49 protein-coding genes, 2 tRNA genes and 3 rRNA genes (2 of these 54 running past the window's edge) are annotated in these 57,671 nt (G+C 51.8%); 29 read left to right on the top strand and 25 right to left on the bottom strand.

The annotated features are described in order from the left end of the window. The 4 genes in view from tatA to tatD are tightly spaced (at most 41 nt apart) and all read left to right on the top strand, a layout consistent with a single transcriptional unit that may run on beyond the window. Nucleotides 1–27 carry the end of a Sec-independent protein translocase subunit TatA gene (gene tatA, locus EOS98_RS22460; RefSeq protein WP_000508972.1) on the top strand. Its footprint begins 228 nt before the window's first position, so 27 of the gene's 255 nt are visible here — the last part of the coding sequence; its start codon lies off the left edge, out of view; it ends in the stop codon at nucleotides 25–27. Nucleotides 28–30: 3 nt separating this feature from the next. Beyond that, nucleotides 31–579, top strand: a complete 549-nt coding sequence (gene tatB, locus EOS98_RS22455; RefSeq protein ID WP_000459612.1) for a Sec-independent protein translocase protein TatB — start codon at nucleotides 31–33, stop codon at nucleotides 577–579. 2 nt (nucleotides 580–581) lie between these two features. Next, the gene (gene tatC / locus EOS98_RS22450) at nucleotides 582–1,361 is read left to right on the top strand and encodes a Sec-independent protein translocase subunit TatC (RefSeq protein ID WP_000257554.1); all 780 of its coding nucleotides are present in this window, start codon (nucleotides 582–584) and stop codon (nucleotides 1,359–1,361) included. A gap of 41 nt (nucleotides 1,362–1,402) precedes the next feature. Continuing rightward, nucleotides 1,403–2,185, top strand: coding sequence for a 3'-5' ssDNA/RNA exonuclease TatD (tatD, locus tag EOS98_RS22445; RefSeq protein WP_000459637.1), 783 nt, complete (start codon nucleotides 1,403–1,405; stop codon nucleotides 2,183–2,185). Between the two features lie 7 nt (nucleotides 2,186–2,192). Here the strand turns inward: tatD and rfaH are convergent, their stop codons facing one another. Next, the gene (gene rfaH, locus EOS98_RS22440) at nucleotides 2,193–2,681 is read right to left on the bottom strand and encodes a transcription/translation regulatory transformer protein RfaH (protein WP_001192410.1); all 489 of its coding nucleotides are present in this window, start codon (nucleotides 2,679–2,681) and stop codon (nucleotides 2,193–2,195) included. A 185-nt stretch (nucleotides 2,682–2,866) separates the two neighbouring features. Between rfaH and ubiD the strand changes: the two genes are divergently transcribed. The 3 genes from ubiD to EOS98_RS22425 all read left to right on the top strand — a co-directional run bounded on the left by ubiD (nucleotide 2,867) and on the right by EOS98_RS22425 (nucleotide 7,209). After that, nucleotides 2,867–4,345 carry a 4-hydroxy-3-polyprenylbenzoate decarboxylase gene (gene ubiD / locus EOS98_RS22435; protein ID WP_000339760.1) on the top strand — a complete coding sequence of 493 codons (1,479 nt, stop codon included), beginning with the start codon at nucleotides 2,867–2,869 and terminating at the stop codon, nucleotides 4,343–4,345. 85 nt (nucleotides 4,346–4,430) lie between these two features. Then, nucleotides 4,431–5,132, top strand: coding sequence for an NAD(P)H-flavin reductase (fre, locus tag EOS98_RS22430; protein WP_000209831.1), 702 nt, complete (start codon nucleotides 4,431–4,433; stop codon nucleotides 5,130–5,132). Nucleotides 5,133–5,385: 253 nt separating this feature from the next. Continuing rightward, complete coding sequence (locus EOS98_RS22425) at nucleotides 5,386–7,209, top strand: aryl-sulfate sulfotransferase (protein WP_000669892.1); 1,824 nt, start codon at nucleotides 5,386–5,388, stop codon at nucleotides 7,207–7,209. Between the two features lie 196 nt (nucleotides 7,210–7,405). Here the strand turns inward: EOS98_RS22425 and fadA are convergent, their stop codons facing one another. Together fadA and fadB are read right to left on the bottom strand one after the other, a co-directional pair. Further along, entirely contained in the window at nucleotides 7,406–8,569 is a 1,164-nt protein-coding gene (gene fadA / locus EOS98_RS22420; protein WP_000438778.1) for an acetyl-CoA C-acyltransferase FadA, read from the bottom strand. Between the two features lie 9 nt (nucleotides 8,570–8,578). Continuing rightward, a complete protein-coding gene (gene fadB / locus EOS98_RS22415) occupies nucleotides 8,579–10,768 on the bottom strand; it encodes a fatty acid oxidation complex subunit alpha FadB (protein ID WP_000966001.1) in 2,190 nt (729 codons plus the stop codon). 189 nt (nucleotides 10,769–10,957) lie between these two features. On the opposite strand from fadB, the gene pepQ reads away from it, so the two are divergent. The 9 genes from pepQ (at nucleotide 10,958) to rrf (ending at nucleotide 20,605) form a co-directional block, all read left to right on the top strand. After that, a complete protein-coding gene (gene pepQ / locus EOS98_RS22410; RefSeq protein ID WP_000444525.1) occupies nucleotides 10,958–12,289 on the top strand; it encodes a Xaa-Pro dipeptidase in 1,332 nt (443 codons plus the stop codon). Then, nucleotides 12,289–12,903: an IMPACT family protein gene (locus tag EOS98_RS22405; protein WP_064034474.1), complete on the top strand. Its 615-nt coding sequence runs from the start codon at nucleotides 12,289–12,291 to the stop codon at nucleotides 12,901–12,903. The genes pepQ and EOS98_RS22405 overlap by 1 nt, the downstream gene beginning before the upstream one ends. Before the next feature lie 38 nt (nucleotides 12,904–12,941). Beyond that, the gene (gene trkH / locus EOS98_RS22400; RefSeq protein WP_000545688.1) at nucleotides 12,942–14,393 is read left to right on the top strand and encodes a Trk system potassium transporter TrkH; all 1,452 of its coding nucleotides are present in this window, start codon (nucleotides 12,942–12,944) and stop codon (nucleotides 14,391–14,393) included. An 11-nt stretch (nucleotides 14,394–14,404) separates the two neighbouring features. Further along, entirely contained in the window at nucleotides 14,405–14,950 is a 546-nt protein-coding gene (gene hemG, locus EOS98_RS22395; protein ID WP_000853982.1) for a menaquinone-dependent protoporphyrinogen IX dehydrogenase, read from the top strand. Nucleotides 14,951–15,327: 377 nt separating this feature from the next. Next, a 16S ribosomal RNA gene (locus EOS98_RS22390) occupies nucleotides 15,328–16,869 on the top strand. Between the two features lie 69 nt (nucleotides 16,870–16,938). Beyond that, nucleotides 16,939–17,015 (top strand) — tRNA-Ile (locus tag EOS98_RS22385). 111 nt (nucleotides 17,016–17,126) lie between these two features. Then, nucleotides 17,127–17,202 (top strand) — tRNA-Ala (locus EOS98_RS22380). Nucleotides 17,203–17,384: 182 nt separating this feature from the next. Next, nucleotides 17,385–20,292: ribosomal RNA gene (locus EOS98_RS22375) — 23S ribosomal RNA — on the top strand. A 197-nt stretch (nucleotides 20,293–20,489) separates the two neighbouring features. Beyond that, nucleotides 20,490–20,605, top strand: a 5S ribosomal RNA gene (gene rrf, locus EOS98_RS22370). Together the 16S, 23S and 5S rRNA genes with 2 tRNA genes alongside form the textbook arrangement of a ribosomal RNA operon. 264 nt (nucleotides 20,606–20,869) lie before the next feature. On the opposite strand, the gene mobB is transcribed toward rrf, so the two are convergent. Then, entirely contained in the window at nucleotides 20,870–21,385 is a 516-nt protein-coding gene (gene mobB / locus EOS98_RS22365; RefSeq protein ID WP_072102867.1) for a molybdopterin-guanine dinucleotide biosynthesis protein MobB, read from the bottom strand. Then, the gene (gene mobA / locus EOS98_RS22360; protein WP_126524400.1) at nucleotides 21,382–21,966 is read right to left on the bottom strand and encodes a molybdenum cofactor guanylyltransferase MobA; all 585 of its coding nucleotides are present in this window, start codon (nucleotides 21,964–21,966) and stop codon (nucleotides 21,382–21,384) included. The genes mobB and mobA overlap by 4 nt, the downstream gene beginning before the upstream one ends. A gap of 69 nt (nucleotides 21,967–22,035) precedes the next feature. Here mobA and EOS98_RS22355 point away from each other — a divergent pair, with 69 nt between their 5' ends. The 3 genes from EOS98_RS22355 to dsbA all read left to right on the top strand — a co-directional run bounded on the left by EOS98_RS22355 (nucleotide 22,036) and on the right by dsbA (nucleotide 24,008). After that, entirely contained in the window at nucleotides 22,036–22,305 is a 270-nt protein-coding gene (locus EOS98_RS22355) for a YihD family protein (protein WP_000649858.1), read from the top strand. Nucleotides 22,306–22,381: 76 nt separating this feature from the next. After that, complete coding sequence (locus EOS98_RS22350; RefSeq protein WP_000999264.1) at nucleotides 22,382–23,368, top strand: serine/threonine protein kinase; 987 nt, start codon at nucleotides 22,382–22,384, stop codon at nucleotides 23,366–23,368. Between the two features lie 16 nt (nucleotides 23,369–23,384). Next, nucleotides 23,385–24,008 (top strand): thiol:disulfide interchange protein DsbA, encoded by a 624-nt coding sequence (dsbA, locus tag EOS98_RS22345; protein WP_000725364.1) that lies wholly within the window; start codon nucleotides 23,385–23,387, stop codon nucleotides 24,006–24,008. Nucleotides 24,009–24,020: 12 nt separating this feature from the next. Here dsbA and EOS98_RS22340 read toward each other — a convergent pair whose 3' ends face one another. Next, nucleotides 24,021–24,929, bottom strand: coding sequence for an acyltransferase (locus EOS98_RS22340; protein WP_000196902.1), 909 nt, complete (start codon nucleotides 24,927–24,929; stop codon nucleotides 24,021–24,023). Between the two features lie 387 nt (nucleotides 24,930–25,316). Between EOS98_RS22340 and polA the strand changes: the two genes are divergently transcribed. After that, a complete protein-coding gene (polA, locus tag EOS98_RS22330; protein WP_127821209.1) occupies nucleotides 25,317–28,103 on the top strand; it encodes a DNA polymerase I in 2,787 nt (928 codons plus the stop codon). 334 nt (nucleotides 28,104–28,437) lie between these two features. Here polA and yihA read toward each other — a convergent pair whose 3' ends face one another. Continuing rightward, the gene (gene yihA / locus EOS98_RS22325) at nucleotides 28,438–29,070 is read right to left on the bottom strand and encodes a ribosome biogenesis GTP-binding protein YihA/YsxC (RefSeq protein WP_000183327.1); all 633 of its coding nucleotides are present in this window, start codon (nucleotides 29,068–29,070) and stop codon (nucleotides 28,438–28,440) included. Between the two features lie 239 nt (nucleotides 29,071–29,309). Here yihA and EOS98_RS22320 point away from each other — a divergent pair, with 239 nt between their 5' ends. The 3 genes from EOS98_RS22320 to hemN all read left to right on the top strand — a co-directional run bounded on the left by EOS98_RS22320 (nucleotide 29,310) and on the right by hemN (nucleotide 31,730). Then, on the top strand, nucleotides 29,310–29,534 hold the full coding sequence (locus EOS98_RS22320; protein WP_001541209.1) for a hypothetical protein: 225 nt from the start codon (nucleotides 29,310–29,312) through the stop codon (nucleotides 29,532–29,534). 118 nt (nucleotides 29,535–29,652) lie between these two features. Continuing rightward, nucleotides 29,653–30,168: a Der GTPase-activating protein YihI gene (yihI, locus tag EOS98_RS22315; protein ID WP_000743292.1), complete on the top strand. Its 516-nt coding sequence runs from the start codon at nucleotides 29,653–29,655 to the stop codon at nucleotides 30,166–30,168. A 188-nt stretch (nucleotides 30,169–30,356) separates the two neighbouring features. Beyond that, nucleotides 30,357–31,730 (top strand): oxygen-independent coproporphyrinogen III oxidase, encoded by a 1,374-nt coding sequence (hemN, locus tag EOS98_RS22310; protein ID WP_000003520.1) that lies wholly within the window; start codon nucleotides 30,357–30,359, stop codon nucleotides 31,728–31,730. Nucleotides 31,731–31,819: 89 nt separating this feature from the next. Here the strand turns inward: hemN and EOS98_RS22305 are convergent, their stop codons facing one another. The 4 genes from EOS98_RS22305 to glnA form a co-directional block, all read right to left on the bottom strand. Beyond that, nucleotides 31,820–31,930, bottom strand: a complete 111-nt coding sequence (locus EOS98_RS22305; protein ID WP_001578131.1) for a YshB family small membrane protein — start codon at nucleotides 31,928–31,930, stop codon at nucleotides 31,820–31,822. 112 nt (nucleotides 31,931–32,042) lie between these two features. Then, on the bottom strand, nucleotides 32,043–33,452 hold the full coding sequence (gene glnG, locus EOS98_RS22300) for a nitrogen regulation protein NR(I) (RefSeq protein WP_126524399.1): 1,410 nt from the start codon (nucleotides 33,450–33,452) through the stop codon (nucleotides 32,043–32,045). 8 nt (nucleotides 33,453–33,460) lie between these two features. Beyond that, nucleotides 33,461–34,510 (bottom strand): nitrogen regulation protein NR(II), encoded by a 1,050-nt coding sequence (glnL, locus tag EOS98_RS22295; RefSeq protein ID WP_000146190.1) that lies wholly within the window; start codon nucleotides 34,508–34,510, stop codon nucleotides 33,461–33,463. Between the two features lie 274 nt (nucleotides 34,511–34,784). Further along, nucleotides 34,785–36,194 carry a glutamate--ammonia ligase gene (glnA, locus tag EOS98_RS22285; protein WP_001271699.1) on the bottom strand — a complete coding sequence of 470 codons (1,410 nt, stop codon included), beginning with the start codon at nucleotides 36,192–36,194 and terminating at the stop codon, nucleotides 34,785–34,787. 375 nt (nucleotides 36,195–36,569) lie between these two features. Here glnA and typA point away from each other — a divergent pair, with 375 nt between their 5' ends. After that, nucleotides 36,570–38,393, top strand: a complete 1,824-nt coding sequence (gene typA / locus EOS98_RS22280) for a ribosome-dependent GTPase TypA (RefSeq protein ID WP_000572060.1) — start codon at nucleotides 36,570–36,572, stop codon at nucleotides 38,391–38,393. A gap of 54 nt (nucleotides 38,394–38,447) precedes the next feature. On the opposite strand, the gene EOS98_RS22275 is transcribed toward typA, so the two are convergent. From EOS98_RS22275 to yihU, 14 genes are all read right to left on the bottom strand, one after another. Continuing rightward, a complete protein-coding gene (locus EOS98_RS22275) occupies nucleotides 38,448–39,182 on the bottom strand; it encodes a Cof-type HAD-IIB family hydrolase (RefSeq protein ID WP_126524398.1) in 735 nt (244 codons plus the stop codon). Beyond that, nucleotides 39,167–40,045 (bottom strand): STM4011 family radical SAM protein, encoded by an 879-nt coding sequence (locus EOS98_RS22270; protein WP_126524397.1) that lies wholly within the window; start codon nucleotides 40,043–40,045, stop codon nucleotides 39,167–39,169. Before EOS98_RS22270 ends, EOS98_RS22275 begins: the two co-directional genes overlap by 16 nt. Then, complete coding sequence (locus EOS98_RS22265; protein WP_080220632.1) at nucleotides 40,042–41,283, bottom strand: STM4012 family radical SAM protein; 1,242 nt, start codon at nucleotides 41,281–41,283, stop codon at nucleotides 40,042–40,044. The genes EOS98_RS22270 and EOS98_RS22265 overlap by 4 nt, the downstream gene beginning before the upstream one ends. Nucleotide 41,284: 1 nt before the next feature. After that, complete coding sequence (locus EOS98_RS22260) at nucleotides 41,285–42,160, bottom strand: STM4013/SEN3800 family hydrolase (RefSeq protein WP_001728059.1); 876 nt, start codon at nucleotides 42,158–42,160, stop codon at nucleotides 41,285–41,287. Further along, complete coding sequence (locus tag EOS98_RS22255) at nucleotides 42,153–43,178, bottom strand: STM4014 family protein (RefSeq protein WP_126524396.1); 1,026 nt, start codon at nucleotides 43,176–43,178, stop codon at nucleotides 42,153–42,155. Before EOS98_RS22255 ends, EOS98_RS22260 begins: the two co-directional genes overlap by 8 nt. Nucleotides 43,179–43,190: 12 nt before the next feature. Then, nucleotides 43,191–44,039, bottom strand: a complete 849-nt coding sequence (locus EOS98_RS22250) for an STM4015 family protein (protein ID WP_116526046.1) — start codon at nucleotides 44,037–44,039, stop codon at nucleotides 43,191–43,193. 156 nt (nucleotides 44,040–44,195) lie between these two features. Further along, nucleotides 44,196–44,888: a porin OmpL gene (gene ompL / locus EOS98_RS22245; protein WP_127821208.1), complete on the bottom strand. Its 693-nt coding sequence runs from the start codon at nucleotides 44,886–44,888 to the stop codon at nucleotides 44,196–44,198. Between the two features lie 67 nt (nucleotides 44,889–44,955). Next, nucleotides 44,956–46,377, bottom strand: a complete 1,422-nt coding sequence (locus tag EOS98_RS22240) for an MFS transporter (RefSeq protein WP_126524395.1) — start codon at nucleotides 46,375–46,377, stop codon at nucleotides 44,956–44,958. 45 nt (nucleotides 46,378–46,422) lie between these two features. Beyond that, entirely contained in the window at nucleotides 46,423–47,805 is a 1,383-nt protein-coding gene (locus EOS98_RS22235; protein WP_000084251.1) for an MFS transporter, read from the bottom strand. 45 nt (nucleotides 47,806–47,850) lie between these two features. Beyond that, nucleotides 47,851–49,887, bottom strand: coding sequence for an alpha-glucosidase (locus EOS98_RS22230; protein ID WP_127821207.1), 2,037 nt, complete (start codon nucleotides 49,885–49,887; stop codon nucleotides 47,851–47,853). Between the two features lie 43 nt (nucleotides 49,888–49,930). Further along, nucleotides 49,931–50,788 carry an aldose-1-epimerase gene (locus EOS98_RS22225; RefSeq protein WP_126524394.1) on the bottom strand — a complete coding sequence of 286 codons (858 nt, stop codon included), beginning with the start codon at nucleotides 50,786–50,788 and terminating at the stop codon, nucleotides 49,931–49,933. A 3-nt stretch (nucleotides 50,789–50,791) separates the two neighbouring features. Beyond that, a complete protein-coding gene (gene yihS / locus EOS98_RS22220) occupies nucleotides 50,792–52,033 on the bottom strand; it encodes a sulfoquinovose isomerase (RefSeq protein ID WP_000870947.1) in 1,242 nt (413 codons plus the stop codon). 15 nt (nucleotides 52,034–52,048) lie between these two features. After that, on the bottom strand, nucleotides 52,049–52,927 hold the full coding sequence (yihT, locus tag EOS98_RS22215; protein WP_126524393.1) for a sulfofructosephosphate aldolase: 879 nt from the start codon (nucleotides 52,925–52,927) through the stop codon (nucleotides 52,049–52,051). Nucleotides 52,928–52,949: 22 nt separating this feature from the next. Next, nucleotides 52,950–53,846, bottom strand: coding sequence for a sulfolactaldehyde 3-reductase (yihU, locus tag EOS98_RS22210; RefSeq protein ID WP_000268251.1), 897 nt, complete (start codon nucleotides 53,844–53,846; stop codon nucleotides 52,950–52,952). A 164-nt stretch (nucleotides 53,847–54,010) separates the two neighbouring features. On the opposite strand from yihU, the gene EOS98_RS22205 reads away from it, so the two are divergent. The 5 genes from EOS98_RS22205 to dtd form a co-directional block, all read left to right on the top strand. Next, a complete protein-coding gene (locus EOS98_RS22205; RefSeq protein WP_001520529.1) occupies nucleotides 54,011–54,907 on the top strand; it encodes a sugar kinase in 897 nt (298 codons plus the stop codon). Nucleotides 54,908–54,940: 33 nt separating this feature from the next. Continuing rightward, entirely contained in the window at nucleotides 54,941–55,744 is an 804-nt protein-coding gene (locus EOS98_RS22200; RefSeq protein ID WP_021000967.1) for a DeoR/GlpR family DNA-binding transcription regulator, read from the top strand. Between the two features lie 190 nt (nucleotides 55,745–55,934). Then, entirely contained in the window at nucleotides 55,935–56,534 is a 600-nt protein-coding gene (gene yihX / locus EOS98_RS22195) for a glucose-1-phosphatase (protein WP_000965695.1), read from the top strand. Then, a complete protein-coding gene (locus tag EOS98_RS22190; RefSeq protein WP_000921423.1) occupies nucleotides 56,528–57,400 on the top strand; it encodes a virulence factor BrkB family protein in 873 nt (290 codons plus the stop codon). The genes yihX and EOS98_RS22190 overlap by 7 nt, the downstream gene beginning before the upstream one ends. After that, nucleotides 57,397–57,671, top strand: the 5' portion of a protein-coding gene (dtd, locus tag EOS98_RS22185; protein ID WP_000560969.1) for a D-aminoacyl-tRNA deacylase. 163 nt of this gene lie beyond the right edge of the window; the window shows 275 of its 438 coding nt (coding positions 1–275); its start codon is at nucleotides 57,397–57,399; the stop codon falls past the right edge of the window. The genes EOS98_RS22190 and dtd overlap by 4 nt, the downstream gene beginning before the upstream one ends.

Genomic DNA, 57,671 nt, shown 5'->3' with positions numbered 1-57,671 from the left:
AAAAGCCAAGATAAAGAGCAGGTATAATCCGTGTTTGATATCGGTTTTAGCGAACTGCTGTTAGTGTTCGTTATCGGCCTCATTGTGTTGGGGCCGCAACGATTGCCAGTAGCGGTAAAAACGGTAGCGGGCTGGATTCGCGCGTTGCGGTCCCTTGCGACAACGGTTCAGAATGAACTGACTCAGGAACTGAAACTTCAGGAGTTCCAGGACAGTCTGAAAAAAGTCGAAAAGGCGAGCCTGGAAAATCTGACTCCCGAGCTGAAAGCATCTATGGATGAACTGCGTCAGGCGGCGGAGTCGATGAAACGCACCTACAGCGCTAACGATCCCGAACAAGCGAGCGATGAAGCGCATACCATCCATAACCCGGTGGTAAAAGGGAACGAAACGCAGCATGAGGGCGTCACCCCTGCCGCCGCTGAAACACAGGCGAGCGCGCCGGAACAAAAGCCGGAGCCCGTTAAAGCTAACGTGCCTGAGTCGACGGAAACCGCTTCCGTAGCCACGATAGACGCCGAGAAGAAATCCGCTGCGCCTGTTGTCGAATCTTCCCCCTCGTCGAGTGATAAACCGTAAACATGGCTGTAGAAGATACTCAACCGCTTATCACGCATCTGATCGAGTTGCGTAAGCGCCTGCTAAACTGCATCGTCGCAGTACTTCTGATTTTTCTGGCGTTAATTTATTTCGCCAATGATATTTATCATTTAGTCGCCGCACCGCTGATTAAACAGATGCCGCAAGGGGCGACAATGATTGCGACGGATGTGGCGTCGCCGTTTTTTACGCCTATCAAACTCACCTTCATGGTGTCTTTGATCTTATCCGCGCCTGTCATTTTGTACCAGGTTTGGGCCTTTATCGCCCCGGCGCTGTATAAGCATGAGCGTCGTCTGGTCGTACCGCTGCTGGTATCCAGTTCGCTGCTTTTCTACATTGGTATGGCCTTCGCCTATTTTGTCGTATTCCCTTTGGCCTTTGGTTTCCTGACGCATACGGCGCCGGAAGGGGTACAGGTTTCGACAGATATCGCCAGCTATCTTAGCTTTGTTATGGCGCTTTTTATGGCCTTTGGCGTAGCCTTTGAAGTGCCGGTGGCGATTGTGTTGCTGTGCTGGATGGGCATCACCACGCCAGAAGATTTGCGTAAAAAACGGCCTTATATCCTGGTCGGGGCATTCATTGTGGGAATGCTGCTTACGCCGCCAGATGTTTTCTCGCAAACGTTGCTGGCGATACCGATGTACTGCCTGTTTGAAATTGGCGTTTTCTGCTCACGCTTTTATGTCGGTAAGCGACGGACGCGCGACGAAGATAACGAGGCCGAAACCGAAAAGGCCGAGCACACTGAAGACTAAACACAACCGCCCGCCAGGGCGGTTGTCATATGGGGGCAAGCATGTTTGATATTGGCGTTAATTTAACCAGTAGCCAGTTTGCAAAAGATCGTGATGATGTGGTCGCCCGTGCGTTTGCGGCGGGAGTAAAAGGTATGCTACTGACCGGAACGAACATCCATGAAAGTCAGCAGGCGTTAAAACTGGCGCGGCGCTACCCCCATTGTTGGTCGACGGCTGGCGTCCATCCCCATGACAGCAGTCAGTGGTCACCCGCGTCTGAAGACGCCATTATTGCGCTGGCGAACCAGCCGGAAGTCGTCGCTATCGGTGAGTGCGGGCTGGATTTCAATCGCAATTTTTCCACGCCGCAGGAGCAGGAGCGTGCCTTTCAGGCGCAGCTACAAATTGCCGCCGAATTGCAGATGCCAATCTTTATGCACTGCCGGGACGCGCATGAGCGATTTCTGGCATTGCTTGATCCCTGGCTGGATAGTCTTCCTGGTGCAATACTGCACTGCTTTACCGGTTCACGCCAGCAAATGCAGGCCTGTGTGGACAGAGGGCTCTATATCGGTATTACCGGGTGGGTTTGCGACGAACGACGCGGGCTTGAGCTACGTGAACTCTTACCGTTTATTCCAGCGGAAAAGCTACTGATAGAAACCGATGCGCCGTATCTGTTGCCTCGCGATCTTACGCCGAAACCAACGTCACGACGCAACGAGCCCGCGTATCTGCCTCACATCCTGGAGCGCATTGCGCTATGGCGTGGTGAAGATCCGCAATGGTTAGCGGCGATGACAGATGCCAACGCCAGAACCTTATTTGAGGTTGTATTCTGAACGATCGCTAAATCTTGCGAAAACCGGTGTTTTTTACGCTCTGCTTCACTTCTTTATTGAGTAAATTAAGCAGTAACATCGAACGCGTTTCGCCATCCGGTTCGGTAAAAATCGCTTTCAGCCCTTCAAATGCGCCTTCCGTGATGATGACGCTATCGCCGGGATAGGGGGTTTCAGGATCGACAACGCCTTCGGGCTTGTAGATAGAAAGCTGATGAATAACGCTGGAAGGCACGATCGCAGGATGCGCGCCAAAGCGCACAAAATGGCTGACGCCGCGCGTGGCGTTGATTGTAGTGGTATGTATCACTTCCGGATCAAATTCAACGAACAGATAATTAGGAAAGAGCGGTTCGCTGACGGAGGTACGTTTTCCGCGTACCATTTTTTCCAGGGTGATCATCGGTGTCAGGCAACTTACCGCTTGTCTTTCGAGGTGTTCCTGAGCACGCTGAAGTTGCCCGCGTTTGCAGTACAGTAAATACCAGGATTGCATAATGACTCTTATCCGCTTGTTCGGGGCGCAAGCATAGCAAAAGCCATGCGCGAAGTTAATTATACACTTCATCCTTTAAGCCGTATCTGGATTAGCGTTGGTTGCCAGAGTTCACGCTAATTTAACAAAAATACAGCATCCCGATGATGAACGCCGTATAATGATGCGCTTACCAAGAGGCTACAATGGACGCCATGAAATATCACGATTTACGCGACTTCCTGACGCTACTTGAGCAGCAGGGGGAACTAAAACGCATCACGCTACCTGTGGATCCTCATCTGGAAATCACGGAAATCGCTGACCGCACGCTGCGTGCCGGTGGACCGGCGTTGCTGTTTGAAAATCCTAAAGGTTACGCCATGCCGGTGCTGTGCAACCTTTTTGGCACGCCAAAACGCGTGGCGATGGGCATGGGGCAGGATGATGTTTCCGCATTACGGGAAGTGGGTAAATTATTAGCGTTTCTGAAAGAACCTGAGCCGCCGAAAGGCTTTCGCGATCTGTTTGACAAGCTGCCGCAGTTTAAGCAAGTGCTGAATATGCCGACGAAACGGTTACGCGGCGCGCCTTGCCAGCAGAAAATCGCGTCTGGCGATGATGTCGATTTAACGCGTCTTCCTGTCATGACCTGTTGGCCGGACGACGCCGCGCCGCTGATTACCTGGGGACTGACGGTAACGCGTGGTCCGCACAAAGAGCGGCAAAACCTGGGCATTTATCGTCAGCAGTTGATAGGTAAAAATAAGCTGATTATGCGCTGGCTGTCTCACCGCGGCGGCGCGCTGGATTTTCAGGAGTGGTTAGCCGCGCGTCCGGGTGAACGTTTCCCGGTCTCCGTCGCATTGGGCGCCGATCCGGCGACGATACTTGGCGCCGTGACTCCTGTTCCCGATACTCTGTCGGAGTATGCCTTTGCGGGCCTGCTGCGCGGCACGAAAACTGAAGTGGTTAAATGCCTTTCTAACGATCTGGAAGTGCCTGCCAGCGCCGAGATTATCCTTGAAGGTTACATTGAGCCGGGAGAGATGGCGCCGGAAGGACCGTATGGCGATCATACGGGCTATTATAATGAAGTGGATAACTTTCCGGTCTTTACCGTCACGCATATTACGCAGCGTGAGGATGCCATCTATCACTCCACCTATACCGGGCGTCCGCCCGATGAGCCTGCGGTATTAGGGGTGGCGCTCAATGAAGTCTTCGTGCCTATTCTGCAAAAACAGTTTCCGGAAATCGTCGACTTTTATCTGCCGCCGGAAGGGTGTTCTTACCGCCTGGCGGTAGTGACGATGAAAAAGCAGTACGCTGGTCATGCGAAACGCGTCATGATGGGCGTCTGGTCGTTTTTGCGCCAGTTTATGTATACGAAATTTGTTATCGTTTGCGATGATGACGTTAACGCACGCGACTGGAATGATGTGATCTGGGCGATTACCACCCGTATGGACCCTGCGCGGGATACGGTGCTGGTTGAAAATACGCCGATTGATTACCTGGATTTTGCCTCGCCGGTCTCCGGGCTGGGTTCAAAAATGGGGCTGGATGCCACAAACAAATGGCCGGGCGAAACCCAACGCGAGTGGGGTCGTCCTATTGTTAAAGATCCTGAAGTTACCGCGCGTATTGATGCGATTTGGGATGAGCTGGCTATCTTTAAATAACTGAAAGCGGACATCGACATTTCAGGCTGTGGCGACTCGGCTTGAAAAATGTCGGTATTGACCCGACACCCGACAGAGGGAGCGCATGACAACCTTAAGCTGTAAAGTGACCTCGGTAGAAGCTATCACCGATACCGTATATCGGGTTCGTTTAGTGCCGGACGCGGCGTTTTCATTCCGCGCTGGTCAGTATTTGATGGTCGTAATGGACGAGCGTGACAAACGCCCGTTTTCGATGGCCTCAACGCCGGACGAGAAAGGGTTTATTGAATTACACATTGGCGCTTCCGAGCTCAATCTGTATGCGATGGCGGTCATGGATCGAATTCTGAAAGACCGGGAAATCGTCGTCGATATTCCGCATGGCGACGCCTGGCTACGTGACGATGAAGAGCGTCCGTTGATTCTGATCGCGGGCGGTACGGGCTTTTCTTATGTGCGCTCCATCCTGTTGACGGCGTTAGCGCGCAACCCGGCCCGTGATGTTACCATTTACTGGGGTGGTCGCGAAGAAAAGCACCTCTATGATCTCTCTGAGCTGGAAGCACTCTCTGTTAACCATCCGAATTTGCGTATTGAACCTGTTGTCGAGCAGCCGGAAGAAGGCTGGCGTGGACGTACAGGAACGGTACTTACGGCGGTATTGCAGGATTATGGTACGCTGGCGGGGCACGATATTTATATTGCCGGACGTTTTGAGATGGCGAAAATCGCCCGCGATCTGTTCTGTCATGAGCGTAACGCGCGGGAAGATCGTCTGTTTGGCGATGCGTTCGCATTTATTTAACTATTTTATGGGACGCAGTAGCGTCCCTTTTTACGTTAGCCTACCTAAAAGTCCTCTTAAATATTAATTAATCGTCAACTATAAAACCTTATGATATTGAATATCTACAGGCTTTGTATTGCGTGTAATAAATTAAGTAATATTATGTCCTGAGGCTATCAATAAAAATAGTTAATTATATATGCTTCATTTATTTTTATAAAAGAAACATAAAATGGAAAGTTAGTTATTTATTTATAAGATGGAGAGTGTTATGAAATTTAAATATGCTTTAACTTCTCTCGCATTATCTGTTGCAATTTTGTCATCAGTACCTTCTACTGCTTTCGCCATCGGCGGCGCCAGCGGCGCTAAAGTGGACTATCAGGTCCAGGGAAAAATTGGCGAAGTTGTTATGAACCCCTATGATATCGCGCCGCTAACCGCCGTTATTCGTAATGGCGGTTACCAGTTACGTGACGTGCATGTACGGATTGTCCCCAAAGAAAATGGCCAGGAGATCGCGTATAAAGTTAATAATAAATACCTTTTAACGTATGGCGGTATCCCCGTCTTTGGTCTTTACCCAGATTATGTCAATACCGTTGAAGTTGAATATACAAGGATCCAGGGTAGTAAAACCGAAAATATAAAAGAAAGCTATAAAATGTATGCACCGCCTGCCTATATTGAATCATCGGGTACAAAAGAAGAACAATCAGCACTCTTTACTATCGATGTTAAAAAGGTTTCCCCAGAATTTAAAGATCGCTTGTATCTTTTGAATAATACGAAAGATAAGTCTGGGAATGGAACGCGTACTGTCTGGAACAACCCTACTGGGGGTGCATTAGAATGGAACTTCACTACAGCTAACGCTATTATCGACACCTCCGGTGATATTCGTTGGTTTATGAATCCAAGTTCAATTTATGATTTAAAGTCAATTTATCGTGCTGGCGTTATGATGGGCTTTAAACAAAACCAGGATGGCGCACTATCGTGGGGCTACGGTCAGCGTTATGTGAAATACGATATCATGGGGCGTGAAATCTTTAACCGCCGTCTGCCGGATAATTATAACGATTTTTCACACTCAATGGATAACGCGGCCAACGGTCACTACTTCCTGCGTGTAGCCAGCTCTAACTATAAACGTCCTGATGGGAAAAATGTTCGTACCGTGCGTGATGTGATTGCCGAAGTTGATCAGAACGGCGTGGTAGTGGATGAATGGCGTCTGTTTGATATCCTCGATCCTTATCGTGATGTGATAATGAAAACCCTCGATCAGGGCGCTGTGTGCCTGAATATCGACGCCAGCCAGTCCGGCCATACGTTGAGCGAAGAAGATCTGGCGGCGCTGGACTCCTCCGACAAATTCGGGGATATCGTGGGTAGTGGGGCTGGCCGCAACTGGGCGCATGTCAACAGCGTCGACTATGACAGTGAAGATGATTCCATCATCATCAGCTCCCGCCACCAGAGTGCGATTATCAAAATCGGCCGCGATAAGAAAGTGAAGTGGATACTGGGTACGCCTGCTGGCTGGAAAGCGCCATTTAATGCCGCAATTCTGACGCCAGTGGATAGCAAAGGCCAAAAAATCGCTTGCCAGGACAGTGGCTGCGAGGGTGACTTCGACTGGACATGGACGCAACATACGGCTTTTAAAATTGATAGTAAGAGTAAAGGCGATATCTTATACCTTTCCGCTTTCGACAATGGCGATGGCCGCGGCTTAGAACAGCCTGCTATGCAGAGTATGAAATACAGCCGCTCCGTGATTTACAAAATCGACCAGAAAAACAAGACAGTCCAACAGATCTGGCAATACGGTAAAGAGCGCGGGAACGAGTGGTTTAGCCCGGTAACCTCTATCACCGAGTACCAGACTGACAAGAATTCTGTGTTCGTGTATTCCGCAACAGCAGGTGGTGCGTTTGATTTGTCGGTAGGCGCATTTACCAGCTTGCCTAATCCGTATCTGGAAGAGTTCAAATGGGGAGAAAAAGAGCCTGCGGTCGAAATGCAAATACATGGTGCGCGTGGATATCAAGCTATGCCATTTAGCCTGACCAAAGCGCTTACTGAGTAGAACGGGCCATACGGTGAAAAAACCCGCCCCTGACGGGCGGGAAAAACGGCAACTAAACTGTTTCCCGTCATAATTCGCGCAGCCTCTTTGTTGGCTGCCTTTGCTCACCCCGGGCACATAGTTATCTATGTGCCCGGGGATTCGCTCAGTTGCCGCTGCGCTGCAATGCGAGTTATTTAGGGGATATTATCTTTGATTAAACCCGCTCAAACACCGTGGCGATGCCCTGACCCAGACCAATACACATCGTCGCCAGACCAAACTGCGCGTCTTTGCGCTCCATCAGGTTGATAAGCGTGGTGCTGATACGTGCTCCGGAGCAGCCGAGCGGATGACCAAGCGCGATCGCGCCGCCGTTGAGGTTGATCTTCTCGTCTATCTGCTCCATCAATCCCAGATCCTTAATGCATGGCAGGATCTGTGCGGCAAACGCTTCGTTCATCTCAAACACATCGATATCGCTGGCTGACAGTCCCGCTTTTTTCAACGCCAGTTTTGACGCCGGAACCGGCCCGTAACCCATAATTGACGGATCACAACCCACCACTGCCATTGAGCGAATACGGGCGCGAGGTTTCAGACCCAGCTCACGGGCACGACTTTCGCTCATTACCAGCATGGCGGCTGCGCCATCGGAAAGCGCGGATGAGGTGCCCGCCGTGACCGTGCCACTAACCGGATCAAATGCCGGACGCAGCGTTGATAGCGCTTCGACCGTGGTTTCCGGGCGGATCACTTCATCGTAGTTAAACTGCTTCAACACGCCGTCTGCATCATGACCGCCAGTCGGGATAATCTCCGTTTTGAATGCGCCAGACTGGGTGGCGGCCCAGGCGCGAGCGTGAGAACGCGCGGCGAACTGGTCCTGCATTTCCCGGCTAATGCCGTGCAGGCGGGAGAGCATTTCCGCCGTTAGCCCCATCATCCCTGCCGCTTTGGCGACGTTGCGACTCAGACCCGGGTGAAAATCCACGCCGTGGCTCATCGGCACGTGCCCCATATGCTCCACGCCGCCAACCAGACAAACCTGCGCATCGCCGGTCATGATCATTCGCGCTGCATCGTGTAACGCCTGCATCGAGGAACCACACAGACGGTTGACGGTGACCGCCGGTACCGAATGGGGAATTTCTGCCAGCAGCGCGGCGTTACGGGCAATGTTGAAGCCTTGCTCCAGCGTTTGTTGTACGCAGCCCCAGTAAATATCATCGAGGGTCGCCGCTGTAAGCGACGGATTACGCGCCAGCAGGCTACGCATTAAGTGGGCGGAGAGATCTTCTGCCCGCACGTTACGAAACGCGCCGCCCTTCGAACGGCCCATCGGGGTGCGAATAGCATCGACAATGACAACCTGTTCCATTGTGACTCCTTAAGCCGTTTTCAGAGAACCAACCGGACGGGCTGGTTCAACCGGGGGATAATACGGTTCGTTATGGCGCGCTTTATTACGCAGCCCTTCCGGCACTTCATACAGCGGGCCGAGGTGTTGATACTGCTGCGCCATATCAAGATATTTCGCGCTGCCCTGTGTATCCAGCCAGCGGAATGCGCCGCCGTGGAACGGAGGGAAGCCCAGGCCGTAGACCAGCGCCATATCGGCTTCCGCCGGGCTTGCGATAATGCCTTCTTCCAGACAGCGAACCACTTCGTTAATCATCGGGATCATCATACGGGCGATTATCTCGTCGTCGCTGAAGTCGCGTTTCGGCTGGCTGACGCTTGCCAGCAGGTCATCCACCGCGGCATCTTCTTCTTTCTTCGGCTTACCCTTGCTGTCTTCTTTATAGCGCCAGAAGCCCAGACCGTTTTTTTGCCCAAAACGGCTGGCGTCAAACAATGCGTCGATCGCGTCGCGATACTCTTTCTGCATCCGTTGCGGGAAGCCTGCCGCCATTACCGCCTGCGCGTGGTGGGCGGTATCAATACCCACCACGTCGAGCAGATAGGCCGGGCCCATCGGCCAGCCGAACTGTTTTTCCATCACTTTATCGACTTTGCGGAAATCCGCGCCGTCGCGCAGCAGTTGACTGAAACCGGCGAAATAGGGGAACAGCACGCGGTTAACAAAGAAGCCGGGGCAGTCGTTGACTACAATCGGCGTCTTGCCCATTTTGCTTGCCCAGGCGACGACTTTGGCAATGGTTTCGTCTGAACTCTTCTCGCCGCGAATGATTTCAACCAGCGGCATCCGGTGTACCGGGTTGAAGAAGTGCATTCCGCAAAAGTTTTCCGGACGTTCCAGGGCGCTTGCCAGTTCGCCAATTGGGATGGTGGAGGTATTTGAGGCCAGCACGGTTTCCGGGCGCACTTTCTGCTCGGTTTCCGCCAGTACCGCTTTTTTGACTTTCGGATTTTCGACTACCGCTTCGACAACAACATCTACGCGATCGAAACCGGCATAATCGAGAGTCGGGTGGATGGTCGAAATGACGCCCGCCAGCTTCAGACCGTCGATCTTGCCGCGCTCCAGCTGTTTGTTCAGCAGCTTGGCCGCTTCGGTCATGCCGAGGTTCAACGATTTATCGTTGATATCTTTCATGATGACCGGTACGCCTTTCCAGGCCGACTGGTAAGCGATACCGCCGCCCATAATGCCCGCGCCCAGTACGGCTGCCTGTTTCGGCGTCTCAATATCTTTGGTCAGCTTTTTGGCTTTACCTTTTACATATTGATCGTTGAGGAAGATACCGACCAGCGCACGAGCCTCATTGGTATGCGCCAGCGGAACAAAGCTTTTATTTTCCAGATTCAGCGCTTCTTCACGACCAAAACGCGCGGCGGCTTCAATGGTTTTCACTGCGGTCATCGGCGCCGGATAATGTTTACCCGCCGTTTGTGCGACCATGCCTTTAGCGATGGTAAAGCTCATCGCTGCTTCAATCTTACTGAGTTTCAACGGTTCCAGTTTCGGCTGGCGTTTAGCTCTCCAGTCGAGATCGCCGGTAATGGCCTGGCGTAACACCGCTATCGCGCCTTCAATTAGCTTCTCTTGTTTGACCACGCCGTCCACAAGGCCGATTTTCAGCGCGTGCTCAGCACCGACATCTTTACCTGCCGCGATAATCTCCAGCGCGCTGTCTGCGCCCAGCATACGCGGCAGACGAACGGAGCCGCCGAAACCCGGCATGATGCCCAGTTTAGTTTCCGGCAGACCGATACGGAGGTCTGGCGTCGCCAGACGGTAATCGGTGGCCAGCACGCATTCGCACCCGCCGCCCAGCGCATAGCCGTTTACGGCGGCAAGGGTCGGTACGGGTAAATCTTCCAGACGGTTAAAGACGCTATTAGCGAAATGCAGCCATTGGCTTAACTGCTCTTCGGGGACGAGGAACAGTGAAAGAAATTCGGTGATGTCCGCGCCGACAATAAAGGCCGCTTTATTAGAGCGCAGCAGCAGCCCTTTTAAATCGTGTTGCTTTTCCAGCACCTCAAGCGCCTGGCCGAGGCTGGCGACGGTTGCGGTGTCGAGTTTATTGACCGAGCCTGGAGCATCGAACACCAGTTCGGCGATGCCATCTTCCAGCCAGTCGAGGTACAGGGTGTCGCCTTTATAAAGCATGTCAGTCTCCTGAATCCACAAAGTGATCTGGTCGTACCAGATGAAGCGAAGTGTGTATTTTGTGTTAAAAAAATGCAAATAAATGATTAAAGAAATGCCGATGTGATCACGCTCGGCAGAGATCACGCTCTCGTGGGGCGATGTGCTAAGATGCGGGAACTTGAGGTCAAAAAAACAGAAGGGTAAAAAATGGAATCACTGGCCGCGCTCTATAAAAATCATATCGTTACCTTACAAGAACGGACGCGCGATGTCCTGGCGCGCTTTAAGCTGGATGCGTTACTTATTCACTCCGGCGAGCTTTTCAATGTCTTTCTCGACGATCACCCTTATCCGTTTAAGGTCAATCCACAGTTTAAAGCGTGGGTGCCGGTAACTCAGGTTCCAAATTGCTGGCTGTTGGTCGATGGCGTCAACAAACCCAAATTGTGGTTTTATCTGCCGGTCGATTACTGGCATAACGTTGAACCGCTGCCAACGTCCTTCTGGACAGAAGAAGTCGAGGTCGTCGCCTTGCCGAAAGCGGATGGCATCGGCAGCCAGCTGCCTGCCGCGCGTGGCAATATCGGCTATATCGGCCCGGTTCCTGAGCGCGCGCTACAATTGGATATCGCCGCCAGCAACATCAACCCGAAAGGTGTTATCGACTATCTGCATTACTACCGCGCCTATAAAACGGATTATGAACTGGCCTGTATGCGCGAAGCGCAGAAAATGGCGGTGAGCGGTCATCGTGCGGCGGAAGAAGCCTTCCGTTCCGGCATGAGCGAGTTTGACATCAACCTGGCGTACCTGACCGCCACGGGACATCGCGATACCGATGTTCCATACAGCAACATTGTGGCGCTGAACGAACATGCCGCCGTGCTGCATTACACGAAACTGGATCATCAGGCACCGTCTGAAATGCGCAGTTTCCTGCTGGATGCGGGCGCGGAATACAACGGCTACGCGGCGGATCTGACGCGGACCTGGTCGGCGAAAAACGATAACGACTACGCCCACCTGGTGAAAGATGTTAACGACGAACAGTTGGCGCTGATCGCTACCATGAAGGCGGGCGTCAGCTATGTGGATTATCATATTCAGTTCCATCAGCGCATCGCAAAGCTGCTGCGTAAACATCAAATCATTACCGACATGAGTGAAGAGGCGATGGTGGAAAATGATCTCACCGGGCCGTTTATGCCGCACGGTATTGGTCATCCGTTGGGTCTGCAGGTACACGATGTGGCCGGGTTTATGCAGGATGATTCCGGTACGCATCTCGCCGCGCCGTCCAAATACCCGTATCTGCGCTGCACGCGTGTGTTACAGCCGCGAATGGTGTTGACCATCGAACCGGGGATTTACTTCATCGAATCGCTGTTAGCGCCGTGGCGCGAAGGCCCGTTCAGCAAGCACTTCAACTGGCAGAAAATTGAAGCGCTCAAGCCTTTCGGCGGTATTCGCATTGAAGATAACGTGGTCATCCACGAAAACGGCGTGGAAAACATGACGCGGGATTTAAAACTGGCGTAATGGACAGTTGGTTAATCCCTGCAGCGCCGGTCACCGTTGTTGAAGAGATCAAAAAAAGCCGCTTTATTACGCTATTGGCGCATACCGATGGCGTAGAGGCGGCGAAAGCGTTTGTTGAGTCAGTCAGAGCTGAGCACCCTGATGCGCGCCACCATTGTGTGGCGTGGGTGGCGGGGGCGCCGGACGACTCACAGCAACTGGGCTTTTCAGACGACGGCGAACCGGCGGGAACGGCAGGCAAGCCGATGCTTGCGCAATTGATGGGCAGCGGCGTCGGAGAAATTACTGCCGTCGTCGTGCGCTACTATGGTGGTATTCTGCTGGGTACGGGCGGGCTGGTAAAAGCCTATGGCGGCGGTGTGAATCAGGCATTACGTCAGCTTGCCACACAACGCAAGACGCCATTAACCGAATATACTTTGCAGTGTGAGTACGGTCAGTTGGCCGGAATCGAAGCATTATTAGGACAGTTTGCCGGGAAGATCGTTTCCAGCGATTATCAGGCGTCTGTTCGGCTCAGGGTGGCGCTTCCTTTTGCTCATGTGAATGTATTTTCCACAAAACTGGCGGATTTTAGCCGTGGTTCATTGCAATTGTTAGCGATTGAAGAATAATCCCCACCTCATTTTTAAGAATAAAGGAAGCGGCAGAGATGCATTTTCGCGCCATTACCCGAATCGTTGGACTACTGGTTATCTTATTTTCGGGGACAATGATTCTCCCGGGACTGGTAGCGCTAATATATCGTGATGGCGCAGGAAGAGCGTTCACGCAGACCTTTTTTGTCGCGCTGGCGATCGGTTCCATACTGTGGTGGCCGAACCGTAGGGAAAAGGGCGAGCTGAAATCCCGCGAAGGATTTCTTATCGTGGTGCTGTTCTGGACCGTGCTGGGCAGCGTGGGTGCGCTGCCGTTTATTTTCTCGGAAAGCCCAAACCTCACCATTACCGATGCTTTTTTTGAATCGTTCTCCGGGTTAACCACCACGGGCGCCACTACTCTGGTGGGGCTGGATTCATTACCGCACGCCATTCTCTTTTATCGTCAGATGCTGCAATGGTTTGGCGGTATGGGGATCATTGTGCTGGCGGTGGCGATTCTCCCTATCCTCGGCGTCGGGGGGATGCAGCTCTATCGGGCAGAAATGCCGGGTCCGCTCAAAGATAACAAAATGCGCCCGCGTATTGCCGAGACGGCGAAAACGCTGTGGCTTATCTATGTCTTGCTAACGGTAGCCTGCGCGCTGGCGCTATGGTTTGCAGGGATGCCCGCGTTTGACGCTATCGGACACAGCTTCTCCACTATCGCTATCGGCGGCTTTTCAACGCATGACGCCAGCGTAGGCTATTTTGATAGTCCCACTATTAATACCATCATCGCTATTTTCCTGCTGATCTCCGGTTGTAACTATGGCCTGCATTTCTCTTTATTAAGCGGGCGTAGCCTGAAGGTATACTGGCGCGATCCGGAATTCCGCATGTTCATCGGCGTACAGTTGACGCTGGTGGTGATCTGCACGCTGGTACTGTGGTTCCATAATATCTACGACTCGGCGCTGACAACGCTAAATCAGGCGTTCTTCCAGGTTGTGTCGATGGCGACAACGGCAGGGTTTACCACGGACAGCATTGCGCGCTGGCCGCTGTTTTTGCCCGTCTTGCTGCTATGTTCCGCGTTTATTGGCGGTTGCGCCGGGTCAACGGGCGGGGGGTTAAAGGTCATCCGTATTCTGTTGTTGTTTAAACAGGGGAACCGCGAACTCAAACGTCTGGTGCATCCGAATGCCGTTTACAGTATTAAGCTGGGGAACCGGGCGCTGCCAGAACGTATTCTGGAAGCCGTCTGGGGATTCTTTTCTGCCTACGCGCTGGTATTTATCGTCAGTATGCTGGCCATTATCGCTACAGGCGTAGATGATTTCTCGGCTTTCGCCTCGGTAGTGGCTACGCTTAATAACCTGGGACCGGGGCTAGGGGTGGTTGCTGATAACTTCGCCAGTATGAATCCGGTTGCGAAATGGATACTCATCGCCAACATGCTATTTGGTCGTCTGGAAGTATTCACTTTGCTGGTACTTTTTACCCCGACTTTCTGGCGTGAATAATGGAGTAACACGTGAAAACATTGATTCTTTTCTCTACCCGGGACGGACAAACGCGCGAAATTGCCTCTTATCTGGCTTCTGAACTCAAAGAGATGGGGATCTGGGCCGATGTCGTTAATCTGCATCGCGCAGAAGAGCCGGACTGGGATAGCTATGATCGCGTAGTGATTGGCGCGTCTATTCGTTATGGTCATTACCACAGCGCCTTTCAGGAGTTTGTTAAGAAATATGCCACGCGGTTGAACGGAATGCCGAGCGCCTTTTATTCCGTTAACCTGGTGGCGCGTAAAGCTGAAAAACGGACGCCGCAGACTAACAGCTACGCGCGTAAGTTTTTAATGAGCTCTCCGTGGCGACCTGACTACTGTGCCGTCATTGCAGGCGCGCTTCGCTATCCCCGCTATCGCTGGTATGACCGTCTGATGATCAAGCTTATTATGAAGATGTCGGGCGGCGAAACGGATACCAGTAAAGAAGTGGTGTACACCGACTGGGAGCAGGTTGCGCACTTTGCCCGTGAAATAGCCCATTTAACCAACAAATCGTCGGCAAAATAAACGCAAAGAATAAAAAGTGCGCACTCAGAAAATTATTTTAAATTTCCTCTTGTCAGGCAGAAATAACTCCCTATAATGCGCCACCACTGACACGGAACAACGGCACACAGGCCGCCGGGTCAGCGGGGTTCAGACCAGAACCTCACGGAGAAAAGCGAAAATAAACGCTTGACTCTGAAGCGGGAAAGCGTAATATGCACACCCCGCGCCGCTGAGAAAAAGCGAAGCGGCACTGCTCTTTAACAATTTATCAGACAATCTGTGTGGGCACTCGAAGATACGGATTCTTGACGTCGCAAGACGAAAAATGAATACCAAGTCTCAAGAGTGAACACGTAATTCATTACGAAGTTTAATTCATTGAGCATCAAACTTTTAAATTGAAGAGTTTGATCATGGCTCAGATTGAACGCTGGCGGCAGGCCTAACACATGCAAGTCGAACGGTAACAGGAAGCAGCTTGCTGCTTTGCTGACGAGTGGCGGACGGGTGAGTAATGTCTGGGAAACTGCCTGATGGAGGGGGATAACTACTGGAAACGGTGGCTAATACCGCATAACGTCGCAAGACCAAAGAGGGGGACCTTCGGGCCTCTTGCCATCAGATGTGCCCAGATGGGATTAGCTAGTTGGTGAGGTAACGGCTCACCAAGGCGACGATCCCTAGCTGGTCTGAGAGGATGACCAGCCACACTGGAACTGAGACACGGTCCAGACTCCTACGGGAGGCAGCAGTGGGGAATATTGCACAATGGGCGCAAGCCTGATGCAGCCATGCCGCGTGTATGAAGAAGGCCTTCGGGTTGTAAAGTACTTTCAGCGGGGAGGAAGGTGTTGTGGTTAATAACCGCAGCAATTGACGTTACCCGCAGAAGAAGCACCGGCTAACTCCGTGCCAGCAGCCGCGGTAATACGGAGGGTGCAAGCGTTAATCGGAATTACTGGGCGTAAAGCGCACGCAGGCGGTCTGTCAAGTCGGATGTGAAATCCCCGGGCTCAACCTGGGAACTGCATTCGAAACTGGCAGGCTTGAGTCTTGTAGAGGGGGGTAGAATTCCAGGTGTAGCGGTGAAATGCGTAGAGATCTGGAGGAATACCGGTGGCGAAGGCGGCCCCCTGGACAAAGACTGACGCTCAGGTGCGAAAGCGTGGGGAGCAAACAGGATTAGATACCCTGGTAGTCCACGCCGTAAACGATGTCTACTTGGAGGTTGTGCCCTTGAGGCGTGGCTTCCGGAGCTAACGCGTTAAGTAGACCGCCTGGGGAGTACGGCCGCAAGGTTAAAACTCAAATGAATTGACGGGGGCCCGCACAAGCGGTGGAGCATGTGGTTTAATTCGATGCAACGCGAAGAACCTTACCTGGTCTTGACATCCACGGAAGTTTTCAGAGATGAGAATGTGCCTTCGGGAACCGTGAGACAGGTGCTGCATGGCTGTCGTCAGCTCGTGTTGTGAAATGTTGGGTTAAGTCCCGCAACGAGCGCAACCCTTATCCTTTGTTGCCAGCGGTTAGGCCGGGAACTCAAAGGAGACTGCCAGTGATAAACTGGAGGAAGGTGGGGATGACGTCAAGTCATCATGGCCCTTACGACCAGGGCTACACACGTGCTACAATGGCGCATACAAAGAGAAGCGACCTCGCGAGAGCAAGCGGACCTCATAAAGTGCGTCGTAGTCCGGATTGGAGTCTGCAACTCGACTCCATGAAGTCGGAATCGCTAGTAATCGTGGATCAGAATGCCACGGTGAATACGTTCCCGGGCCTTGTACACACCGCCCGTCACACCATGGGAGTGGGTTGCAAAAGAAGTAGGTAGCTTAACCTTCGGGAGGGCGCTTACCACTTTGTGATTCATGACTGGGGTGAAGTCGTAACAAGGTAACCGTAGGGGAACCTGCGGTTGGATCACCTCCTTACCTGAAAGAAGCGTACTTTGCAGTGCTCACACAGATTGTCTGATGAAAAACGAGCAGTAAAACCTCTACAGGCTTGTAGCTCAGGTGGTTAGAGCGCACCCCTGATAAGGGTGAGGTCGGTGGTTCAAGTCCACTCAGGCCTACCAAATTTTCCCTGAATACTGCGTTGTGAAATAACTCACATACTGATGTATGCTTCGTTATTCCACGCCTTGTCTCAGGAAAAATTATCGGTAAAGAGGTTCTGACTACACGATGGGGCTATAGCTCAGCTGGGAGAGCGCCTGCTTTGCACGCAGGAGGTCTGCGGTTCGATCCCGCATAGCTCCACCATCTCGTGAGTGTTTACGAAAAAATACTTCAGAGTGTACCTGAAAGGGTTCACTGCGAAGTTTTGCTCTTTAAAAATCTGGATCAAGCTGAAAATTGAAACACAGAACAACGAAAGTTGTTCGTGAGTCTCTCAAATTTTCGCAACACGATGATGAATCGTAAGAAACATCTTCGGGTTGTGAGGTTAAGCGACTAAGCGTACACGGTGGATGCCCTGGCAGTCAGAGGCGATGAAGGGCGTGCTAATCTGCGATAAGCGCCGGTAAGGTGATATGAACCGTTATAACCGGCGATACCCGAATGGGGAAACCCAGTGTGATTCGTCACACTATCATTAACTGAATCCATAGGTTAATGAGGCGAACCGGGGGAACTGAAACATCTAAGTACCCCGAGGAAAAGAAATCAACCGAGATTCCCCCAGTAGCGGCGAGCGAACGGGGAGGAGCCCAGAGCCTGAATCAGCATGTGTGTTAGTGGAAGCGTCTGGAAAGGCGCGCGATACAGGGTGACAGCCCCGTACACAAAAGCGCATGTGCTGTGAGCTCGATGAGTAGGGCGGGACACGTGGTATCCTGTCTGAATATGGGGGGACCATCCTCCAAGGCTAAATACTCCTGACTGACCGATAGTGAACCAGTACCGTGAGGGAAAGGCGAAAAGAACCCCGGCGAGGGGAGTGAAAAAGAACCTGAAACCGTGTACGTACAAGCAGTGGGAGCACAGGTTTACCTGTGTGACTGCGTACCTTTTGTATAATGGGTCAGCGACTTATATTCTGTAGCAAGGTTAACCGAATAGGGGAGCCGGAGGGAAACCGAGTCTTAATTGGGCGTTAAGTTGCAGGGTATAGACCCGAAACCCGGTGATCTAGCCATGGGCAGGTTGAAGGTTGGGTAACACTAACTGGAGGACCGAACCGACTAATGTTGAAAAATTAGCGGATGACCTGTGGCTGGGGGTGAAAGGCCAATCAAACCGGGAGATAGCTGGTTCTCCCCGAAAGCTATTTAGGTAGCGCCTCGTGAATTCATCTCCGGGGGTAGAGCACTGTTTCGGCTAGGGGGCCATCCCGGCTTACCAACCCGATGCAAACTGCGAATACCGGAGAATGTTATCACGGGAGACACACGGCGGGTGCTAACGTCCGTCGTGAAGAGGGAAACAACCCAGACCGCCAGCTAAGGTCCCAAAGTCATGGTTAAGTGGGAAACGATGTGGGAAGGCCCAGACAGCCAGGATGTTGGCTTAGAAGCAGCCATCATTTAAAGAAAGCGTAATAGCTCACTGGTCGAGTCGGCCTGCGCGGAAGATGTAACGGGGCTAAACCATGCACCGAAGCTGCGGCAGCGACGCTGATGCGTTGTTGGGTAGGGGAGCGTTCTGTAAGCCTGCGAAGGTGGCCTGTGAGGGTTGCTGGAGGTATCAGAAGTGCGAATGCTGACATAAGTAACGATAAAGCGGGTGAAAAGCCCGCTCGCCGGAAGACCAAGGGTTCCTGTCCAACGTTAATCGGGGCAGGGTGAGTCGACCCCTAAGGCGAGGCCGAAAGGCGTAGTCGATGGGAAACGGGTTAATATTCCCGTACTTGGTGTTACTGCGAAGGGGGGACGGAGAAGGCTATGTTGGCCGGGCGACGGTTGTCCCGGTTTAAGCGTGTAGGTGTGTGTTCCAGGTAAATCCGGTTCACTTTAACACTGAGGCGTGATGACGAGGCACTACGGTGCTGAAGCAACAAATGCCCTGCTTCCAGGAAAAGCCTCTAAGCATCAGGTAACATCAAATCGTACCCCAAACCGACACAGGTGGTCAGGTAGAGAATACCAAGGCGCTTGAGAGAACTCGGGTGAAGGAACTAGGCAAAATGGTGCCGTAACTTCGGGAGAAGGCACGCTGACACGTAGGTGAAGTGATTTACTCATGGAGCTGAAGTCAGTCGAAGATACCAGCTGGCTGCAACTGTTTATTAAAAACACAGCACTGTGCAAACACGAAAGTGGACGTATACGGTGTGACGCCTGCCCGGTGCCGGAAGGTTAATTGATGGGGTCAGCGCAAGCGAAGCTCCTGATCGAAGCCCCGGTAAACGGCGGCCGTAACTATAACGGTCCTAAGGTAGCGAAATTCCTTGTCGGGTAAGTTCCGACCTGCACGAATGGCGTAATGATGGCCAGGCTGTCTCCACCCGAGACTCAGTGAAATTGAACTCGCTGTGAAGATGCAGTGTACCCGCGGCAAGACGGAAAGACCCCGTGAACCTTTACTATAGCTTGACACTGAACATTGAGCCTTGATGTGTAGGATAGGTGGGAGGCTTTGAAGTGTGGACGCCAGTCTGCATGGAGCCGACCTTGAAATACCACCCTTTAATGTTTGATGTTCTAACGTGGACCCGTGATCCGGGTTGCGGACAGTGTCTGGTGGGTAGTTTGACTGGGGCGGTCTCCTCCTAAAGAGTAACGGAGGAGCACGAAGGTTGGCTAATCCTGGTCGGACATCAGGAGGTTAGTGCAATGGCATAAGCCAGCTTGACTGCGAGCGTGACGGCGCGAGCAGGTGCGAAAGCAGGTCATAGTGATCCGGTGGTTCTGAATGGAAGGGCCATCGCTCAACGGATAAAAGGTACTCCGGGGATAACAGGCTGATACCGCCCAAGAGTTCATATCGACGGCGGTGTTTGGCACCTCGATGTCGGCTCATCACATCCTGGGGCTGAAGTAGGTCCCAAGGGTATGGCTGTTCGCCATTTAAAGTGGTACGCGAGCTGGGTTTAGAACGTCGTGAGACAGTTCGGTCCCTATCTGCCGTGGGCGCTGGAGAACTGAGGGGGGCTGCTCCTAGTACGAGAGGACCGGAGTGGACGCATCACTGGTGTTCGGGTTGTCATGCCAATGGCACTGCCCGGTAGCTAAATGCGGAAGAGATAAGTGCTGAAAGCATCTAAGCACGAAACTTGCCCCGAGATGAGTTCTCCCTGAGACTTAGAGTCTCCTGAAGGAACGTTGAAGACGACGACGTTGATAGGCCGGGTGTGTAAGCGCAGCGATGCGTTGAGCTAACCGGTACTAATGAACCGTGAGGCTTAACCTTACAACGCCGAAGATGTTTTGGCGGACTGAGAGACGATTTTCAGCACTGATTCAGAGTTGAGTACGCAATAATTTGCGCAGCAGCAAGGCGGCAAGCGAAGGAAAGGAAGGAGCATACAGAAGTATGTGACTGACTTTACGAGCGCAGGCAACGCCGCTGATGCGATAAAGAATTGCGTACAGAGCACAAAGAATTTGCCTGGCGGCAGTAGCGCGGTGGTCCCACCTGACCCCATGCCGAACTCAGAAGTGAAACGCCGTAGCGCCGATGGTAGTGTGGGGTCTCCCCATGCGAGAGTAGGGAACTGCCAGGCATCAAATAAAACGAAGGGCCCTGTCGGAAGACAGGGCCTTTTGTTTTATCTGTAGTCTGTCGGTGAGCACTCGTTGCGCAGCAACGGCCCGTAGGGTGGCGGGCAGGACGCCCGCCATAAACTGCCAGGCATCAGACAAGTGAAGAAGCCCGTTCTGACGGACGGGCTTCTTTGCGTGTGTGGTAACTGTAAAAATGTAGGCCTGATAAGCGCAGCGCCATCAGGCAACCTGCAGCGCCGGATGGCGGCTCCGCCTTATCCGGCCTACAAGGAACGTGCTTTCTCTAACCACCGCAAAATGAAGACAGAAATCTGCGATACATCATTAAGATCCAAAACGGGTACCGCTACGGCAAGTGGAATATCACTGGCAACCGCAATAACATGCTCATCAAGAATTAATTCTTCCTCGCTGTGCCCACATCCCTGACGAAAAAGTAAGATCTTCGCAACTGCCTCGTGTTTAAACCCTTCTACCAGCACCATATCTAGCTTTGATGCATCCATCCGGCTCACCAGCCATGCCAGATCCAACTCTTCTTGCCCCGGCGTTTCAGTCATTAACGCCCAGCGCTGCTGACTGGCAACCAGCGTTTGTGCTGCCCCGGCCTTACGTAATTCGTAGCTATCTTTACCCGGTTTATCAACATCCATATCATGATGGGTATGCTTAATCAGCCCTGGCCGAATACCGTGCGCACAAAGTGCTGGAATCAGTTTTTTCAGCAGTGTTGTTTTTCCCGTGCCGCTCCATGCGGCAATGGCGAGTAGCGGTATCATGGTCTCTTTTGCCATTGCGCGAGTTCCTCCGGCGTGTTGACGTTCACAAATGCCTCCTTACAATCGCTGAAATCAACGGCGTGTCCGCCTACCTGGCGCATAAAAACCATTACCCGCCGCTCGCCTGCTTGCAAATAAGCTGTCAACTGGGGCTCAACGACACGATTAATCAACGCGATCGTTGGATGATCGCGCTCTCCATCATGAACCCAAACCACGGGTGCGCCATGACGCTGCGCTGCTAAACGATCGACCAGGTTGTGGGGGATACAGGGATTGTCACAGGGGCAAAACAGAAACCAGTCGCCTGCTACCTGCTGAAAAACGGAAAGCATACCCGCCAGCGGACCGGGAAAGTCAGCGATTGAATCCGGAATGACTTTCAGGCCGCTGGCCTGGTAGATATCCAGATGGCGATTAGCACTAATGACGACCGTAGCAAGTTGTGGCGCGAGCGCATCGGCAACGTGCCGCCAGAGCGGTTTCCCGTCCAGTTCAAGCAGACCTTTATCCGCACCTCCCATCCGCCTGGCTTTACCGCCTGCCAGCACCACGCCGGTTATTACTTCATCCAGATTCACCGATATCGCCTCTTTTATTGTGGGATTGACCCTGCTACCGTGTCTGTATCAAGAATAAGGAGCACAGCTATGAAATGTAAACGCCTGAATGAAGTCATTGAACTCCTCCAGCCAGCCTGGCAGAAAGAGCCTGATCTTAATCTGACGCAATTTTTGCAGAAACTGGCGAAAGAGTCAGGTTTTGACGGCAAACTGGAAGATTTAACTGATGATATCCTGATCTACCATCTGAAAATGCGCGATTCCGCCAAAGACGCCGCCATTCCAGGGATTCAAAAAGACTATGAAGAGGACTTTAAAACGGCGCTTTTACGCGCCCGCGGCGTTATTAAAGAGTAAAACCTTGTAAGCGGCGCCACCGAAATCGCCACGAAATGATATCCTGAATCATTCGTAGTATTTTCCGGATGATGGGATGAACGACAACGCTTTTACTTTCCAGACGCTACACCCGGAAACCATCATGGATGCGCTGTTTGAACAGGGGATCAGGGTGGATTCCGGGCTGACTCCACTAAACAGTTATGAAAACCGCGTCTATCAGTTTCAGGATGAAGACCGTCGACGTTTTGTCGTTAAGTTTTATCGTCCTGAACGCTGGTCTGTTGATCAAATTCGGGAAGAACACCAATTCGCGCTTGAACTGGTGAAGGATGAGGTTCCGGTTGCTGCTCCGCTCGCGTTTAATGGCCAGACACTGTTAGCGCATCAGGGCTATCATTATGCCATTTTCCCCAGCGTAGGCGGTCGTCAGTTTGAAGCAGATAATATCGATCAGATGGAGGCGGTAGGGCGTTATCTTGGTCGATTGCATCAGACGGGGCGAAAACGTCCTTTCACTTTCCGGCCTGACATTGGGCTTGCAGAGTATCTTTTTGAACCTCGCCAGGTATTCGAAGATGCCGCACTGATTCCCTCCGGGCAAAAAGCGGCTTTCCTGAAAGCCACTGATACTCTACTGTCTGCAGTTACCGAATGCTGGCGCACCGATTTCGCCACGCTGCGATTGCACGGCGATTGTCATGCCGGCAACATTCTATGGCGTGATGGACCGCTGTTTGTCGATTTAGATGATGCCCGTAACGGCCCGGCGATACAGGATTTATGGATGCTGCTGAACGGCGACAAAGCCGAACAGCGAATGCAGCTTGAAACCATTATTGAAGCTTATGAAGAAGTTAGTGAGTTCGATACGGCTGAAATTGGTCTCATTGAACCTTTACGCGCCATGCGTTTAGTTTATTATCTTGCCTGGTTGATTCGTCGTTGGGGCGATCCTGCGTTTCCGAAAAACTTTCCCTGGTTAACAGGGGAAGATTACTGGCAGCGACAGACAACGACTTTTATTGAGCAGACTAAAATTTTGCACGAACCCCCTTTACAATTAACGCCAATGTATTAATCGGAGAGAGTTGATCATGAAAAAGATTTGGCTGGCGCTGGCTGGTATGGTTTTAGCTTTTAGCGCCTCGGCAGCACAGATCAGCGACGGTAAACAGTATATCACGCTGGATAAACCGGTCGCTGGCGAACCCCAGGTACTGGAGTTTTTCTCCTTCTACTGCCCACATTGTTATCAGTTTGAAGAAGTGCTTCATGTGTCTGACAATGTGAAGAAAAAGCTGCCGGAAGGCACCAAAATGACCAAGTACCACGTTGAGTTCCTGGGGCCGTTGGGCAAGGAGCTCACCCAGGCATGGGCGGTGGCGATGGCGTTGGGTGTAGAAGATAAAGTCACGGTCCCGCTGTTTGAAGCCGTACAGAAAACCCAGACAGTACAATCTGCCGCGGATATCCGTAAAGTGTTCGTTGATGCGGGCGTCAAAGGCGAAGATTACGATGCGGCATGGAACAGCTTCGTAGTGAAATCACTGGTTGCGCAACAGGAGAAAGCCGCGGCTGACCTGCAACTGCAGGGCGTTCCGGCGATGTTCGTCAATGGCAAATACCAGATTAACCCACAAGGCATGGATACCAGCAGCATGGATGTTTTTGTTCAGCAGTATGCTGATACTGTGAAATATTTGGTTGATAAAAAATAAAAAGAACGCCGGTCACTGACCGGCGTTTTTATAAGATGTTTTAATCTCTTCTATCTGTATATCTTTCTTATCCCACAGAGTATTAAGCCAACGTTGAAAACGGCGTTTGAATGTTTTGTCGTTCACGTAATCGCCGTGCAGTTCTTCATTTATGGGTTCCAGTTGCACCCGAACAACAATACGCGTCAGCCTACCGCTTAGCATATCGTAGAAAGGGTGGCGATCGTTGTTTGGGTAACACAACGTAATATTAAGCAGCTTATCGAACTGTGAGCCTAAAACGTTAATCGCCATTGCAATACCGGCTGCTTTTGGCGGCAACAGATGTTGATAAGGTGAATGCGTTTGCTGACGTTTCTCATGCGTAAATCGCGAGCCTTCAACAAAGTTAACGATAGTGGTGGGATACCGACGAAACTTTTCGCAAGAGCGACGAGTTGTTTCAACATCTTTGCCGCGTCGATCGGGGTGGCGGAGCAGGTAGCTACGGGAGTAGCGCTTCATAAACGGCATATCTAATGCCCAGCACGCCAGGCCAATGAACGGTACCCAGGCCAATTGCTGTTTAAGAAAGTACTTATTCATTGGGATATGCTTGCGGAACAGAACGCAAAGCACAACGATATCGGCCCAGCTGCGATGATTACAAATCAGTAAATACCAATTTTTCTTGCTCAGCCCTTCTAACCCTTCTACATCCCATTGCAAGTGCGGATTAAGGCGTAACAGCGCTGCAAGACCAGCACACCAGCAATACATCATGAAATTGCAGAAAATGGAGACCTTGCGCCAGATACCGGGAACAGGCAAAAGAAGCTTTACCATACCGGCAACGATGATCGGTACTGAGCAAACAATAGTGACCAGGATGGTCAATACGATACTCAATGGGAGCGTGATAGCCGCGAGTATTCTCGTCATAATAAATTATTCAAAAGTTAGCCATAAACGGTGCGCGAAAAGGGCGCAAGAGGCTGATTCTATCAGAAAACGATGCTAATGATGGCGCTGAGTGAAATAGAAACACTCGTAACAACTATCCACATTATGATAACGGCATGAATCAGATAATCAGAAAAACGTGATGTTAACAACTCATTGAAAATAATGGTTAATTATTAAGATGAGAAGGCTATCGCGCTGATTTTAAAGTAATGGTAAGAATTTACACACAAAGTTATCCACAGGTTGTTTTGCGAGCGATCCTGAAGATCGACAAAACTTTTCCGCAAATGCGGCGAAAAACTCAAGTTTTCCTCCTGTATGTGGCATCCTTTAACCATAATCTGTTAAACAGGCACGGACATTATGGTTCAGATCCCAGAAAACCCACTTATTCTCGTAGATGGCTCATCCTATCTCTATCGCGCCTATCATGCGTTTCCGCCGTTAACCAACAGCGCGGGAGAACCTACGGGCGCAATGTATGGTGTCCTCAACATGTTGCGCAGCCTGATCATGCAGTATCAGCCGACGCATGCTGCGGTGGTGTTTGACGCCAAAGGAAAAACCTTCCGTGATGAGCTCTTTGAACATTACAAATCGCATCGTCCTCCGATGCCGGATGATCTGCGTGCGCAAATAGAGCCGTTACATGCCATGGTTAAAGCCATGGGGTTACCTCTGCTGGCGGTCTCTGGCGTAGAAGCGGATGACGTTATCGGTACACTGGCGCGAGAAGCGGAGAAGGTGGGGCGTCCGGTATTAATCAGCACCGGCGATAAAGATATGGCACAGTTGGTGACGCCGAATATTACGCTGATCAACACCATGACTAACACCATCCTCGGCCCGGATGAAGTCGTTAATAAGTACGGTGTGCCGCCTGAGCTGATTATCGACTTTCTGGCGCTGATGGGGGACTCCTCGGATAATATTCCAGGCGTACCAGGCGTGGGTGAGAAGACGGCGCAAGCCTTGCTTCAGGGATTGGGCGGCCTGGATACGCTGTACGCCGAGCCGGAAAAAATTGCCGGTCTCACTTTCCGCGGCGCCAAAACGATGGCCGGTAAATTAGCGCAGAATAAAGACGTAGCGTACCTGTCTTATAAACTCGCCACCATTAAAACGGATGTTGAGCTGGAGCTGACCTGCGAACAGCTTGAAGTGCAGCAGCCGATTGCGGATGAACTGCTGGGCCTGTTTAAAAAATATGAGTTTAAGCGCTGGACGGCGGACGTTGAGTCAGGCAAGTGGCTACAGGCAAAGGGCGCGAAACCGGCGGCCAAACCGCAGGAAACGGTCGTTATTGATGAATCGCCCAGCGAACCGGCAGCGGCGCTCTCTTATGAAAATTATGTCACGATTCTGGACGACGTTACGCTGGAAAGCTGGATTGAAAAGCTGAAAAAAGCGCCAGTTTTTGCTTTCGACACGGAGACCGACAGTCTGGATAATATCGCCGCCAACCTGGTGGGCCTCTCGTTTGCTATCGAACCTGGTGTTGCCGCGTATGTACCTGTCGCGCATGATTATCTGGACGCTCCGGAGCAAATCTCCCGCCAGCGTGCTCTGGAACTGCTGAAGCCGCTGCTGGAAGATGAAAAAGTGCGCAAAGTGGGGCAAAACCTCAAGTACGATCGCGGCGTCTTGCAAAATTACGGTATTGAGCTGCGCGGTATCGCCTTCGATACCATGCTTGAGTCTTACATTCTGAACAGCGTCGCCGGACGCCATGATATGGACAGTTTGTCCGATCGTTGGCTGAAGCACAAAACTATCACCTTTGAAGACATTGCCGGTAAAGGTAAAAACCAGCTCACCTTTAACCAGATCGCACTGGAGGAAGCGGGGCGCTATGCGGCAGAAGATGCGGATGTCACGTTACAGTTGCATCTCAAAATGTGGCCTGAGCTCCAGCAGCACAAAGGCCCGCTGAATGTTTTCGAAAACATCGAAATGCCGTTGGTGCCTGTACTGTCACGCGTTGAGCGCAATGGCGTAAAAATCGATCCTGCCGTCCTGCACAAACATTCGGAAGAAATCACACTACGTCTGGCGGAACTGGAAAAGAAAGCGCATGACATTGCGGGCGAGGCGTTCAACCTGTCCTCGACGAAGCAGTTGCAGACCATCCTGTTTGAAAAGCAGGGTATTAAGCCGTTGAAGAAAACGCCTGGCGGCGCGCCGTCAACGTCGGAAGAGGTGCTGGAAGAGCTGGCGCTGGACTATCCGCTGCCGAAAGTGATTCTGGAGTATCGTGGTCTGGCGAAGCTAAAATCCACCTATACCGATAAGCTGCCGCTGATGATTAACCCGAAAACCGGGCGCGTCCATACGTCCTATCATCAGGCGGTAACGGCGACGGGACGTTTATCGTCCACCGATCCGAACCTGCAAAATATTCCGGTGCGCAATGAAGAGGGCCGCCGCATTCGTCAGGCATTTATTGCGCCTGAGGATTATCTCATCGTGTCTGCGGACTATTCACAGATTGAGCTGCGTATTATGGCGCATCTTTCCCGTGATAAAGGGCTGCTCACGGCGTTCGCCGAAGGGAAAGATATTCACCGTGCAACGGCGGCGGAAGTCTTTGGCTTGCCGCTGGATAGCGTGACCGGGGAACAGCGCCGAAGTGCGAAAGCCATTAACTTTGGCCTGATTTACGGGATGAGCGCCTTCGGTCTTTCTCGCCAGCTTAATATTCCGCGTAAAGAGGCGCAGAAGTATATGGATCTCTACTTCGAACGCTACCCTGGCGTGCTGGAATATATGGAGCGCACCCGCGCTCAGGCAAAAGAACAAGGCTATGTGGAAACGCTGGAGGGACGCCGCCTTTACCTGCCGGATATTAAATCCAGCAACGCGGCGCGGCGCGCGGGGGCGGAACGCGCGGCGATCAATGCTCCCATGCAAGGAACGGCTGCCGATATCATCAAGCGCGCCATGATTGCCGTCGATGCCTGGCTACAGGCCGAGCAGCCACGCGTGCGGATGATTATGCAGGTACACGATGAATTAGTGTTCGAGGTGCATAAAGACGACTTAGATGCGGTAGCAAAACGTATCCATCAGTTGATGGAAAACTGCACGCGTATTGATGTGCCGTTGCTGGTAGAAGTCGGTAGCGGGGAAAATTGGGATCAAGCGCACTAAGCATTTAAGGAATAACGCGCTTTTTTCGTAATTAAGCAACATAAGCACGGGGGTTTTGTGATGGGTATTAGAATTCCCTATGTAAAGAATGAAAAAAAATTACGAAAAGGTCTTTCTGTGTTGCTCAAAAAAGAGTAAAGTTATTCACGTAGGGTACAGAGGTAAGATGTTCTATCTTTCAGACCTTTTACTTCACGTAATCGGATTTGGCTGAATATTTTAGCCGCCCCAGTCAGTTTATGACTGGGGCGTTTTTTATTGTGCGCAAGAAAAGTTTCGCTCACACCGTAGGCCGGATAAGACGCGCAGCGGCGCCATCCGGCATAGCGGGTGATTATTCCCCGTCCTGAATCTCTTCGACCGGTGCCAGTTCACTAAACCAGCTATCCAGCTTCTGACGTAACTTATCCACGCCCTGCTTTTTCAGCGAGGAAAACGCTTCTACCTGCACATCGCCATTAAAAGCCAACACGGCTTCACGTACCATATTCAACTGCGCCTTGCGCGCGCCGCTGGCCAGTTTGTCCGCTTTGGTCAGCAGAACCAGAACCTGGATATTGCTCTCTACAGCCCACTGGATCATCTGTTGGTCGAGGTCTTTCAACGGATGGCGGATATCCATTAAAACGACTAAGCCCTGTAGGCTTTGACGTTTCTCCAGATATTCCCCCAGCGCGCGTTGCCACTTGCGTTTCATCTCTTCCGGGACTTCCGCGTAGCCATAGCCCGGCAGGTCGACCAACCGTTTGCCATCTACGACTTCAAACAGGTTAATCAGTTGGGTACGGCCCGGCGTTTTAGAGGTGCGCGCCAGGCTTTTTTGGTTGGTCAACGTGTTCAGGGCGCTGGATTTGCCTGCATTGGAACGGCCAGCAAAAGCCACTTCAATTCCGCAATCGGAAGGTAAATGGCGAATATCAGGCGCACTCATCACAAAATGCGTCTGTTGATAATTCAGGTTAGTCAAAGCGGTCGTCTCCGTCAGTCAAAGCATTGTGGCGATTATACCTGAACGCCAGCAAAAGACGGATTTTTCGGCGCGGCGGTGCTGTAAGTAAAAGCCATACGCTTTGTGAGACATTGACCATTGCACTTATGCGACATGACAGAGTCGTTGTCAGGCTCAAAGCCAGTTAATATAGTTAAATCATGAATTTATAGAAAGGTAATTGTCTGAAAAAAAGGGATTTGCCGTGTCGGTATCTTGTGAGTTTACCCCAAAAGAGTAAAGTAATGCACATAGCGAGGACGCTAACAGGATCAACGACTCAGGATGAGGGTCAGGAGCGCCAGGAGGCGAAGACACAGGATTGTCAGGAAGACAAACGTCCGGAGACGTTAGTAAAAGGAAATGGAAACAACATGGAATGTTCCAGGCTAAGGGAAAAACAGGGCGTGTTGATAGCCAACAGGGATGGTGGAACCCGTTAAGGGTCGTGAGTCAAGAAAAAAGGCGGCAGATTACTCTGTCGCCTTTTTTCTTTGCTTGCTTTCTGCTAGATTCCGCCTCAATTCTATACTGAATAAAACGGCTTAAAGATCTGACATCATGAAAAAACCAACCTCTGCACCGCGCAGTAAAGCCTTTGGCAAACAGCGTCGTAAAACGCGTGAAGAGTTAAACCAGGAGGCGCGCGACCGTAAACGCCTGAAAAAACATCGCGGTCATGCGCCGGGAAGTCGCGCGGCGGGCGGCAATTCCGCTTCGGGCGGCGGCAATCAGAATCAACAAAAAGATCCACGCATTGGCAGTAAAACACCTGTTCCATTGGGCGTGACTGAAAAAGTGACCCAACAGCATAAACCGAAAAGTGAGAAACCTATGCTTTCACCGCAGGCGGAGTTGGATTTACTGGAAACGGATGAGCGCCTGGATGCGCTGTTAGAACGTCTGGAAGCGGGCGAAACCCTGAGTGCGGAAGATCAAGCCTGGGTAGATGCCAAACTGGATCGTATTGATGAACTGATGCAGAAGCTTGGTCTGTCTTACGATGACGACGAAGAAGACGACGAAGAGGACGAGAAGCAGGAAGATATGATGCGCCTGCTAAGAGGCGGCAACTAACGGGTTTACACCGTGGGCTTGCCCGTCCTGCTTATAACCCTTCCGGTTATATGTTATCTGGTGTGGTTATTCGTTAAACTACAGCGATTGTCGCGGCGACAGAAATGGCTGCGCAGCCGGCTTGCCGCCCGTCATGGCGTGAAGCCGGTACGCCGTACCCGCCAGAGACGCCATCGGAAGGAGTGAGCATGTCTGAACAGCAAATAGACTGGGATCTGGCCCTGATCCAGAAATATAACTATTCCGGGCCACGATATACCTCGTACCCAACCGCGCTGGAGTTTTCTGAAGACTTCGAGGACGCCGCATTCTTGCAGGCTGTGGCGCGTTATCCTGAACGTCCGCTCTCGCTGTATGTGCATATCCCGTTTTGTCACAAGTTGTGTTATTTCTGCGGCTGCAACAAGATTGTCACCCGCCAACAGCATAAAGCTGACCAGTATCTTGACGCGCTTGAGCAGGAAATTCGTCATCGCGCGCCGCTGTTTGCAGACCGTCATGTCAGCCAGCTTCACTGGGGCGGCGGTACGCCTACTTACCTGAATAAAGCGCAAATCAGCCGCTTAATGACGCTGTTGCGTGAAAATTTCCACTTTAATACCGACGCGGAAATCTCGATCGAAGTCGATCCCCGTGAAATTGAGCTGGATGTGCTCGATCATTTACGTGCGGAAGGTTTTAACCGCCTGAGTATGGGCGTGCAGGACTTTAATAAAGAGGTGCAGCGCCTGGTTAACCGCGAGCAGGATGAAGAATTCATCTTTGCGTTGCTTAATCACGCCCGCGATATCGGCTTTACCTCGACCAATATCGACTTGATCTACGGTCTACCGAAACAGACGCCGGAAAGCTTCGCTTTCACGCTGAAGCGTGTGACGGAGCTGAACCCCGATCGTTTGAGCGTCTTTAACTATGCGCATCTGCCAACGCTTTTTGCCGCCCAGCGTAAAATTAAAGATGCCGATTTACCCAGTGCGCAGCAGAAACTGGATATTTTGCAGGAGACCATCGTATCGCTTACTCAGGCCGGTTATCAGTTTATCGGGATGGACCATTTTGCCCGTCCGGACGACGAACTGGCCGTCGCGCAGCGCGAAGGCGTGCTGCACCGTAATTTTCAGGGCTATACGACCCAGGGCGATACCGATCTGCTGGGGATGGGGGTTTCTGCTATCAGCATGATTGGCGATGGCTACATGCAGAACCAGAAAGAGCTGAAGCGTTATTACCAGCAAGTGGATGAGCGGGGCAATGCGCTATGGCGTGGTATTACGCTGACCCGTGATGATTGCATTCGTCGCGATGTTATCAAGGCGCTGATTTGTAACTTCCGCCTGGATTTTAACGCTGTCGAACAGCAGTGGGGTTTGCATTTCGCTGAGTATTTTGCCGAAGATTTGCAGTTACTGTCGCCGCTGGCGAAAGATGGGCTGGTGGATATTAGCGAGAAGGGAATTCAGGTGACGGCGAAAGGTCGTTTGCTGATCCGCAATATCTGCATGTGCTTTGACGCGTATCTGCGCCAGAAAGCGCGGATGCAGCAGTTCTCGCGCGTCATTTAGCCGGGTTGCCCGGTGGCGCTGCGCTTACCGGGCCTACACGTTGCGACAACCTGTAGGCCGGATAAGCATTAGCGCCATCCGGCACATTGTCAGCTGAACAGTCCCACCAGCGCGGCACACAACACGGCGGCTAGCGCAGTTTGTGGCGTGTGGCTGTCGACCGCTCCACTCGATACCAGATTAATAATAGATTCTAACATAATGAATCCCCCCGTTTGCCGGGCATGATCATACTGAACTCATCGGAACAGTAAAGCGCAAAATAGCAGCGTTTTGCGCTCAATTATTAATCTTTACACTCGCGGGTAATGTTTACTCCATTCCCAGCTCTTTCAACTTCCGCGTTAGGGTGTTTCGCCCCCAACCGAGCAGCCTGGCGGCTTCCTGTTTATGACCCTGCGTATGGCGTAATGCCGTGGTCAGTAGCGTTCTCTCCAGTTCTGGCTGCGCTTCAGAAAGCAGGTTTTGATGACCGGATCGCAAGGCGCGGTCCGCCCATTGCGCCAGTAATGTAGCCCAGCTATCCGGCGGCAGGTGGGACGGGCTATCCGGCGCCGAGGCTTCAAACAGTTCGCCCGGTAAATCCTGGATCAATACCTCCTGTCCGGCGGCCATGACGGTGAGCCAGCGGCAGGTATTTTCTAACTGACGCACGTTACCAGGCCATGCCAGGCGCGTTAACGCCGTTTCGGTTTCCGGATGTAATAATTTGGCTTCCACACCTAATTCACGGGCGGCGACCTGCAAAAAATGGCGCGCCAGGCGCGGAATATCCTCACGGCGTTCACGCAACGGCGGAAGATGGATACGAATCACGTTCAGGCGGTGGAACAGGTCTTCGCGGAATTTCCCTTCCTGAACGCGTCGTTCGAGGTTCTGGTGGGTGGCGGCGATAATGCGCACATCCACTTTTACCGGCGCGTACCCGCCCACGCGGTAGAACTGTCCGTCAGCCAGCACGCGTAACAGACGAGTCTGGACATCCAGCGGCATATCGCCAATTTCGTCCAGAAACAGCGTGCCGCCGTCAGCCTGCTCGAAACGGCCCTGCCGGATGGTATTCGCCCCGGTAAAAGCGCCTTTCTCATGGCCAAACAGTTCGGATTCAATCAAATCTTTCGGGATGGCCGCCATATTGAGCGCGATAAACGGCGCTTTGGCGCGTGGGCTATGGCGATGTAGCGCATGGGCGACCAGTTCTTTCCCGGTTCCTGATTCGCCGTTAATCAGCACGCTAATCGAAGAACGCGACAGCCGACCAATAATGCGAAACACATCCTGCATGGCGGGCGCTTCGCCTATCATGTCTGTTGTCGGGCCGTTAACCTCGATATTACGCGGCTGCTGCTGCTCCTGATAGTGGCTAATCGCGCGCTCGACCAGAGCGACGGCTTCATCAATATCAAACGGTTTAGGCAGATAATCAAACGCCCCCTGCTGATAGGCGCTCACGGCGGCATCTAAATCGGAATGCGCGGTCATAATGATGATCGGAAGCATCGGGTGACGCTGTTTAATCTGCTTTAATAGCGCCAGCCCGTCCATTCCCGGCATTCGGATATCCGACAGCAAGACGTCCGGCGTTTTACTGGCCAGCGCAGCCAGTACTTCATTACCATTCTCAAAGGTGGTACAGGTCAACCCTGCCCCGGCGAGAGCACGTTCAAGCACCCAACGGATGGAACTATCATCATCGACGACCCAGACTATTCCTCGTTGCATAAACACCTCTATTTCCGAATCGGCAGGTAAACCGAAAACTCGGTATGCCCCGGCCAACTGGTAAATTCAATTTTGCCGGCGTGTTGATCGATAAGATTGCGGGCGATAGATAACCCAAGCCCGGTGCCGCCTTCGCGACCGCTGACCATCGGGTAGAACAGCGTATCCTGTAAATGGGGAGGAATGCCCGGCCCATTGTCTTCAACGTCTATACGCGCCGCCAGGCGATAGCGTTCGCCATGCAGCGTTAACTGGAAGGCGGTACGGGTACGCAGCGTAATTTCGCCGCCTTCCGGCCCCAGCGCCTGCAAGGCATTGCGGACAATATTCAGCAGTACTTGCTCAATTTGTTCCGGATCGTGCGGCAGTTCTGGCAGACTGGGGTCGTAATCGCGGATAAGCCGGACATTATCCGGCAGTTCCATCGACACCAGCGCCACCACGCGCTCCGCGACTTTATGTATGCTCTCGGTAATGTGCATTCCCGGGTGCTGCGGCCCCAGCAAACGATCGACAAGGTTGCGTAGCCTGTCGGCCTGTTCAATGATGACTTTGGTATATTCCATTAGCGCCGGGTCGGGCAGCGCCTTGCTGAGTAGCTGCGCCGCGCCGCGCAGGCCGCCGAGCGGATTTTTGATTTCGTGCGCCAGACCGCGCACCAGATCGCGGGCGGCGATTTGCTGCGCGTGCTGCAACTGCTCCTGACTCAGACGACGCTGGTTATCCATCGGCGCCATTTCGAGCAGTATAAAATCGTCGGGCAGACGTTGGGCGGTCAAAGAGAGAATATGCGAGCGACTATCAATCACCAGCGTCACTTCGTTATCGGTAAAGCCTTGCCCTGCCGCCAAACTTTCGCGCATCAGGTCAATGTTTAACGAAAAATAGCTCAACAGTTCAGGTAACGGCGTCCCGAACAGTTTGCGTGAGCTTTGCGCGAGCAACTGCTGCGCGGCAGGATTGGCGTAATGGATTGCCAGCGCGTCGTCGACCACCAGCACGCTGTTGATTAACGAATTGAGGATCTGCCCAGCATCGGGCTGTATGCCGCTTGCCATTCAGCAGTCTCCTGGAAAAGGTTGCACCATTTTAGTGCATTATAGCTTTTTACCACTAAAAAGCGCGTGAGATCAGATTGTTGGTGGAGAAAAAAGCCCATCCTGGGATGGGCTGAAAGTTTCCACGGCAACTCAAAAACTCCTGACGCCTTTCACGCTGCTGCTGCGTTGGCTGCCTTCGCTTACCCCAGTCACATCGCTATCTATGCTCCTGGGGATGTGCTCAGTTGCTGCCTTGCAGCAACGCGAAATTTGTCGGATTTTTAATATACGATTAAACGCTGTAGTACAGCTCAAACTCTACCGGGTGCGGGGTCATGCGCACGCGGTCATCTTCTTCGCGACGCAGCGCAATATACGCATCGATCGCTTCATCAGTGAACACGCCGCCTGCTTTCAGGAACTCGCGGTCCAGGTCCAGCGCGTTCAGCGCTTCTTCCAGAGAACCCGCTACCTGTGGGATCTCTTTCGCTTCTTCCGGCGGCAGGTCATACAGGTTTTTGTCCATGGCTTCGCCCGGGTGAATCTTATTCTTAATCCCGTCCAGACCGGCCATCAGCAGGGCGGCAAAGCACAGATACGGGTTAGCCGCCGGGTCCGGGAAGCGAACTTCGATACGGCGCGCTTTCGGAGACGCCACCACCGGAATACGGATGGAGGCGGAACGGTTACGGGCGGAGTAGGCCAACATCACCGGCGCTTCGTAACCCGGGACCAGACGCTTGTAGGAGTTGGTGGTCGGGTTCGCCAGGGCGTTGATAGCTTTGGCGTGTTTGATGACGCCGCCGATGTAGTACAGCGCTTGTTCAGACAGGCCGGCATATTTGTCGCCAGAGAACAGGTTGGTGCCGTTCTTCGCCAGCGACATGTGGCAGTGCATACCGGAACCGTTATCGCCGAACATCGGTTTTGGCATAAAGGTCGCGGTCTTACCGAAGCGGTGAGCCACGTTATGCACGACATATTTGTAAATCTGAATTTCGTCGGCTTTTTTGGTCATGGTGTTAAAGCGGGTCGCCACTTCGTTCTGACCTGCGGTCGCTACTTCGTGGTGGTGCGCTTCAACGACCAGGCCCATCTGCTCCATGACCAGACACATTTCAGAACGGATATCCTGCGCGGAGTCAACTGGCGGAACCGGGAAATAACCGCCTTTCACGCCCGGACGATGGCCTTTGTTGCCGCCTTCATATTTGGTAGAGGAGTTCCAGGCGCCTTCAATATCGTCAATCGCCACATGTGAGCCGGAGATAGATGCGCCGAAGCGGATGTCGTCGAACAGGAAGAATTCAGGTTCCGGCCCAAACAGGACGGTATCGGCGATACCGGTCGCGCGCAGGTAGTCTTCCGCACGTTTTGCGATGGAACGTGGGTCACGGTCATAACCTTGCAGAGTGCCAGGCTCCAGGATGTCGCAACGGATAATCAGGGTAGAGTCCGCGAAGAACGGGTCAATCACTGCGGTGGATGCGTCTGGCATCAGCACCATGTCGGATTCGTTAATGCCTTTCCAGCCGCCGATAGAGGAGCCGTCAAACATTTTGCCTTCTTCAAAGAATTCGGCATTTACCTGATGAGCAGGAATCGTGACGTGCTGTTCTTTGCCTTTGGTATCGGTGAAGCGCAGATCAACAAACTTCACTTCGTGCTCGTTCAGCATCGTCAAAACGTGTTCAGCGGACATACTTGTACTCTCCCGGATTGGTCATGGTCGGTCGTCGTGGTAACGAGATCTTCAATTCTGCTGGCCGTGTCGCCGTAAAAATATAAAGCGAAATCTGTGCCAACTTTCACATTGCCCCCAAAAGGCGTTATCATGCGTACCATCGTGCAAAAGGGCTGCACCACGGTGACTATGTTGCACCAAAATAGTGCTTTAATGTGAACATTGAGCACCACATTGGTGCAATAGAACGCAAGCCACCCTTTTAACGCTCCGTGAAAGCGATCACAAAGAGACTCTGCAATACTTGTTTGCGGAGGATGTTTGTGATCCTGTTTTGTAGTGCGATTAATCCGTGTACAATAACGCGCTATTTCTAATGCCTGAGGCAAAGTTGTGATCGAAAATTTGCGTAACATCGCCATCATCGCGCACGTTGACCATGGTAAAACTACCCTGGTTGATAAGCTGCTCCAGCAATCCGGTACGTTCGACGCGCGTGCCGAAACTCAAGAGCGAGTGATGGACTCCAACGATTTGGAGAAAGAGCGTGGTATTACTATCCTCGCTAAAAACACCGCTATTAAATGGAATGATTACCGTATCAACATCGTTGATACTCCCGGGCACGCTGACTTCGGTGGTGAAGTAGAGCGCGTCATGTCCATGGTTGACTCTGTGCTGCTGGTGGTTGACGCATTTGACGGCCCGATGCCGCAAACGCGCTTCGTGACCAAAAAAGCCTTTGCTCATGGCCTGAAACCTATTGTGGTTATCAACAAGGTTGACCGTCCTGGCGCGCGCCCTGACTGGGTTGTTGACCAGGTATTCGACCTGTTTGTTAACCTCGACGCGACCGACGAACAGCTGGACTTCCCGATCATCTACGCTTCGGCGCTGAACGGTATCGCGGGTCTGGACCACGAAGATATGGCGGAAGACATGACCCCGCTGTATCAGGCGATCATTGATCATGTTCCGGCGCCGGACGTTGACCTCGATGGTCCGTTGCAGATGCAGATCTCCCAGCTGGACTACAACAACTACGTTGGCGTTATCGGCATCGGCCGTATCAAACGCGGCAAAGTGAAGCCGAACCAGCAGGTCACTATCATCGATAGTGAAGGGAAAACCCGTAACGCGAAAGTAGGTAAAGTGCTGACGCATCTGGGTCTGGAGCGTATCGACAGCGATATCGCCGAAGCGGGCGATATCATTGCGATCACCGGTCTGGGCGAGCTGAACATTTCCGACACCATCTGCGACCCGCAGAACGTTGAAGCGCTGCCGGCGCTGTCCGTTGATGAGCCGACCGTGTCTATGTTCTTCTGCGTTAACACCTCGCCGTTCTGCGGTAAAGAAGGTAAGTTTGTGACTTCTCGTCAGATTCTTGACCGTCTGAACAAAGAGCTGGTGCATAACGTGGCGCTGCGCGTTGAAGAAACCGAAGATGCGGATGCGTTCCGTGTATCCGGTCGTGGCGAACTGCACCTGTCCGTGCTGATTGAAAATATGCGTCGTGAAGGTTTCGAACTGGCGGTTTCCCGTCCGAAAGTTATCTTCCGTGAAATCGACGGTCGTAAACAAGAGCCGTACGAAAACGTGACGCTGGACGTCGAAGAGCAGCACCAGGGGTCTGTCATGCAGGCGCTGGGCGAGCGTAAAGGCGACCTGAAAAACATGAATCCGGACGGTAAAGGCCGCGTACGTCTCGACTACGTGATCCCAAGCCGTGGGCTGATTGGTTTCCGTTCAGAATTCATGACCATGACTTCCGGTACGGGTCTGCTGTACTCCACCTTCAGCCATTACGACGATATTCGTCCGGGTGAAGTGGGCCAGCGTCAGAACGGCGTACTGATCTCCAACGGTCAGGGTAAAGCGGTGGCGTTTGCGCTGTTCGGTTTGCAGGATCGCGGTAAGCTGTTCCTGGGTCACGGCGCGGAAGTTTACGAAGGCCAGATTATTGGTATTCACAGTCGCTCCAACGACCTGACGGTAAACTGCCTGACCGGTAAGAAACTGACCAACATGCGTGCGTCCGGTACGGATGAAGCGGTGATTCTGGTTCCGCCAATTAAAATGAGCCTTGAGCAAGCGCTGGAGTTCATTGATGACGACGAACTGGTAGAAGTCACCCCAACCTCTATCCGTATCCGTAAACGTCACCTGACGGAAAACGATCGCCGCCGTGCGAACCGTGGTCAGAAAGAAGAGTAATTAACACTCTTACGGATAAAAACCCTGCCGAAATGAAAACTCGGCGGGGTTTTTTTATTCACGTTGAGAAAGGGATAAGGTTGCCAAAAAATCAGCAATCGCTGGCGTATTATGCCGACCAATGACGCTATCCGCATACATCTTTGCCCGAGCGCTGGCATTCCCCATCGCGACGCCCAATCCGGCCAAACGTAGCATTTCCTCATCGTTATCATTGTCGCCAAACGCCATCACTTCGCGCATTGCGATATGCTGTTGCTGTGCATATCTGGCGAGGCTTTGTCCTTTGCTACACCCCTTCTGGAGAATATCCAGTTGATGATGCCAGGACCAGGTACAGCTTAGCTGTAATTCATGCTGTATAAACTCAGCAATATTTTGTAGTTGTTTTATGTGCCGATGAACGACGCTGATTTGCCAAATATTCTCCCTACTGCTTAGCTCATCAGCCTGAAAGATTATTTTATCATCAGCACGAATTGTCGGTTTAAGCGGATATACCCGCGCCAGTATTTTTTCCGTTTGTAAGTGCGTCAGCGGCAGCGGATGAAGGATCTGCTGTTGAGCCGGTTGATAAATATAACTTCCGTTACAACAGATCATCGGTTCGGTGAGCGCCAGCGTTTGATAATACGCATAGGCTTCACGATGAGAGCGACCGGTGACAAGCATTATTCGGCAGCCCATGTCCTGCATCTGACGGATAGCGGTTAGCGACTCTGGCAGAATTTGTTTATTACGGTTTAGCAGCGTTCCATCAAGATCAAAAGCGATTAAACGATATCGCATGAGCGTCCGATCCTAAAACAGCGTGAGGCATCCAGGTGATTCAGCAATGGAATATCGAGACGGTGCTGATAAGCGAGAAAACAGTGGCATTGTTTTGCCTGGCAGGCGGGAGAATTAAGCCGTTGCTGATATAAATTACCCATTTTAATTTTGCTGATATGACAAGCAAAAAGATCGCCTTCTGCATTCATAAAAATACTTTTTCTTCCTGCGGTACAGATATCCAGCTGCGCTGGCCACTGCTGTGTTTCAATCACATACAGCGGATCGAGTTCGCTGAAGGCGATGGTTTCCTCAACGGTATGCCGGGTATTGGCACACTCGTTGGCGTTAAACCAAAAATAATTCTGGTCAGGCAACCGCTGGCGTAGCCAACGAAACTGGTCGATATCTTTCATACTGGCGACAGCCCCCGCGCACCAGGTTATTCCGGCGGCAGAGAGCGCTAAACACTGCTGGAGAAAGCGCTCAGCGGTAATTTGTGAGGGATGAAAAGAACACCATAACCGAAGCTTTGAGATATCTCCGCCGCCGGCACGAAATGACTCCAGCAATGACATTAACGAAAAAGAGGCGTTAGTTTGTATGCCGACCGCCTGAACATGAGGATAGCGGCTAATTTCTGCCAGCGCCGCCATGTAATAACGCAAGCGTAGCGCCTCGCCATAAGGCGTAATCATCACATTCAACGGCGTACCTAAAAGAGGCAAATGGTCAACCATGCGCCATAACGCGGCTTCGTCGCGTTTTTTATCGTTACGGGCGTGTTTATGGAACGGGCAATAGCCGCAATGATAATTACACGATTTAAGATAGCCGCGATAAAACAGCGTGTGAATATCGCGCAGGGCGGGGGCGCTCATCTCTGCCGATTCTCCCGTAGCATCACCTCAGGCGAAACGAACACAGGAGCAAGGCAATCGGATAATGCCATACCGGTCTCCGTTAGCCGGAGGCGACTGCCATTCTGATAACAGTAGCCCTGCCGTATAAAGAGTTCCAGGTCGGGGAAATCCCTTAGCGCATCGCTGGCAAAATATTGCTGATAATCGCTAAGAGAAAGTCCCTGCCAGAAAAATAGATTTTTAATGATAAAGCGGCGTTTCATTTCATCAGGGGGGAGCAGATAACCGTGATTAATGACGGTTTTATCCGGGCTGTCGATAAACGCCTGAATGATTTTTCGTGATGTCTGCAGGTTCGACGACCACGGCGAACAGTAATGCAGATTGCCAAGATAACTTCTGCCGCCCGCGCCGAGCGCCAGTGAGTTTTCAAATCCGCAGCTTTCCGCCGCGGCGGATGGCGCTGGATTAAGGACGAAACGGCGCATGGACGTTTGGGTGTAGCCCGCGTTGCGTAAAAGATCGCGGGCTAAAACGTAGTAGCTATGCATATTTTCTTGGCGAGGCATATTATAAAGCGGATAAAGGAACAGCTCTTCCGGTTGATAAACGAGCGCCTGATGTAACGATTCCGTCAGGCTTGCGTGAGTCTGGCCGGGAATGCCGTAAATAATATCAATATTGAGTGATGGAAAATGACCTGCCTTTAGCCATTCCAGCGCCTGGTGCGCGCTGGCGGCATTGTGGCGGCGGTGCAGCGTATGTAACTCGCTATCATGAAAACTTTGTACGCCAATACTGACGCGATTAACGGAAAAGGCGTTTAATAGCGCTACTTTTTCTGCCGTGGTATCCGTAGGGGAAGTTTCAATTGTTTTATAAATATTCCAGTCAACATTGAGCACATCAAAGACGGAAAAAAATAACTTCTCTAATTGCGCAATGTTTAATAGCAGAGGTGTGCCGCCGCCTACGGTAAAGCTTGCCCAGTGGACGGGCGCCAGCGCCATTTGTTGGCCCTGGGTAATAATCGCGTCGATATAGCTATCAATGAACGTATTCTCTGCGCCAGTGCAGGTAAATAAATTACAGAACCCGCAGCGACTTTGACAAAACGGCATATGAACATACAGATGTGTGTCGTGCTCGTAAATCCGCGGTTTTACTTCGCTAAAGCTGACGTTCTCCAGCTCCCGATAAGCCGTCTTATGCGGATAACTGTACATATACTGACGATAAATATCATTGTTATTCATATTAATGATTACAGCTCAGCAAGAAATGCATATAGGGAACGGTATTAACGATCGGATGATTAAAACTATGGAAATATTTCCCGTCTTCGCCATAGCAGGTACCGTGATCGGAACAGATAATAACGAACGTTTCGCCGCCGGTTTGGCGGAAAATGTTCAGTAATCCGTCGATGCGGGCATCGATATAGCGTAGCGCGGCGGCATGGGTCTCAACGGTATCGCCAGGGGCCGCGCCCTCCACGTAAAAATGGTTAGGGTAATGAATCGTGTCGATATTGATATACATCATGACCGGTTGGCTGCCGGCACGTTCGGCCATGATTTTCTGGATATAATGGATCTGGTTATCCATACTTTCTTTAACCGTACAGGCAAAGCGTGGATGCCAGTAACTCTCTTTAAACATCGACGGGAACACTTTTCCCATGCCGGAGCGGTTATTAAAGAAAGAGACGCCGCCAATACAGATGGTCTGGTAGCCTTTATTTTCCAGACTTTTTATCCATGTTGCGTCATCAAAGGCAAATGCATTTTTCGGCCCTTTACGACCAAGTCCGATATCTTTTGGGAAAAACAGCATGGTCTGATTAACGGTATCATCAATAGGTTTTGGCATAAAACCTGAAAACATGGCGTGATGCGAAGGCCAGGTAAAATTACCGGCCGCCTCGCATTTCGTCCATTGTCCATAATGATTAAGGTTGGGCGTATTTCCGGCGGTTTGTTCCTGAAGCGCAATATCGTAGCGTAACGAGTCCAGCACAATAAAAAGAATATGAGCGTTATTACTAATTAGCGTATTCATATCGAATTCGCCATCGCCTGTGTCAATCGACGCGTGTAGCGAGACGGGGACTTCATCCATTGAATTATACATTTTGCTTCCTCATGGCCCGGATTTGCGCCTGATAAATTAGATTATTCTGCTGCGCATCCTGATAAATCAAATCACCCTGGCCATTAATTTCAATAATATAAGGCGTCAGGCTGGTGGTAAGTAAAACATCAATACCCGCTAAGCGAATGCCAGGGAAAAGCCGCATGGCATTTTGACAGAGCGTATCGATCTCAGTCACTTTTGCGGCAGATAACTCCAGACTTTCGAAGCAGTAAGCCTGGTTTTGCAGATGTAAGTTAGTAATGGGCTGCGAGGAGGTTCTGACCACTCGCCAGATAATTTCGCCATCCAGGCAGACGATGCGTAAATCATAGGTTTTATGCTTTACGCTGGCTTTGGGCAGCCACTGTTCGACGAGGTTTTCCTGCTGAAGAACGCCATCAATAATGAGCTGGATATCTTCTTTCTGACGATACTGTTGGATTTTTTTGCTGTTAAATAGCTGTTGTCCTGATATGGCAATCGCGCTGTAAAGCACCTGCTTTATGCCATCGGGGTGGCGGCGCAAAGCGATAACGCCCGCCGCGCCAGAACCCAGCGAGGGCTTAATGAACACGCTGGCGACCCTTTTTTCCTCCATGATGGCGGTGAGCTGTGCAAAACTTTTTACGTCTTCCGCTACCAACGGCGGCGTGGGGATGCCGTGTTCCAGTAAGCGCCGCTTGCAGCGTTTTTTATCCAACAGGTGAATGAGGCCCGCCGGATGGTTAAGCCAGGTGACGCCAGGACGCGCCGCCATGTTCTGCAAAAAATGGATATAGTCCAGACCGATCGCGTTTATTTTGCGGATGTCTGTTTCACTGTGTACTGGCGGGTCGATTTTAACGATGCCAGAGGTCAGAGAAGCGTCCAGCGCGTGCGGATGAGTCAGCGCCGTGACGGGTTCCCCAAGTACGGCGGCAGCCTGCATAAAATAATGCGTGCGCTTGCTCTGATGGGGGCCAATGAGCGTAATCACAATAAATCCCTTTATCGTTGAGTAGGGGAATGTGCACATTCCCCAACACAATCACTCGGTGTACATCGCATTCATATAAATATCGCCATCGTAATCATCAGGCTCCAGAGCTTCTGAAAGATTCAGCGGTATCGGCAGCGCCGCTTTTAGCTTTTCCTGCATCTCCGGCGTCAAATAGTGGTGGTGGAGATCGAGTGTTTCCAGATGCGCAATTCGGTCTTTATGCTCCAGCAGCGCCTCTGCGCCGTTGTCCGTTAAGGTACCGCATGAGAGTTCCAGCACTTCAAGCTGCGGCAGGATATTACTTTCCAGCACCCGGCGGGCGATATCATCCTGCTCTTCGCTGTTCATCAACCCCAGATGGGTGAGCTGAGGGAAAAGATCTTTCGATGCCAGCGCCATCACGTCATCCAGCGAACCGTCAAAACCGTATTCCTCTACGCCCAGGAAGAGCTTCAGCGTTTTTAATGCAGGGAGCTGCGCATTTTGTAGTTCGGCAAGCACGTTAGAAGGGATGCCACCGGAAATGATTTCCAGGTGCTCCAGTTTCTCATGATGTATAGCGCCCAGTCGCAGATCCGACGCGCCTTTAATAATCAGTTCTTTCAGATTGGGTAACGCCGCATAGAGCCTGGAATAGTCACCTTGTTTAATCCAGGAGATCTCGCAGTCTTCGCTCTCCATATCACCGATAAACAGTGATTCCAGGTGAGCAAAGCGGGGGGCGTTCTCCACAATCATATCAATAATAGGCTGGCAGGTTTCGTCTTCCCAACAATCACCCCAGTTACCAATGGTCAGTGAGCGAAGCTTTGGCAGATCTTCATCGGTTAAAATCAAATTAATGAGCTGTTCCTGGGTTAATTCATTGTCCCAATCAATATTAAATCGCTTATTCATTTGTTTCCCTTCTCTATAAGCATGAATATGGTAAAACGCTTTGCGAATATTATCATGGCGCTTAGAGGCGGGATATCGGGAGTCTGATTCAGGATGAATGAGCGGGCAGAACAACTACCCGCTGTGATGCAGATTCGAAAAATAGAGGCGATAATATCAGAAGAAATACTTCGCCCCGATACGAATCTGGTTTTGCTCTCTATGGTAGGGACCCACGTTACGATCTAACCAGCGTAATTCAAAATAGGGCAACCAGTGTTCATTGATACGATAACGGAAGGTATTGGTGATTTCCCAATGATGCTTCGTACCATTACTACTATTAAAATTATTAATATTATAAAAATAGTGTGGTTCAAAGGTATAAGAAAATTTATCGGTAATGATGAAATTCCAATAGTTACCGATTTCATAGCTGTCATTATTATCCAGTTCGCCATTCAAATCGGTTGAACTATAATTATTGTGATTATATCGGTTACGTACCGTAAGATTAAACCACGGGGTAAATTTATAGTTAACATCCAGATAGACGGCGCCGCCGGAACCAATGCTTTTGTCGTTTATTAACCCGCCAGGCTGGATGGTTAATTTATCTGTAGGTTTAAATAACGGATACCAGCCCTCAATCTCATTATAACCGTGCTTTAATTCATCATCACGCTGTAGCGTATAGGTATTGGTCAACATAATTCCGGCACCCATATCGGAGTTATAGCCGACGCGCAGCATAAACTCCATTTGGTCAGACGCCAGGTTATAGGCCTCACGGTTTTCTACATAAGCGCCAGCAAAAACAGAGGTGGATATTACTGAAGTTAATATCACTAGAGTATTCAGAGATTTCATAATAAATCCATTTTTCAAATATAGGGAAGCCGCCATCCATCGGGATGGATAAAGCGGCAAGCGTCGTTTAATTATTTACAGTAGAAATACTTTGTTTATTATTAGTCGCGACAATTTGATTACCTGTTTTCTTTCGTTGGGCAATTTCCTCGATAATAAAAGCGAAACGTTGTTCATTGAGCTTATAAAAAAAGCCCATCGTTAGTGCTGCGATAATGGCAAGACCGCAAGGCCATAAAAAAATGAGCTGACGCAAACCAAGCAACGTGGTGTCACTTTGAGCTATGTTGGGGATATAACCGATTTGCGTCAGCATAATACCTGGCAAAAAGCCAGCAAGCGCAGCGGAAATTTTGCGGGAAAAGGTATAACCCGTATACACCGAGCCTTCAGCGCGAATACCCGTTTTCCATTCACCGTAGTCAACCGTATCCGGAACCAGCGCCCAGTTCAGGCTGTTGACGAAAGCGGTACCGAAGAAGGCGATACAAGAGAAAATGACAAACAGGAATGACGTTCCACCCCAGATAAAATTCAGGATATCGCCAACGGCCCACAATATCAGACCACCAAGATAAACCTGTTTTTTCCCGAAGCGTTTTACCGCAGCAGGTACTAATAAAACACCAATCAGGATACAGCCCATGCTGAAAAAACCCATCCATGACAACAAATGAATATCGTTCAGCACGTACTGAGTGTAATAAACCTGAATGGCCAGCTTAATATTAAAGGCGGCCAGCGTGCACAAATTGGCAACGCAGAGCACCAGCAGCGGCGGATTACGAAAAATCGCGCAGAAGGACTTCAATATGCTGGGTTTATGCGTGTCAGGTAAGGTTTCGATATACCGTTCTTTCACCCCGCTAAAGCACCACCACATGCTGAACAGCCCGCAGACCGAAAAAATGACTGCTGCAATCAGATAACCCAGCGAAGGGGAACGGGTAAACAGCGCCTGAATGGGCATAAAACCTACGGTACAAAGAAGAAGGCCAATGGTAGCGCCGCCTTGTCGCCATGCGGCGAGCTGGGCGCGCTCATGCGGATTTTTGGTAATAGCGGGTACCATCGCGCCGTATGAGCAGTTCATCAGGCTGTAGAACAGACCGAACAACATAAACAGCACCGTCGCGAAGGCTGTTTTAACGGGTAAAGTAAAGTGAGTGGCAAAGAATTGCGCAGTAGCAACCAGAGCCACCGGAAATGACGCATACAGAATAAAAGGCCGAAACTTTCCTTTTGCGCCAATATTACGGCGTGAATCCAGCAATACGCCGGTGAGCATATCGGTAAAAGCAGTGAAGAATTTCGCCACCAGAAAGATAATTCCACCGTAATATGCAGGCATTCCGAGTTCATCGGTATAAAACTTCAGTAGATACAGCGTACCGATACACAGCATCAGATTTGAGCCGAAATCGCCCACGCCATAGGCGCATTTTTCCCGCAGGCTCAACTTTAGCGTTAGCGGATCATGATTAGACATAATCGCCTCTCAAAACGCCCCGCAGGGCGTTATATTTTATTGTTGTTAAACCGTATGTTTCCGGGCCTCAATCTCTTCCACAATTCGTACGTACATCTTCTCGTTGAGGTTGTAGAAACAGCCCATCGCAATAATGGTGATGACCGCCAGCACGCAAGGATATATAAAGATCAACTGGCGTAGGCCTTCGACGGTGCCTGCCGATTGCACCACATTCGGGATATAACCGATTTGCGTCAGCATCCAGCCGGGGAAGAACCCTGCCAGCGCCTGGGAGACCTTACGGAAGAACGTGAAGCCGGTGTAAACCGTCCCTTCCGAGCGGACGCCGGTGCGCCATTCACCGTACTCCACCGTGTCGGAAACCAGCGCCCAGTTCAGGCTGTTGACGAAGGCGGAACCGAAGAACGCCAGGCAGGAGAAGGCGACAAAACTGACCGAGCCGCCGCCAAAGAAGTAGTTGAGCAGATCGCCCGCCACCCATATTAACAGCCCGCCGATATAGACTTTCTTCTTGCCAAAACGCCTTACTGCGCCGGGCATCAAAAAGACGCCGATAAAAATACAGCCCATGCTAAAGAAGCCCATCCAGGAGAGGAGGATCGGGTCGTTAAGAACGTACTGTGTGTAATAAACCTGAATCGCCAGTTTGACGTTGAAGGCGCCGAGAGTACAAAGGTTGGCGATACACAGAATAAACAGCGGACGGTTACCGGCGATGGCGCGGAACGACTGCAATAATCCAGGCTTTTGCGCGCTATCGACAGGTTTCACTTCAACGTAGCGCTCTTTAACGCCGGCGTAGCACAACCACATAAATAGCAGGCCAAACAATGAAAATAGCGTGGCGGCGAAAATATAGCTGAGCTGGGCATTGCCTTCGATCAGGTTCATGACCGGCACAAAGCCAACGGTACACAGCAGCAGGCCGAGAGTGGCGCCGCCCTGACGCCAGGCGGCAAGCGAGGCGCGTTCATCCGGGTTCTTGGTAATCGCGGGCACCATCGCGCCATACGAGCAGTTCATCATGCTGAAAACCAGCCCGTACAGCATAAACAGCATCGTTGCGACGACGGTTTTTCCCGTCACCTCAAACGGTGTGCCGACAAAGTTAGCAATCGCCAGTAGCGTTACCGGAAATGCCGCGTAAAGCACGAACGGGCGGAATTTGCCCTTCGGACCAATTTTTCGCCGCGAGTCGAGCATAATGCCGGTACCCATATCGGTAAATGCGGTAAAAAATTTGGCGATCAGAAAAATGATCCCGCCGTAAGTCCCTGGTAAACCCAGCACATCGGTATAAAATTTGAGTAAATAGAGGGTCCCGATATCTAACAGGATATTGGAACCTAAATCCCCCAGTCCATAGGCAAGTTTTTCTTTAAACGGCAAGCGTAGGGTTGCCGGATTCGATGATGTTTGACTCATTATTCTTCTCCATCTGCCCGCAGGTTTCCCTGCGGGCGAGCCGTATTAGATATTCCGTAAAGAAGCAAAAAGTGAAGCCCACTCGCTCTTCGCGCGATAGAAAACCGGCGGCTTGCCAATGGGCGCATCCACGGTAATTTCACCGCCGTGGTGAGCTTCGCCGGTCCAGATATTCACCCAGTGATCTTCCGGCAGGTACAGCGTCCAGTCGCAACGCCCCTGCTCGTGAACCGGCGCGACCAGCAGATCCTGACCGAGCAGATATTGATATTTCAGGGTGTAGGTTGTGGCATCGTTCTCGTAGTGCAGGAATAGCGGACGCATGACCGGCAGACCGGTAGCCGCGTTTTGCGCCACCGCCTGCTTGAGATACGGTTTCAGCGTGGTAAAGACGGTGGTCATGCGGGCAAAGTGGGCAATAGTTTCCGCGTCGCCGTCGAACTGCCAGTTATCGCCGGGGCGGTTGCCTTCATGGGTGCGCATCATCGGCGTAAAGGCGCTGAAATCGCACCAGCGCAGCAGCAACTCTTTGCTGCGTTTCATGTCAAACAGGGTGGTGTAGCCGCCGATATCGCTGTGATGCAGACCATGGCCGGTCATCGCCAGCGACAATGCCGCAGGCACTACAGAGGCCAGACCATCATCAAGGCTCCAGTCAACGTTCTGGTCTCCTGCCCACATCATGGTGGAATATTTCTGACTGCCGGTGTAACCCGCACGCATAAAGAACAGGATCTCGCCGAGCTTGCCGGTCTCCTGTAGCGCTTCGTAGTTACACTTCGCCCACAGTGCGGGCCAGGCGTTATGCATGATCTCGGCGCTGACGCCGTTGTGCAGATACGTGTCGGTCGGCAGATATTCGCCGAAATCCGCCATCCAGCCGCTGCAGCCGAGCGCGATCATGTTCTTTTTGATGACGTCTTTGAACCAGTCGTAAGCTTCAGGATTGGTCAGATCGACCACGCCGCCATAGAATTCGCCAAACTCGACCAGATAGTCGCCGCCCGTGGCGTCTTTCGCCAGATAGCCGTGTTTCGCCGCCTCAGCGCAGAGGTCTTTATCACTGGCGACGTATGGGTTGATATAAGAGAGGAACTGGACGCCTTCTTCTTTCCACTGTTTGATACGGCTATCCAGCTGTGGATAGTTGTCGCTATTCCACTTCCAGTTCCACATCACGCGTTTGCCAAAGGAGGTCATGCGAATGCCGGACCAGTCCTGCGCCCAAATACCGTTCACTTTTACGCCTGCGTTGCGCATGGTATCCAGTTTTTGCTGGCAAACTTCCGTACCGCCCTGAATGCCTAGCGTGACGCCGTCATAAACCCAGTCCGGCAGCTCCGGCTGGCGGCCTAACAGCGCAGTCAGTTTTTCCAGCAGGGCGATGTAGGTGTCGGCACACTCAAAACGTAGCGTAGTTTTATCTTCCCACAGCGCCAGTTCGTGATACTCCGGCGCGCTGAAGTCGAAATTCATATAGCAGCTATTATCGACGTGGCAGTAATACTTCTGCGTGCTGACAAAGGTCGGTTGCGGGAAGAAGGTCCAGTAATAGTCGCCGCCGGCGTTTTCTTTACAGTCTGCCTGCCAGGTGACATAGCTGGTTTTATTACGGCCAACGCCCTGTTCGCTGGTCCACAGCGGGAACGGCTTGCCGCGCAAATCGAAATAAGAGAACTGTTCGCCGCAGCCGTAGATATGGTCGTCTGGATTAGCTGCGAGGCGTAACCAGATACGGTTATGGTGCAGGTCGTCGTTTTGCAGATCCAGCTTCAGGCGTCCCGCCTCATCGGCGGAGATGCGAAGGGTGGCGCTAATTGTTGCGCCACGGCTGAATTGTACCAGCCAGCCGTCAGGTAGCTCGCTGACGGTGGCCTCCGTTAATGCAATCTTCTCGTTAAGTTTGTCTTTGATGCTAAAGTTGCCGCGAAACATGTCAATGTCGGCAACGCCCGCGCCAATCCACAGACAGGGATTTTCGGCGCTGTGACGTAAAATCAGGCGCTGTTGCCAGCTAAGCGCAAAACCATCCTGTGATGTTGTCAGTTCAAAATCGGTTGACCGTTGTGGTAGAGAATTCATTGTAATCTCCGTGAATGTAGGGTAATTCGGTAATCCATTTGGGCTAGTCACAGCCGATGGAAAAATGCAGTTGATGGATCGCTTTTGGGGCAAGATGAATCAGCGCGATCCCGGAATTAAATGCATCGGGCGGGCAGCTCATAGGCTCTACCGCGAGACCTTTTCGGCTGAGTTTTTCGCCGGTATAGATCTGTAGCCAGGGTTGGTTGCTGCGTAAAAATGTAGACATGTTCTGCGTTGGGCTGGTAAGTCTGACCTCCCACTCAGCCGGGGTAGTCGCGGTCTTAACCGCATGATCAAGGCGCGTTTCGCCGAGCAGGCATGATGCGGAAAAATCCCTGCCTGCGAGCAATTCTTCGCTTGCAGGCAGTGTTAATACACAGCTATCGATGCTTTGCAGATTACAAGTCAAATAAGGATGTGCGCCCGCGCCATAAGGGGCTGATTTATCGCCAATGTTTTGCGTACGAATCAATACGTGCAGCCCACTGGCGGCATCTAACCGATAAATCACTTCCGATATCAACGCAAAGGGATAGCCGTAAGAGGGCGGCAGAAAAATCGTTAGCGACGCTTCCGTCGCCGACTGATAATTAATCTGCCAGTCTCGCCAGGCTAACAGACCGTGAATGGCGGTCTGCGAAACCGGGTCGTTAACGGCAAGCTGGAAAACCTTGCCGTTATAGGAGTAGCAGCCATTTGTCACGCGATTGGGCCAGGGAATCAATACTTTCCCCAGATGCGCCATGGGTATTTCTTCCGGTTTATGCGGGATGACCACATGGCGTCCATGATGGGTCAGTTCCGCCAGACCTGCGCCAACCGTGACGATTTTCGCCTGGTAATGGCCCGCATTAAGCTGAATAGTTTTTCCACCGCTGTGCATGGCTGCCATCCTCATGACCTATTTCGCGTTGATATCCAGGAGACCCGCCGCGACCGCTGGAGCCAGGCCCGGCGCCAGTGGCAGACGAGGAATGACCAGACAGTGCAGCAGATGGTAAATATCTTGCTTGCCGTCCCACACTTTGGTGGTCACTTTGTTATCGGCGTCCAGCTCTTGCCACCAGGAACCATTTTCATAGTCCATCAGGTACTTAATGCAGTAGTCCCACCATTTCTGATACCACTCTTCATACTGGCTATCGCCCGTCAGGGTGTAGAGGGCGTAGGCCGTACCCATCGCTTCCACAATCGGCCAGCGCACGCGTTCACGTACGATAGGTTTACCGTCCCAGTCGACTGAGTAGACAAAGCCGTCTGCGCCATCTGGCGCCCAGGCGTCGCGGATCGTGGCATGGAACAGACCTTTCGCATCCTCCAGCAGCCAGGCGGGTGGCGTTTCGAAGCGGGCCTCCAGCGCAGCATGGAGATGGAGCATCAGACGGCCCCACTCAATCCAGTGACCTGGCGTACCGCCGTAGGCGCGAAAACGGTGGGCAGGATTATCTTTGTTATAGTCGCGGATAGGGTTCCACTGTGAATCGAAGTGTTCATTGACGCGGTAATCACCGTTGCGCGCCACATCATGAATAATTACCGACGCGATACGCAGCGCGCGATCCAGCCATTTTTTGTCATGGGTAACGTCATAAACAATCAGGAACGCTTCGACGGCGTGCATATTGGCGTTGCCGCCACGGTAGTCTTCCGTCTGGCTGAAGGCTTCATCCCAGGACTCCAGGCACATCTGCTCTTCTTCACTCCAGAAGTATTTCTCAATCACTTCTATGGTGTAATCCAGCAATTTTCTGGCTTCAGGGTGCCCGGTCGTGACGGCGCTGGCCGCGCCCAGCAAGGCGAAGAAGTGTTGATAACCCTGTTTAGAGGCATCTACCACGCCCTGATCGTTAACGCAGGCATACCAGCCGCCGTATTTTTTGTCGCGCAGTGCGCCGTTCATGGCTTTGATGCCATGATCGACCAGATCATAAGCGCCCGGTCGGCCCATCGACGCCGCCACGGAATAAACGTGCAACATACGCGCCGTGATCCAAAGATGGGTGCCCATCTCTTCTTTAATTTGCCCTTTATTTCCCAGCCAGCCGAAGCCTGTCGGCACCACGGCGTTTTTACCGAAATTAAAGATGCGGTCGGTTTCCTGCTCCAGCCAGCGGTTGTGGCTCAACGTGTTAAACCATTTCATTCTTTCCTCCTCGTATTAACGACGTTTTGCCATCATTTCATCGACGATCTCGCCCAGACGTTGCAATTTAGGCGCGGAAACATCACGTAGCATCAGCTCGGTATCCGGTAAACCAATCACTGATGACCAGACCGCGCGTCCCGCCAGGAACCCGGATGCGCCAGCTTCCATGGCGACCCTGACCGCGCGAGGGAACAGTTTTTCGTCCACACCGGAAGAGAGAATGACCCACGGCATATTGATATGCCCATTTAGGCGTTGTGAGGCGGTAAGAAGATCGGAACGCGCGCCTTTGCCGTAGAGCGGCATTTCAACTTTGTAAAGATCGGCGCCGCTGTCGCCCAGCTCTTTGGCCGCATCGATAATCGCCTGCTCGCGATCGAACTTGTCGCCGCAGCGCGGCGGACGTACAACCGGTTCGATAATGCTCAGCAAACCATTGGAGTGACATAATTTATTGAATTCTTTGACCATATCCAGACGCTGCTGCGCGTCTTCGTCGCTGCGCCACAGCACCAACAGTTTTAAGGCTTTCGCGCCATCCCGTTTTACCGCCTGCGCATTAATTTTTTTATCAATGATCACGTTATCAACGGGAATACCGTTGCCCGGGATGAAATCATCCGCCGCGACGATCATGGCGCAGCTTTTAGCGACCGCGTTTTGTTCTACGGCCTGGCGATAACAGAACTGCTGATCCAGCAGAACGGCAGAGGCATACGGGGAAAGAATTTTCGCCGCATTCACTTTGAAATCCGTCAGCACGCTATCGGCAACGGGTGTTTTCGCACCAGCAGCAGCAAACATTAAACGCATCGCCTCGCGCTGATCGACAGCCAGCATGGCAAACCCGCCGGACGCTCGCGTAATGTCTTTGATGGTGTAGTTGTTCATTCAATTTTCCTTTATACAGTCGTTACTTTTTTACGTTGGCGGTCAGCCCGGCGCTGATGCGCACCTGTTCCAGGATGGCGCTCCAGTCTTCCCGACCGCGGCCTGCGGCCCGCGCCAGGTTATAAACTTCACGGGAGGCGGCGCCGAGCGGCATCGGTACGTGCAGTTGATTGGCGACATCCAACGCGATGCCAAGATCTTTGTGCGCCAGATCGATCATGAAGGCGGGAGACAGATCCCCTTTCATCACTTTATTCGGCCAGGTGGTGGTGAAATGCCCTTTGCCTGCGGCAGTGCCGCTCATCACTTTTAAAGCCACGTCGAAGGAAAGCCCCAGCGCTTCACACAGCACGGCGGCTTCGGCGGAGAGCGCATTTAGCGCAATACTCATGTAGTTGTTGATCAGTTTTACGCGAATACCCATTCCCGGGCCGCCGGTGTTGACCAGCTCATTACCCATCGCCATCAGAACAGGGGTAGCGCGCTCTACTTGCTCCGTCGTACCGCCTGCCAGCAGCAACAATGTGCCGGTAATCGCGTTGTCGGATGTCCGGCCTACCGGCACATCCATCATGCTGAACCCTTTGCTCTGCATGTCGGCAATCAGCTTATCGGTTTGCAACGGATGAATAGTGGACATATCAATGACCAGCGCTTCACGGGAAAGAGTTTCACAAACGCCTTGCTCGCCAAACAAAACGGAACGAACCAGATCGCCGTTCGGGAGCATGGTGATAACAAATTCAGCGCCGATGGTTGCCTGAGCCGGGCTGCTTGCAGGTTGCGCGCCTTTGTCTACCAGGCGCTGTACGGCGTCGGGATTAACATCGAAGACGCTGAGTTGATGGCCCTGCTTTAGCAGATTGCTCGCCATAGGGGAGCCCATCTGTCCCAACCCGATAAATGCTATAACTGCCATATCGTTCTCCTGAACACGGTGGTGTCATTTTTTGTCATTACTGAGCCATTTTCTGTCTGTTTGTGATCGTATTTGTAATTTATAGTCAAAAAATTGACAGCCGTCACTTTTTAAACATTTCGTGAAATTAAAATGAGCACATCGAAAATGCTTGAGGAATGACCATGGTTCGTATTGCTTGTGTAGGTATTACCGTGATGGATCGCATCTATTACGTGGAAGGATTACCGACAGAAGGGGGGAAATATGTGGCGAAGCGCTATACGGAAGTGGGCGGCGGGCCTGCGGCGACCGCTGCCGTGGCTGCGGCGAAATTGGGCGCACAGGTGGACTTTATTGGCCGTGTGGGCGATGACGACACCGGAAACAGTCTGCTGGCAGAGCTGGAATCCCTGGGGGTAAATACGCGCTATACCCGCCGCTACACGCAGGCCATGTCGTCGCAGTCAGCGATTATGGTGGATGCCAAAGGAGAGCGGATTATCGTTAATTATCCCAGCCCGGATTTATTACCTGACGCCGACTGGCTTAACGACATCGATTTTTCGCAGTGGGATGTGGTGTTGGCGGATGTGCGCTGGCATGACGGCGCAAAACAGGCGTTTACGCTGGCGCGTCAGGCTGGCGTCATGACTGTTCTTGATGGCGATATTACGCCACAGGATATTAGCGAGCTGGTGGCGTTAAGCGACCACGCCGCCTTCTCCGAGCCAGGGCTGGCACGCCTGACGGGGATGAGCGAAGCCATTGATGCGCTAAAAAAAGCACAAATGCTCACAAATGGACATGTCTATGTCACGCGAGGCAGCGAAGGCTGCAACTGGTTGGAAAAAGCGGCGGTACGCCACCAACCGGGTTTTACCGTGGAGGTGGTAGATACTACCGGCGCGGGCGATGTTTTTCATGGCGCACTGGCATTTGGCCTGGCAAGCGGATACGCCATCGAAGAGGCTGTCAGATTCGCCAGCGGCGTTGCCGCGCTGAAGTGTACGCGCCCGGGTGGCCGGGCGGGTATCCCTGATTGTGAGCAAACCCGATCTTTCTTGTCACTTTTTGTATAATATGAGCAGTAGGAAGCTTTTAGAGGAATGCTCATGAGTCTTACCGAACTGACCGGTAATCCGCGACACGATCGGCTGTTAATGCTAATTGATGAGCGCGGCTATATGAATATCGATGAGTTAGCCAGTTTGTTGGAGGTCTCTACCCAGACGGTTCGCCGCGATATTCGTAAATTAAGCGAGCAGGGGCTGATTACGCGTCATCACGGCGGCGCTGGCAGAGCGTCCAGTGTGGTCAATACCGCCTTTGAGCAGCGAGAGGTCTCCTGGACGCAAGAGAAAAAAGCCATTGCGGAAGCCGTGGCTGACTATATTCCGGATGGCTCCACGATATTTATCACGATTGGAACGACGGTTGAGCAGGTGGCGCGCGCGCTGCTCAACCATAATCATCTGCGCATTATCACCAATAGCCTGCGCGTTGCGCACATTCTTTATAATAACCCTCGCTTTGAAGTGATGGTGCCTGGCGGCACGCTGCGCCCGCATAATAGCGGCATTATCGGGCCATCCGCGGCGGCGTTTGTGGCGGGGTTCCGGGCTGACTATCTCGTCACCAGCGTAGGCGCGATAGAGAGCGATGGCGCGTTACTGGAGTTTGATGTCAACGAAGCCAGCGTAGTGAAAACCATGATGGCCCACTCGCGACATATTCTGCTGGCCGCCGATCATACGAAATACCATGCTTCTGCGGCGGTTGAGATCGGCAATGTGTCACAGATTACCGCTCTGTTTACGGACGAGTATCCCGGTCCGGCATTACAGAATTTACTTCAATCCCAGCAAATCGAAGTGGTTCAGGCGAGTCCTTCGCTGGACGACGCCGTTTCAGCGTGACAAGCGCCCTTGCGCCGGAGGGTCGCGTCAGCGCTTTATCCGGCCAATAAAACGGCGCTGTGATGCAGGCGATATTGGGCATCGTCTGCGTTTCTATTGTCTTTTTGTTAATTGATTTATAAAGGGATACATAGTCAAACTTCTCCTTTCCCGCTACAGTTATTCATCCCCGGTTAGCAAGGAGAATGACATGCTCTACATCTTTGATTTAGGTAATGTGATTGTCGACATCGACTTTAACCGCGTATTAGGTGTGTGGAGCGATCTGAGTCGAGTACCGCTGGCTTCGCTGAAGCAAAAATTTACGATGGGCGAGACTTTTCACCAACATGAACGCGGTGAGATAACGGACGAAGCGTTTGCTGAAGCTTTCTGTCATGAAATGGCGTTATCGCTCAGTTATGAACAATTCGCGCACGGCTGGCAGGCGGTATTTGTCGGATTACGGCCCGAAGTGATTGCTATCATGCATAAACTGCGCGAGCAGGGGCATCGCGTGGTGGTGCTATCCAATACTAACCGACTGCATACCCACTTCTGGCCGGAAGAATATCCGGAGGTGCGCGCTGCCGCCGACCATATCTATTTATCGCAGGATTTGGGAATGCGTAAACCGGAAGCGCGTATTTATCAGCACGTCCTGCAGAAAGAAGGTTTTTCCGCTGCCGATGCGGTCTTTTTCGACGACAATGCCGATAATATAGAAGGGGCCAACCAGTTGGGGATCACCAGCATTCTGGTGAAGGATAAAGCCACCATCCCTGACTATTTCGCGAAGCTGTTATGCTAAAAACCGTTCACCAAAAAGCTGGACGCCATACACGCCCTGTTCGGGCCTGGCTCAAGCTATTATGGCAGCGTATCGATGAGGATAATATGACGACTCTGGCGGGAAACCTCGCCTATGTCTCATTACTCTCCTTAGTACCGCTTATTGCCGTCGTTTTTGCCCTTTTCGCTGCTTTTCCGATGTTTTCTGATGTCAGCATTCAGTTACGCCATTTTATTTTTGCTAACTTTATGCCAGCCACCGGAGACGTGATTCAGCGCTATATTGAGCAGTTTGTCGCTAACTCCAACAAAATGACGGCGGTAGGCGCCTGTGGACTGATTGTGACGGCATTGCTGTTGATGTACGCCATTGATAGCGCCTTAAACACTATCTGGCGCAGCAAACGCACACGGCCAAAAGTGTACTCTTTTGCGGTGTACTGGATGATCCTCACGCTCGGCCCGCTTCTCGCCGGTGCCAGCCTGGCGATCAGCTCCTACCTGCTTTCTTTACGCTGGGCCAGCGATCTGAATACGGTCATCGACAATGTATTGCGCATCCTTCCGCTGCTGCTCTCGTGGATCTCATTCTGGTTACTTTACAGTATTGTCCCAACAACTCGCGTACCGAACCGTGACGCCCTTGTCGGCGCGTTTGTCGCAGCGTTGCTGTTCGAGGCCGGAAAGAAAGGTTTCGCGCTTTATATCACCATGTTCCCGTCATATCAGCTCATTTATGGCGTACTGGCAGTGATCCCTATCCTGTTTGTCTGGGTATACTGGACCTGGTGTATAGTCTTGCTTGGCGCAGAAATAACTGTCACTCTCGGGGAATACCGAAAACTCAAACAAGCCGCAGAACAAGAAGAAGCTGACCAACCATGATTGCATTAATTCAACGCGTAACCCGTGCCAGCGTCACCGTGGAGGATGAGGTGACGGGTGAAATCGGCCCAGGACTTTTGGTGTTATTGGGTGTCGAAAAAGAAGATGACGAACAAAAAGCGAATCGTCTGTGCGAGCGCGTGCTGGGATACCGTATCTTCAGCGATGCTGACGGCAAGATGAATCTGAATGTACAACAGGCTGGCGGCAGCGTGCTGGTGGTGTCGCAGTTTACGCTGGCGGCAGATACCGAGCGCGGTATGCGACCAAG

The sequence above is a fragment of the Salmonella sp. SSDFZ69 genome (assembly GCF_004010755.1).
Taxonomy (GTDB): domain Bacteria; phylum Pseudomonadota; class Gammaproteobacteria; order Enterobacterales; family Enterobacteriaceae; genus Salmonella; species Salmonella enterica.
The sequence above is the reverse complement of the archived record's forward strand: the minus strand, read 5'-3'. Positions and strand labels throughout refer to the sequence as shown.

What these genes read in the sequence shown, in the direction of transcription:
- EOS98_RS22355 (WP_000649858.1), top strand. Translation starts at nt 22,036, where the DNA reads ATGAAATGTAAACGCCTGAATGAAGTCATTGAACTCCTCCAGCCAGCC.
- rfaH (WP_001192410.1), bottom strand. Translation starts at nt 2,681, where the DNA reads ATGCAATCCTGGTATTTACTGTACTGCAAACGCGGGCAACTTCAGCGT.
- EOS98_RS22230 (WP_127821207.1), bottom strand. Translation starts at nt 49,887, where the DNA reads ATGAATTCTCTACCACAACGGTCAACCGATTTTGAACTGACAACATCA.
- glnG (WP_126524399.1), bottom strand. Translation starts at nt 33,452, where the DNA reads ATGCAACGAGGAATAGTCTGGGTCGTCGATGATGATAGTTCCATCCGT.
- EOS98_RS22265 (WP_080220632.1), bottom strand. Translation starts at nt 41,283, where the DNA reads ATGAATAACAATGATATTTATCGTCAGTATATGTACAGTTATCCGCAT.
- yihT (WP_126524393.1), bottom strand. Translation starts at nt 52,927, where the DNA reads ATGAACAACTACACCATCAAAGACATTACGCGAGCGTCCGGCGGGTTT.
- EOS98_RS22255 (WP_126524396.1), bottom strand. Translation starts at nt 43,178, where the DNA reads ATGTGCACATTCCCCTACTCAACGATAAAGGGATTTATTGTGATTACG.
- glnL (WP_000146190.1), bottom strand. Translation starts at nt 34,510, where the DNA reads ATGGCAAGCGGCATACAGCCCGATGCTGGGCAGATCCTCAATTCGTTA.
- tatD (WP_000459637.1), top strand. Translation starts at nt 1,403, where the DNA reads ATGTTTGATATTGGCGTTAATTTAACCAGTAGCCAGTTTGCAAAAGAT.
- EOS98_RS22235 (WP_000084251.1), bottom strand. Translation starts at nt 47,805, where the DNA reads ATGAGTCAAACATCATCGAATCCGGCAACCCTACGCTTGCCGTTTAAA.
- EOS98_RS22305 (WP_001578131.1), bottom strand. Translation starts at nt 31,930, where the DNA reads ATGTTAGAATCTATTATTAATCTGGTATCGAGTGGAGCGGTCGACAGC.
- EOS98_RS22405 (WP_064034474.1), top strand. Translation starts at nt 12,289, where the DNA reads ATGGACAGTTGGTTAATCCCTGCAGCGCCGGTCACCGTTGTTGAAGAG.
- hemN (WP_000003520.1), top strand. Translation starts at nt 30,357, where the DNA reads ATGTCTGAACAGCAAATAGACTGGGATCTGGCCCTGATCCAGAAATAT.
- EOS98_RS22200 (WP_021000967.1), top strand. Translation starts at nt 54,941, where the DNA reads ATGAGTCTTACCGAACTGACCGGTAATCCGCGACACGATCGGCTGTTA.
- mobB (WP_072102867.1), bottom strand. Translation starts at nt 21,385, where the DNA reads ATGATACCGCTACTCGCCATTGCCGCATGGAGCGGCACGGGAAAAACA.
- EOS98_RS22270 (WP_126524397.1), bottom strand. Translation starts at nt 40,045, where the DNA reads ATGAGCGCCCCCGCCCTGCGCGATATTCACACGCTGTTTTATCGCGGC.
- pepQ (WP_000444525.1), top strand. Translation starts at nt 10,958, where the DNA reads ATGGAATCACTGGCCGCGCTCTATAAAAATCATATCGTTACCTTACAA.
- fadB (WP_000966001.1), bottom strand. Translation starts at nt 10,768, where the DNA reads ATGCTTTATAAAGGCGACACCCTGTACCTCGACTGGCTGGAAGATGGC.
- tatC (WP_000257554.1), top strand. Translation starts at nt 582, where the DNA reads ATGGCTGTAGAAGATACTCAACCGCTTATCACGCATCTGATCGAGTTG.
- EOS98_RS22425 (WP_000669892.1), top strand. Translation starts at nt 5,386, where the DNA reads ATGAAATTTAAATATGCTTTAACTTCTCTCGCATTATCTGTTGCAATT.
- dsbA (WP_000725364.1), top strand. Translation starts at nt 23,385, where the DNA reads ATGAAAAAGATTTGGCTGGCGCTGGCTGGTATGGTTTTAGCTTTTAGC.
- EOS98_RS22205 (WP_001520529.1), top strand. Translation starts at nt 54,011, where the DNA reads ATGGTTCGTATTGCTTGTGTAGGTATTACCGTGATGGATCGCATCTAT.
- ubiD (WP_000339760.1), top strand. Translation starts at nt 2,867, where the DNA reads ATGGACGCCATGAAATATCACGATTTACGCGACTTCCTGACGCTACTT.
- ompL (WP_127821208.1), bottom strand. Translation starts at nt 44,888, where the DNA reads ATGAAATCTCTGAATACTCTAGTGATATTAACTTCAGTAATATCCACC.
- yihI (WP_000743292.1), top strand. Translation starts at nt 29,653, where the DNA reads ATGAAAAAACCAACCTCTGCACCGCGCAGTAAAGCCTTTGGCAAACAG.
- trkH (WP_000545688.1), top strand. Translation starts at nt 12,942, where the DNA reads ATGCATTTTCGCGCCATTACCCGAATCGTTGGACTACTGGTTATCTTA.
- fre (WP_000209831.1), top strand. Translation starts at nt 4,431, where the DNA reads ATGACAACCTTAAGCTGTAAAGTGACCTCGGTAGAAGCTATCACCGAT.
- EOS98_RS22250 (WP_116526046.1), bottom strand. Translation starts at nt 44,039, where the DNA reads ATGAATAAGCGATTTAATATTGATTGGGACAATGAATTAACCCAGGAA.
- EOS98_RS22190 (WP_000921423.1), top strand. Translation starts at nt 56,528, where the DNA reads ATGCTAAAAACCGTTCACCAAAAAGCTGGACGCCATACACGCCCTGTT.
- fadA (WP_000438778.1), bottom strand. Translation starts at nt 8,569, where the DNA reads ATGGAACAGGTTGTCATTGTCGATGCTATTCGCACCCCGATGGGCCGT.
- EOS98_RS22350 (WP_000999264.1), top strand. Translation starts at nt 22,382, where the DNA reads ATGAACGACAACGCTTTTACTTTCCAGACGCTACACCCGGAAACCATC.
- glnA (WP_001271699.1), bottom strand. Translation starts at nt 36,194, where the DNA reads ATGTCCGCTGAACACGTTTTGACGATGCTGAACGAGCACGAAGTGAAG.
- EOS98_RS22240 (WP_126524395.1), bottom strand. Translation starts at nt 46,377, where the DNA reads ATGTCTAATCATGATCCGCTAACGCTAAAGTTGAGCCTGCGGGAAAAA.
- yihS (WP_000870947.1), bottom strand. Translation starts at nt 52,033, where the DNA reads ATGAAATGGTTTAACACGTTGAGCCACAACCGCTGGCTGGAGCAGGAA.
- EOS98_RS22260 (WP_001728059.1), bottom strand. Translation starts at nt 42,160, where the DNA reads ATGTATAATTCAATGGATGAAGTCCCCGTCTCGCTACACGCGTCGATT.
- polA (WP_127821209.1), top strand. Translation starts at nt 25,317, where the DNA reads ATGGTTCAGATCCCAGAAAACCCACTTATTCTCGTAGATGGCTCATCC.
- EOS98_RS22275 (WP_126524398.1), bottom strand. Translation starts at nt 39,182, where the DNA reads ATGCGATATCGTTTAATCGCTTTTGATCTTGATGGAACGCTGCTAAAC.
- EOS98_RS22340 (WP_000196902.1), bottom strand. Translation starts at nt 24,929, where the DNA reads ATGACGAGAATACTCGCGGCTATCACGCTCCCATTGAGTATCGTATTG.
- EOS98_RS22225 (WP_126524394.1), bottom strand. Translation starts at nt 50,788, where the DNA reads ATGAGGATGGCAGCCATGCACAGCGGTGGAAAAACTATTCAGCTTAAT.
- yihU (WP_000268251.1), bottom strand. Translation starts at nt 53,846, where the DNA reads ATGGCAGTTATAGCATTTATCGGGTTGGGACAGATGGGCTCCCCTATG.
- yihX (WP_000965695.1), top strand. Translation starts at nt 55,935, where the DNA reads ATGCTCTACATCTTTGATTTAGGTAATGTGATTGTCGACATCGACTTT.